Source organism: Pontibacter sp. H249 (genome assembly GCF_037892465.1).
GTDB lineage: Bacteria > Bacteroidota > Bacteroidia > Cytophagales > Hymenobacteraceae > Pontibacter.
This window is the reverse complement of sequence record NZ_JBBKTR010000017.1, coordinates 1-57,671: the sequence shown is the minus strand read 5'-3', so window position 1 is coordinate 57,671 and position 57,671 is coordinate 1. Positions and strand designations below refer to the sequence as shown.

Genomic DNA, 57,671 nt, shown 5'->3' with positions numbered 1-57,671 from the left:
TTTTATAAAAGCCACCCACAAAGTATACCACTCGCCTCAGCAGCCAACAAGCCTGAAGGTAAAGGTTTTATAGCCATACTTTGTAAAAGCTTATAAGCAAAAGAGCCAGGTAAAATACCCGGCTCTTTCAGCTTTAAACCCTAATTAGCTTATTATTTTTTTATCACTTTAAAATGCTTGGTAGCGCTTCCCATTCTTGTTGTTACAAAGTAAACTCCTTGTGGTAAGCTTGGGTCCACGAGCAGTTGCTCTGTATTAACACCTTTCTCTACCATCACTGTTTTACGGATCAGCTGCTTGCCTATGGCGTTTACCAGAACAATCTCCATTAGCCCATCTTGCTCTGCCTCTATGTTCAGCGACAGCTCATTTTCGAATGGGTTAGGATAAACAACAACATTATTGGCCACGCTGCCGAACTCAACTACCTTAGGTCCAAAATACTCGAACTTGCCACTGGTATCCAGCTGTTTTAGCCTGTAGTAGCGGGTACCATTCTTGCCGTTTTCCTTATCAACATACTTGTATACCTGCTTCACGCTGGAGTTTCTGTTCTTAGCTTCTACAAAGGCTAGCTTTCTGTAGTTAGTGCCGTTCTCCGATACCTGCACCTCAAAGCCATAGTTGTCCTGCTCCATTGCCGTTGCCCATTCAATAACTACATCATAGTCTTGCTTTTGAGCTTTAAGGTAGATAATCTCGACAGGGAGTATTGCCACTCCAATATTTGTGATCCTGTAAAGTATGCAACTACTGCTGTTAAGTACCTCTACCTTAATCTGAACATTTGAGGCAGGATTATTCTCAATATAAACGTTGCTGCCACCACTTTGAACAGGAGGCCCCCATTCACCTGCACTGGATACATCTGTTGATATTCTGCGATACCAAACATAAGTAGGCGTAGCACCAAAGGCACCTGCACCGAACACAGATTCAGATGCCGTTGCTTCCCACTTAGTTTCATTCTCAATCCAGTATACCTCAAGTTGTGGTTCTTCCTCAGACGTAGGAGTGTTAAAGGCCACCGTCATCTCTTCTGCTACAGAAGCACATTGGTTTGCATCTGTAACAGTTACTCTGTAAGTGCCCGGTACACTTGTTTGGAAAGATGCCGTTGTAGGTGCGGCCCCTTGCCATCCGGAAGGCACCTGCCAGGCGTACGTATAGTTACCGCCGCCGCCGCTTACATTTGCAGATACTGTAGCCGGACTGCCGGAACAGGCAGTTGCATCTGCCAACTGCACCTCAGGTAGTGGATTAATCTGAACTTCTGCGCTTCCGGTCATTGATTGTGAGCAAGCCGCTGTGCTAGCATCTGCAACTGTTGTAGCCACTACAGTATACGTACCGGCCACTTGTTGCGGGCCAAAGCCTATTGCTTGTCCGGAACCTCTTACTGCGTTACCCACAGCTGATGTACTACCGTTCACAGTACGAAAGAGCTGGTAATCTACATTAGGTTGAGAACCGCTAAGTCCAACAGCTACGCCGTTACCATAAATACAGTAGGACCCGCCTCCGGTTACACCAAATACTGTTGGAGCAGCTGTTACAGATACATTAACTGGACCATAGGCAGAGGTACAAGCCCCGTTTTGAGATATAGGTTGCACTGTATAGCTACCTGCTGCTGTTTGGCTTCCGAAGCTCAATGCTCCGCCAGTACCTGCCAAAGGACTTCCAACAGAAACAGTAGAGCCACCCACTGTGCGCAGCAACTGGTAAGTAACTCCTTGCTGCGAACTATTTATACTTATTGGCACACCAGCACCACCGGCACAATATGCACCTCCACCAGCCATTGTTTGCGGAACAACTACAACCATAGTTATGGAATTAGCTGCTGCCACCGGTTGGCATTTATTTTCTTCAGATGTAAAATTCAGGCTAACTACATCCCCGTTATTAAGTGTACTAGAAGTAAACTGGCGATTGGCTGTAAACGGTGTTGTAGCTACAATTGTACCTGAGCTGTTTCTTACTACCCACTCCATCGTCAGGTTAACGAATTCAGCGCTAGGCGTAGCTGTAAATGTTACTGGAGTACCCAGGCATATAGAGCCTGTTGGTTGTCTGGATATTGTAACGTTGTAGTTATCTGGCCTGCCAAGGTAAATTCTGTTCGAGAACAGTACGTTACCGTTGTTATCGTTTACAGTAAACTCCGGCCTGTTATTAAACGCATAGCAAGTAAAGTTAAAGTTGCTGTTTGGCTTTGCTCTTACTGTAAAGTAGTCTGTAGATGATAAACCTGCCTGGCTCACTGTTCTACCTGTCTGGCCTTGCTGGTTGTCTACCTGGTCGTTTTTCCACCAGTCAAACGTGAACATATTGGAAACATCTGTGCCGCCTACCCAGGTTACCTGCTCATACCTTGGATTGGTAGGATAAGTAACTGATGTTACGTTTGCCAGCACAGTAGCAGTATAAGTTGTTTGCTGCCCCGGGCAAACCGGGAACGGATTGGCTGTAAGCACAAGTGTAAGTGTTGTAATTGGCGTTACAGTTACTGCCACTGCATTACTTATACTTTCAGTACACTCTCCAGATCTTACAACCCTTCTGTACCAGGTAGTTTGTGTTACTGGCCCAGGGTTATAGTTTTGCCCAGTGTTAGTTCCCGTGGCCAGACCAAAACCTGCAGTTGCCGAAGTGGTGCTGCTTTCCCAACGGTAAGTATAAGGTCCGTTGCCGCGTATTGGCAGTGAGCCTGTAAGTTGACTTGGTGTAGCGTTAGCGCAAAGCGTTTGAGCGCCACTAATCGTATTGTTTGCTATGGCTGGAGTTACAGTGATTACTGCCGTACTTACAGAAGTACAATTATTGGACACCACTGTTAAAGTATAAGTAGCGTTAGTGTTTGATGTACCTCCGTTTGTTAGGGTTAAAGTAGGTTGTGCCACTGTAGTACTGGACAGACCAACAGCAGGGCTCCAACTATAAGTATAACCAGCAACAGCCGGTACCCCCAGTGTTACTGCCTGTCCGGAGCATACAGTTTTGTTACCGCCTGCGTTTGCCACAGGGTTAGGGTTTACTGTTACCGTTACAGGTGCAGACGTGGTGGCACATGCAGTTGTACTGTTACTAACACGTACTGTATAAGATCCTGCAACCCCAGTTGTATATTGGCCTGTTGTGTTAGAAGCAACAAGTGCGGTGCCATTGTACCAGTCGTAGTTGTAACTTGTTCCCTGGGGCGTTACGGTTGCAACAAATGTTACAGTACTTCCACTGCAAATTGTGGTAGAGCCACTTGGCTGTATGCTAACAACAGGTGGTTGGTTAACTGTTACAATGGTAGGTGCAGAAGTACTGGTGCAATTTGTGCCGCTTACAGCAACCGCAACCGTATAGCTGCCTGCCTCATTAGCTACAAAGCTAGGCCCTGTACCAACCTCAGCACCATCTTTAAACCAAGTAAAGCTAGTACCTATATCTGATACTGCAGTTAAAGTTACACTACCACCTTGGCAGAATACTGTTGAGCCGGATGCATCAATGTTTGCCGTAGGCAATGGATTAACTGTTACAGCTACAGGGGCTGATGTTACAGAGCAACTGTTGCTGGTAACAGTAACGGTATAGCTGCCAGTCAGGCTGGCTGTAAATGTACTACCAGTACCAACAGCCTCACCGTTCCTGAGCCATTGGTAAGTATAACCTGCTCCTGCGTCGGCAGTTAAGGTAACATTGTTGCCCTGGCAAAATGTTGTGGCACCTCCCGGAGTTATATTAGCTATAGGTAAAGGCTTTACGAGTAAAGTAATAGAGCTTGCCCGGTTTGTACAGCCCTCTACTGTACTGCTTGCTGTAAGTGTTATGGTTGCATTTCCAGGGCCAGTTACAACTACTGTTGCTGTAGCAGTTTCGTTCGCAACATCATACACCGCATTGGTAATCACAAAATTCGGGTTAGATGAAGTCCATACTGCTGCCTCGCCTGTAAATGTACCTGCTATATCAAAGCTAACAGTACTTCCTGGCACCTCGCATGCTTCGTCGTTACCACTGGTAATTACAGCTGTGGGCTGCGGCCTTACGGTAACAGTTACCTCTGCAGATGCTTTAATACACCCGTTATTACTAACAACTACACTGTAATCTCCGCTCTCAGTTGCAGTATAAGTTCTGGCTGTCTCGTTTGTAATTGCTTCTCCGTTACGTAACCACTGATATGTATAAGTTTGTCCTTCCGGAGCCTGTGAAGCGGATAAAAGAATATTGCCACCCTCACAAAACTCTGTAGGTTCTTCATAAGAGATAGCTGCCTCCGTTATGGTGCTTACAATAATTCCTATTGGTTCCGATGTATTCTGGCATCCGCTGCTATTCGTTATTAATACAGTGTACGTACCAGATGCAGTTACCACCAGAGAAGGTGTATTGCCGCCTATACTTGTAGTGCCATTAAACCATTGGTACGTATAAACATCATTTGCAGGAGCCTCAGTGGCATTTAATATTACAGAGCCTCCATCACAGAAATCTGTTGGCCCCTCAGGTATGATGGTTGCAGCCGGCAATTGGCTAACTGTTACAGTTACGGGATTATTTGCTACTGTGGTACAGCCATTGAGTGTTACCTCAACATTATAGGTACCAGAGGCAAGAACTGTAAGCGTTTGAGCATTGCCTAAATTACCGTTAGGATTATTTGCTTCAAACCATCTGTAAGTATAGCTTGCAGAAGCTGGATCAACGTTGGCGGTTAGCACTACAGAGTTTCCCGCACAGAATGTAGTTGCTGATCCTGCATCTATAGTAACTTCAGGAGCCTCTTGTTCTGTTACGGTAGTAACAGGAGACGTAACGCTACAGCCGTTTAAGGTTACCTGCACAGTATACTCCCCATCCTCGTCAACTGTCAGAGTACTTCCTGTTTCCCCATTTATTTCATCCCCATCTTCATACCACTGATATGTATAACCTGCACCCGTTTGAGCTGTAAGTGTTACTTCCCCATCTTCGCATAATATAACATTTGCACCTTGTGTGATCACGGCAATAGGAGCCGGATTAACCGTAACTGTAACCTGAGAAGTAACTGTACACCCACCTGATACAGCAGTAACAGTGTAGGTAGTAGTTGTAGCTGGGCTTGCTGTTACAACAGCGCCGCTTGTTACATTAAGTCCGGTTGCAGGAGCCCAAGTATAAGTGTCAGCACCACTCGCTGTCAGAGTAGTAGAGCCTCCGGCGCAGATAGTTGTGGAGGCTGGTGTTATCGAAACGGTTGGTTCAGGTGAAACAGTAACTGCAACCGCAGCAGAACGGGCACTGGTACAGTTACTAGCTGTTGTACTAATTTCAACAGAATAGTTACCTGATGCTGATGCAGCATATGTAGCCGAAATAGCTCCTCCAATAGCAGTATTTCCATTATACCACTGATATGTATAGTTACCTACAGCAGGTGACGCCGGAGAGGCATTTGCTGTAAGTAAAACAGTCTGACCCTGGCAAACAGCTGCAGGTGCAGCAGGAGTAACGGTAGCAGTTGGTGTCTGGATGGCCCTTGCCGTCACTGCCACTCGTTGTGAGCTCTCACAACCAGTAATAGTATTGTAACTTCCTACATAAACTGTTAATGGGTCAAAGCTTGTTAAATTAGCGATGTAATCCGCACCTGTCGCTAGCACGTTTCCTCCGGTAGCAGCAGAATACCATCTGTTAGTTGCGCCTGCAGCTGGGTTATTGCCCGATGCAACTGTACTTATTAAAGTAACTTCACCCAATCCGCATCTTGTTACAGTTGTATTTGCTACTGTAGGTGCATTAAGAGCAGGATTGACAGTAACACTTAATGTGTTCCCTGTTCCTACTGCACCGCAACTATTCACACCAGAAACACTAATATTGCCGGAGGTAACGGTAGGAAAGTTCACTGTTATTTGATTCCCTGTGGCATTACCAACTATAGATGCACTAGAGGGAACTGACCATTGGTATGTTGTTGCATTAGTTATTGGTGCTACAGAGAAAGTAGCTTGAGACCCTTGACAAACGTTTGCTGGACCGGTTATAACCCCTGCAGGTGCAGCTGGCCTATAGATATTTATGGTAAAAGGAACTGAAAATACTTCTAAATTAGCATTCTCAAACTGACGAACCCTAACTGTAATTGAAGGTGTTGTGATTCGATTAGATGGAATAGTAACTGTAAGTTGATTAGTTGTTCTATTAGATGGAGTTATGTAAGGCAAAACACCATTTACTTCGAGAACTGCTAAAAAACTATTATTACCAGTCGTTCTGAAGCCACTTCCAGTAATAGTTAAGGTTAAGTCTTGGCCTTGTGTAGCAGTTGCACAAGTTGGACCAGTAACAACCGGTGTCTGAGCCCACGCCATATTCCCTACCAGCAGCAACAGCATTAGTAAAAAGCTGGTAAAGTATGCTTTGCTAAATTTAGGGTTTACAGTATCAGCAAAAAGATGAGTAAAGATTTTTTGCATAAAATTAATGTATTAGGGTTCAGATTCTCTTAAATAGAGTGGGATTTGGTTATTTTCAGATGTCCCAATAGGACTTTAGCCGATAAACTGGCAACGTAAGAGCAAAAAGATACCGTTAGCTATTCCTTACAGAAGCTTAACTCTATAAAAAATAGCTTTAAACAAACAATCTATAGGATAATTACAGGCTGTTTGGAGGAACAAATGATGCGTTTAGATAATGCACCAATAGTGCCGTCTTAACCCTATTTGTTTTAAGGTTAAGCATAGCGAATAAGGAGCTTTTTAACACTGATTAATTAAATTTATTATTGTACACATCATATTTAACATGGATATGTACAACAACAAATAAATTATGTTTCATTTATACACTATTATTTATATAAATATTTTTATTATATCATACTATATTTATAAATATAAATAATATCCTATATTATATATATTGCTTTAAAGGTGCTACAGAAGCTTTATAGCAACAAATGGAAAGGCTAAAGCTGAGTAAGAAAATCGCTTCCATCTATATCATGTTATTGATGCACGCCTAAAGCTTTATTACCGGTTCACCATTGCTATGTAAACCAATATCTAAAAGCATACAGTTACTACACATGCTGCACAATAAATTAAGTTTGTTTGGAAAAACCTCTTTTATACAAGAAATTGCAGATACAACTAATCAACTTAAACCTAACTAAACCACCCTATCTACATGAAAAACCTTAAAGCGCTTGCTATCGCTGCCATGCTTGGACTGGGGCAAGTAGCAACTGCCCAACAAGCAGAACTTTCATACTATCTGCCTAAAGAGGTACAGTATAACAAGCAAATTCCTACACCTAAAGATATCTTGGGCTATAATGTTGGCGAATGGCATGTAAGCCACGACCAGCTGGCTATGTATATGCGCCAGATGGCCAGCCTCTCTGACAGAATTTCGATTGTAGAATATGGCAGAACCCACGAGAACCGACCACTTTATTTGTTAACCGTAACCTCGCCTGAAAACCACAAGAACATTGAAACGATAAAGGCAGAGCATAAAAAACTGACTAATCCTACTGAGTCTGGCAAGTTGAACATTAAAGACATGCCGGCTGTGGTATGGATGGGCTATAGCGTGCATGGCAACGAACCAAGTGGCAGTAACGCATCTTTGTTGGCTGTTTACCACCTGGCTGCAGCACAAGGCCCTGAAATTGAGAAACTGCTGAAAGAAACAGTCATACTTATAGATCCGTCTATCAACCCTGACGGCCTTAACCGCTTTGCCAGCTGGGTTAACTCACACCGCAGCAAAAACCTGATAACTGACAGTAACAGTGCTGAGTTTGATGAAGCCTGGCCGCGCGGCAGAACCAACCACTACTGGTTTGACCTGAACCGCGACTGGCTTCCGTTGCAACACCCGGAGTCGAGGGGCAGACTGGCAAAATTCCATGAGTGGAAGCCAAACGTGCTAACAGACCACCATGAAATGGGCACTAATTCCACGTTCTTTTTTCAGCCAGGTATCCCGAGCCGTAACCACCCACTTTCTCCTGAAAACGGTTTCAAGCTGACTCAGAAGATCGGTACTTACCACGCAAAAGCTTTAGACAAGATCGGATCTTTCTATTATACCGAGGAAAGCTTTGATGACTTCTACTATGGCAAAGGCTCTACATATCCTGATGTGCACGGCGCAGTTGGCATTTTGTTTGAGCAGGCTAGCTCAAGAGGGCATGCACAGGAAAGCACTAACGGCGTTTTGTCTTTCCCGTTCACAATCCGCAACCAGTTTACCACAACACTCTCTACGCTAGAGGCAGCTCAGGCTATGCGCGAAGAACTGCTTACTCACCAGCGCGATTTTTATAAAAGCTCTTACAATGATTCTAAAAAAGCACCTGTAAAGGCTTATGTATTTGGCTCTGAGAAAGACAAGGCAAAAGCATACCACTTAGCTGAAATTATAAAGCAGCACCAGATAGACATATACCGTCCAAAAGAGTCGTTTAAGATAGACAACATTACCTATACACCTGAAAATGCTTACATCGTACCAACAGAGCAGCCACAGTATAAACTGATCGAAGGGATGTTTGAGAAGCGCACCAAGTTTCAGGACAGCCTTTTTTACGACATCTCTGCCTGGACCTTCCCGTTGGCTTTTGACTTAGACCATGCTTCGCTTTCGGGCAAAAACTTTAAGAGCAACCAACTTGGCCAAAAAGTAGAGAATGTTACTTTCCCGAAAGATGAGATAGTGGGCGGCAAAAGCAACTATGCTTATGTTTTTGAGTGGCATGGTTATTTTGCCCCGCGTGCACTAAACATGCTGATGGAGCGTGGTATACAGACAAGAGTTGCTACCGATAAGTTTGGTTCTGATAACGGTAAGCAGTTCGACTACGGCTCTATACTTATACCCGTAACCGGGCAGCCAGTTAGCGGCGACGAATTACATGCTATACTACAGGAGATAGCAACCCAAAATGCTGTACAAGTGCATGCCATGACGACGGGCCTATCTTCTCAGGGTATAAAATTAGGCAGCCCGATGGTTACAACGCTGCAGCAACCAAAGATCTTGATGCTGATTGGAGATGGTGTAAACAGCAACGATGTTGGTGAAGCATGGCACCTGCTCGATGAAAGATTTAACATGAAGCCTACACTAGTTTCAACTACAAGATTTAATCGTGTAGATATCGGCAAGTATAATGTAATCGTGATGGCGGATGGTAGCTATAACAGCATCTCTAAAGATAAAATGCGAAGCTGGGTGCAGCAGGGTGGCACTGTAGTAGGCATGGGTGATGCAGTTAGATGGTTAGCTGATAATGGCATTGGCAACATCACCATCAAGAAAAGCGAAAGCGAGGCTGCCCCACAGAAAGCCTATGCAGATATGAGCAACGAAACAGGGGCACAGGTAATTGGCGGCGCTATTTTTGAAACCAAGCTAGATCTGACGCACCCACTAGCTTATGGTTATACGGATGATCAGATGCCAATTTTCAGAAGCAACACACTGTTTTTGGAACGCTCCAAAAGCCCTTACGCAAACCCGGTAATGTATACAGCAAACCCACTTATGGCTGGTTATATATCAAAGCCGAATCTGCAGCAAATTAAAGGCTCTGCAGCCGTTGATGTGTCGGCTTTGGGAGCAGGAAAAGTCATCGCGATGCCTGACAACCCTAATTTCCGCGCGTTCTGGTATGGTACAAATAAGCTATTTTTAAACAGTATCTTTTTTGGGCAGATTATAAGTGGCAGCTCTGCACGGGCAGAGGATGCTCATAATTAATAGGCAACTCTAGATAATTAGTAAAAAAGCCCGGGCTATGCTCGGGCTTTTTTCATTTTGCTAGGTTATATACTACACACACTGCTGCTAATATTCTAAAAAATTACACTCCCTTCAAGTAATTCCATACACTAATCACCTCATCAAACTGAAGCCTGTAATAAGTATAGTCCAATATATTAAAACATAAATACATGTTACTTTACCAGGCAAAATTGCTTGGCGAAAGTCATTTAATATATTAATATTCACACTTATAAAGTTTGCTTATAGTGTATTTTTAGCAATATTGTAAAGATATCAGCTTATTACGGCATGTTACAATACTTAGTTTATTAAAACTATAACTTTAACTATATAGCTAAATATATTTTTAAAATAAAAAAGGATAAGTACAAAATAACAATCTTAGCAATCATTGTACTTTCTAAATACATTATTTATTTCTAATACATTATTACAGCGTTTGATTTTTTGAAAACAGCGTGCTTATGAAAATACTTTTACCTCTATTTTATGCTTTTCTCTTGGTTACAGGTAATGCACCGGAAAGTATACCGGAGCAAGCTAAAACAATTACAGCCGAACAGAAAAACCATCTCAGCCCGCACAGCTACGTTTTAGCAACGCCACAATCTCAAGCCACTACAGAAACAGTAGCAGCAGCTTGCAGAGCTGATGCCACTTTAACTGATGCTGGCGCAGGAGCGTTTGGGTCACCTTTTATGAATTGCTCTTCGGTGGGTACTTTTTTCACACTTACCGTTCAGAACAGTTCCACTACCCAAGGTACCAACAGCAGCTATAGTATAGATTGGGGAGATGGCTCAGCTATTCAGACTTTTTCAAGCACCTTTACTACTGCTAACCATACGTACACTTCACGTGGGGCTTTTACGCTTACGTTTACCGTTACTGATAACAACGGCTGCAAAACCAGCAACACCTACCAGGTATTTAACATCAGTAACCCAGGCTTTACAGTGGGCAACCCAGGGAGCACTACCGCCTGCCTTACACCAGAATCGCCAACGGTTACATTTCGTTTTCCAGTAGTTGGCATCGAAAACAACCCACCTTCAACAATTTATACTTTTAGCTTCGATGATGGCACGGCTCCTTATGTGTATACCCATGCAGAAATGCTGGCCCGCAAAGAGGTGGTGCATACGTTTGATGAGAGTTCGTGCAGTATGCCTAGCCAATGGTTCTCGCTAAGAAGCACAGCAAAGTATACTTGCGGAGGATCTGAGAAAACTACCGAGAGCATCATTTCCAGCATCGTTATCAACAAGAGCACCAACGCTGATTTTACAATTGGTGGCGGCCCTGTTTTCTGTACCAATAGTGATATTACACTGGGCAACGCCACTACTAATCCAGAGCTTTGCCCTATCAGCTACAACTGGACTATACTGGATGGCGTGCAAGGCGTAGATTGGGTATTCTCGAGCGGCACCAGCAACTCTGCCAGCGTAACACTGAAGTTCTTAAAACCCGGCACCTACAGAATCAGGCTTAAAACTTTTACCGACGGCTGCGGCGAGGATGAAGTAATAAAACCCATCACTATTACAGAAGCTGCAAAAGCCAATTTTGATTTTAGCTTAGATAATGCAGCCGGTTGCCAGGAACTGTTAGTATCTACCATCAACAACTCAACTGGCGATAACCTGAGCTATGCCTGGTCTATAGAATACAACAACAACCCTGCAACATTAAACAACCACTACACGATTAGCAGCGGCTCCTTAACTACTGCTGCTCCTAAATTTCTGCTAAAAAAGGTTGGCAAGTATAAAATCACACTTAAGGCTACCAACGGCTGCAGCACCCATACTATCTCTAAAGAAGTTACTGTAAAAGGCTTGCCTACAGTGGCCTTTAAAAATGCAACCTTAGAAGCCTGCGGATCATTTACAGTAGACTACAATAACCGGTTAAACATTACAGCCAACAATGGCACCATCTCCGGTTATACTTGGGCGGTAAACAACGGTGCAACATTTACCGGCGGCACTAACAGTACATCAACTAACCCTAAAATAAATTTTCCGGCGGCAGGCACCTATACAGTAAGCGTAACCATACGTAATGAGTGCGGCAACTCCAGCACAGCCACACAAACTGTAACTGTAAATCCCATACCCGAAGCACCAACAGCCAACGGTAAAACAGTTTGCCAGAACGATGCAGCGCAACTCACTATAGAAAGCCCGATCGCAGGCTATACTTACAGATGGTACGGTCAGGCTACGGGAGGCTCTGTTTTGTATACTACCAATGCAACAAATCCTGTTTTCACAACCAGCAGCCTAACCGCTGATGCAAGTTTTTATGTAGCAGCTGTGAGCAATAAAAATTGCGAAGGACCACGCAGAGAGGTCAAAGTTAAAGTACTTACAGCAGTAACCGGCAATACCATCAGCACCACCCAAAACTCTTATTGCGAAGGCACTATTCCGGGCCAGCGAATTAGCGGAGGCACACCTGCAGGCGGTGGCGGTGCACCTTATACTTTCTTATGGGAGATTAGCTACAACGGCACCGATTATGAGCAAGCCCCAGGCAAAAACGACGAGCAACATTACGAGCCAACAGCAGCACTTACCAAAGACGCTTGGTTCCGCAGAAAAGTATTCAACAATCCTTGCCAAACCGTTATTTCAGATGCGGTAAAGCTGAATATTATACCTACGCCTAGATTACCGGTAGTGCAGGATGCAAGCATTTGCTATAACCAGCGGGTAACATTAGAAATTGATAACGCTGAGACTAATGTGGATTACAACTGGTACGATGCCCCAACGGCAGGCAATCTTGTAAGAACGGGCACTACCTATACTACACCATATTTGCAGGCTGATAAAACCTATTATATCGAAGCCATCACGAAAACCAATCCTGCCTGTGCCCGAAGCGAAAGAAAAGCTGTTAAAGTAACAGTTACTCCAGCTATGGCAGGCGGCGCTATTATTGCCTCTCCGGTTGCTGAAGTTTGCTATAACACCTCTCCAGGCACACTAACCGGTGATGCCCCAACAGGTGGAACTGGTGCATTTACTTACAAATGGTTTGCCAGCACAACCAATGCCGTTTCTGGCTTTGCAGAAATGAGCAGTGGTACAAATCCAGATTATACTTCTCCGGCTCTTATACAAAACACTTGGTTTAAACGAATAGCTTATTCTGGCAGCTGTGAAGTGGCATCTAATGTAATAGAAGTACGTGTAGAAGCTTTACCGGTAGCACCAACTGTTCTGGGCACCACACTGGTTTGCTTCGGCGGAAGCACCACCCTTACAGCCACAGCACCGGGGGGCACCTACCATTGGTACGATTCAGAAAACAACCAGATTCACATAGGCAACACGTTTACTGTAAGCAATCTGGAGCAAAACACTACTTATTTAGTCAGCTCTAAAAGTGCATTAGGTTGCGAAGGTCCTAAGGCAGCAGTATCAATAGATGTAACGCCACCTATAGCTAATAACATTATCAGCAGCAACCAAACAATTTGCAGTGGCGGTACACCGGCATCTTTTGCAGGCACCTTACCAACCGGTGGCCAAGAAACGCCTTATCGTTACCTCTGGGAATATAGCGAAGATGGCCATACTTTTGATCCAGCTCCAGGCATGAACAATGAGCAAAGCTACACTCCAACAGGCACCTTCACCAAAGATACCTGGTTCCGAAGAAAAGTAGGCTCCAACCCTTGCCAGGATGTTAGCAGCAATGTGGTAAAAGTTACCGTTATTCCACTGCCGCAGTTGCCGGCTATCGCTAATGCAGCTGCCTGCTACGGCAGCAGAATCACCTTATCGGTACAAAACCCTGAAATCGGCATAAAGTACAGATGGTACGATCAGAATACGGGTGGCTCACTGCTTAACATCGGCAATACCTATGAAACTCCTATACTTACTGTAAGCGCGGTTTATTATGTAGAGGGTGTTACAGACAACATAAATGCCTGCGTGAGTTCTGGTCGTACTCCTGTAAACGTAAGCGTAACGCCAGCCCTAGTCGGCGGCGACATCATCAGCACGCCTAAAGCAAGCGTTTGTGCAGGTGGCTCTCCGGGTGCCATCGGAGGCGATGCTCCAACTGGCGGCACTGGCAGTTACACCTACCAATGGTATGCCAGTACTACCGGTTCGTCTTCAGGTTTTGATGCCATAACAGATGCCACTACCCGCACCTACACTCCGGAAAACATGACCCAGACTACCTGGTTTAAACGTGTGGTAACATCAGCTAACTGTACAAAAGAATCAATTGTGGTACGTGTGGTGGTAGAGGATGCCCCGGTTGCACCTACAGTTACAGGCAAGCTTAGCATTTGCAGCGGCGGTACTACTATGCTTACGGCAACAGCGCCGGGTGGTAAGTATACTTGGTACAATTCTGTTGGCGGCCAGTTGCACATTGGTTCAGTATTCTCTCCTACCCTAAGCAAAACCACCACATTTTATGTAGAAGTAGAAAGTGCTACAGGCTGCGTTAGCCCACGCACAGCAGTTACAGTAGAGGTCATCCCGCAAATCAGCAACACGATTACGCAAACAAAAACCACCATTTGCCCGAACGAAGATGCTGGAGAACTTAGCGGCACAATTAGCGGGGGAACTGGCAGCTATACTATAGTTTGGGAACAACGTGTGGGGGGCACTGCCTTTGTACCAGCTGCTGGCATAAATAACCTGCCAAGCTACAGCCCAGGTAAACTTAACGCCACTACCACTTATCGCCGCATCGTAAAATCAGAAGGTTGCGAGGTTATATCAAATGAACTGACTATTACAATTGCCAATACCATTGCCAGCAATACAATTTTTGGAGGGAGCACCATTTGCTTAGGCAATAGTCCGGCTACCTTAAGTGGTAACGGCGAAACAGCTTATACTTACCAGTGGTACCAGAGCACTACCGGCGCTGATGGAACATTCATGGCCATAACGGGTGCTACTGAGCGTGATTACGCCCCGGCTGCTTTGCAAACTACCACCTGGTACCGCCGTGCCATTATACTTGGCAACTGCAGCAGCATGTCTAACACTATTGCAGTGCAGGTACAGCCGGCTATTGACGATAACAGCATCACCAATACAGGCGCAGGCACCATCTGTTACAACACAAAGCCAGCCACATTGGAGGGCAGCAAACCGACAGGTGGCAACGGAAATTATACTTTCTTATGGCAGATAGCAAGCGCAACTGCCCCGAATACCTTTACTGATGCTCCGGGCACAAACACAGGTGAACATTACTCTCCGGTAGTTGCCATTACAGAGGCCACCATTTTCCGCAGACTTGTTTTCTCTGGTTCTTGCGATCCATTGCCAAGCAATACGGTGCTGGTATCGGTGCTGCAACCGCTTATAAACCAGATCAGCACGGGCACCTCAACTTACTGCGCCAACAGCATTCCAGTGCCATTTGTAAGTGCAATAGCAGTAACAGGCGGCAACCCTGCAGACTATGAGTTCCGTTGGGAACGCAGCCACAATGGAGATGCCTTTGAAGTAGTAGGTATTACAGAAACATACACTCCAACAGAGCCTCTAACGGCAGGCGTATGGCGTTACCGCCGCATTATTAAATCAGGGGGCTGTACGGAGGTGCCTAGCAATATTGTAACTATAACTGTAAGCCCGGAAATCCAAGGCAACGAGCTACACACAATAGATCCAATATGTAAAGGCGGCATGATTACCTTGCAGGGCAAAGGCATGTTAACCGGTGGTACCGGCAGCTATACTTACCAGTGGCAACAAAGCACCGACGGCAGAAGCTTTTCCAACATTGGCAGCGCCACCGACCCAGATTACACAACATCATTGACACAGCGCACTTGGTTCCGAAGAATTGTGAGATCAGGAGATTGCAGCAGCGTTTCTGCAGTGGTAGAAGTGAATGCCGAAGAACCGTTAACCGCAGTAATTTCCGGGGAACAAAGTTTGTGCGCGGGCACAGCTTTCACGGCACTGCAAGTAACCCAAGTTAGCGGTGGCAACGGCAAGTATAAATACCAGTGGGAGAAAAGCGAATCGGGTAGCACAGGGCCATTTGTGGCTATAAGCGGCGCTACCGATGCCAGCTATTTACCGTCAGCTGTTACACTGCCAACCTGGTACAGAGTAAAAGTTACAGGTGGCGCATGCACCAAGATCAGAAGCAACTCGGTTAAGGTGTTGTATTACCCTGCTATTGTAAATAAAATCTCAGGCAACCAAACTATTTGCCAGGGAAGCACCGCCGCCACACTAACGAACCAGAATTTAAACGGTGGCGACGGCAGCAACTATAATTTCCAGTGGAAGCAAAGTATAGATGGCATCAACTATACAAACATTCCCGGCCAGAGCAACATCTCATTCACGCCTCAGAACCTAACTAAAACTACTTGGTTTAAGCGTGTCGTGCTTTCAGGGGGCTGTATGTCAGAGTCAGAAGCAGTTAAAGTAACGGTAGTAGAAGGTCCTGTAAACGAGATCACAACTCCGGTAACGCACCTATGCTATAACTCAAGGCCAGAGCGCATCATATCAGCAAAAGCATTAGGCGGCAACAGTGGCCCTTATACTTACCGTTGGATGAAGAGTACCGATGGCGTAGTGTTTACGCAGATAGCAGGCGCTGTGTCAGAATCTTACCAACCGGAGGCGTTGCAGCAAACAACATGGTTCCGCCGCATAGTTAGCTCAACGGTTTGCGGAGAGTTAGAGAGTAACACCATCAAAATTCAGGTAGACCAGCCGATAGCAGAAAATTACATTAAAACACCTAATCAGGTTCTTTGCTTTGGCCAAAACCTAGCTTCACTGGAGGGCTCTGCTCCCACTGGCGGCACAGGTACTTACAAATACCTATGGCTGATGAGCACGCTTGGTGAAAACGCTGGATTTGTACCTGCAACAGGCATGAACACAGGTAAAAACTACAGTCCGGAGGCCCTGGAAAGAACCACCTGGTTTAAACGCATAGTATACTCCAGCCCTTGCCAGGAAGTAACTAGCCCTGTAATGAAAGTAGAGATTGTGCCACTGCCAGCAATGCCAGTGGCAGCAGATAGCAAGGTTTGTGTGGGGAGCAGCGCATTGTTGAGTGCAACCGTAGCGGCCGGCGAAGAAGCAGAATGGTATGATAGCCCAGCCGGTGGAAAATTGCTAGGAAGAGGCGTCAACTTCAGTACTGGCAAACTTTCTAAAGATGCTGTTTACTATGTACAGGCAGTAAGCAAAACGCGTGGTTGTGTTAGCTCGGCCCGCCGCGAAGTGCGTGTAACTATTGTAGCACCAGTAGCAACGGTTACAAGCGATCTGGAAATACAGGAAGGTAAAACAGTACAACTGAGGGCAGCTGGTGGCACACAGTATCAGTGGTTCCCAATTGATGGCCTCTCAGACCCTACCAGCGATATGCCATTGGCCAAACCTGAAAAGACGACTACCTATACAGTTACAGTTACTACCCCGGAAGGTTGTACAGCAAAAGCCGAAGTAACCATTACAGTATTGCCTAAAGTGTTTGCGAATAACTTGATGACTGTTAACGGAGACGGGTTAAACGACCAATTCATCATCAAGAACATTGAGCAGTACCCCAATGCACGTGTAGAGATTTTTAACCGCTGGGGCGAGAAGGTATTTGAGTCTAAGGGCTACACAGAACCTTGGGATGGCACTAAAAACGGCCAGCCGCTTCCGATGGCAGCTTACTATTACCTTATCTACTTGAACGAGCAAGATGAGCCAATATCAGGAAGTGTAACGATTGTTAAATAACAGCAGAAAAGTTATGAAGAAGCTATTTATAAGTGCACTGGTATACTTCGTTATGTTAGTATCTGCTGAAGCACAGCAGCGCCCACAATACACCCAATATGTACTTAACAACTACCTCACAAACCCAGCCGTTGGCGGCATAGAAAGCTATGCCGACCTGCGCCTGGGCTACCGTACCCAATGGGCAGGTCTGGAAGGTGCTCCGAAATCATTTTATGCTACTATGCACGGTTCTATTGGCAACAGCAACAACAGTGTGGGTAGCGGCAGCAACCGTCCCAAAGAAACAAAGAGCAGGTACGGTTTCTCTAAAAAGAGCAGCTATAAAAAGTCCAGGCCGCACCACGGTATCGGAGCCATTGCGCAGGTAGATGAAGCTGGCTTGTTAAAAACCTCTACGCTTAACGCAAGTTACTCCTATCATCAGCCCTTAAACCGGTATATGACACTGGCCAGTGGGATTTCGAGTGGCATTACGCAGTTTAAGGTAAACACACAGGAAGCGGTGATTTTCGACCCAAGCGACCCATACCTGAACAGCTCTTTTGAAAATGCTACCAAAATAGACCTAACCGTAGGCTTCTGGCTTTATAGCTCAGACTTTTATCTGGGTGTATCGGGTGCCCAGCTTTTACGAAATGGCAATGATTTTGAGAGTGCCGGCACCGACAGAAACCCGCACATGCGCCAGCAGGCACATTTTTACGCTACAGCCGGTTTGCGCCTGCAGCCTAGCAACTATATCGCGTTAGTGCCATCGGTTATGGTAAAAGCTACAGAGTCGGCAAAACCGGCCATAGACTTTAATGCAAGGCTAATGTATGCACAACGCATTTGGGCCGGAGCTTCTTACCGTCACCAGGATGCTATGGCTGTTATGGCTGGAGTCAATATCAATCACATTTTTGATGTAGGCTACTCTTACGATAAATCTACTTCTGCAATAAGCAAAGTAAGCGCCGGTAGCCATGAGGTTGTTCTGGGCATCAAGTTGAATAACCACCGGAAAATAATCTGCCCTACCTGGATGTGGTAATTTTTAACAGTCTCCGCCACCTTTCCTAATTATGAAAGCTATGTTAAAAGCCGGTGCAGAAGCATCGGCTTTTGCTTTTACACTCCTACAACTGTTCGTAGTGTTAGAAAGTATAAACCATTACCTTTGCTGTTCACAAACATCCTACAAAGTATAACCTTATGAGTGCTAAAAGCTTTGAAATGCTGCTAGAGTTGGCTTTTGATACAGACAAGCCTGCCGTTTATGAAGAGGGCGCAGCCAATGTATACCAGCAGTTTGAACGAGCTTATAAAGACGCTCAGCTAAAAGGAGGCAAGCCAACCGAGGAACTAAACTTTCGGTTTGAGCGCCTGCGCTTGGGTGTGGCCATTGCCTTTGTAAAAGCGTTTGTGCGCCTTGCCGACAACGAAAAGAGCCATGAGGCACTGGAAGTTTTAAACGATGCTCTAAAAGCAAAGAACTCCCGCGAAATTGATAAAATCATACAGAAGCAAATAACTAAGTTCGACCACCTGTACCACGAAATATTTGTAAACGAAGAGCGCGATTATTTACTGGGCATGTTTGAACGTACCTTGGATGCAGCCAGCAAAGAAGAACTGGACGAGCTTATTTTTCAGGGCCTGGAGCTTTTACCAGAAGTAGATTGGGATGCTAAGAATCAGGACGATGAGAGTGATAACGAACCTCTGGATGAGGACTTTCTGAAAAACCTCTAGAAAATCTTATCACACAAGTATGGAGATAACGCTGACCACACCGGCGCTTTTATTTCCGGCCATATCGCTGCTGTTGCTGGCCTACACCAACCGCTTTATGGCACTGGCAAACCTGATCCGCAGCTTAAAAACGCGCTACGCTACCTCGCAAAGCCATGTAATTTATGGGCAGATAGAGAACCTGCGCACCCGCCTTATCCTAATCCGGAACATGCAGGCTTTTGGCATAAGCAGCATTTTTGGCTGCGTAGCCTGTATGTTTATACTTTTTGCCGGCTACAACACCGTGGGCAAATATCTGTTTGGCTTAAGTATGATACTGTTGATGATATCCTTGGCACTTGCACTACGCGAAATTCAGATATCTGTAAATGCCCTGCAGTTAGAACTAAATGACCTGGAGGGAGAAAGCGAAGGAAAAACAGAGTAGTGTTGATGAGTATAAAGTATACTTTCTATTTGCTTCATAACTGGTTACCAAACCACGCGCAATTCTTGCAACACGACTGCCTTAACTACTGGCTAGAGCAATTACAAGCGGCTATAGGCAGCTAAATATTGTGAAGAAAGCCTTTGCATGAAGTGGGTAAGGTAAAACGTTGGTAGTACCGCAACATATCTGTTTAAGCACTACCTTTGCAGTAAGACTAACATTTATACAATGACCGACCCGAAGAAGCTGGCCATTAAGGATTTTGTGTACGAGCTGCCAGACGAACGAATTGCTAAATTCCCCTTGCCTGAACGTGACCAGTCTAAGCTACTGCAGTACCAACGGGGCCAGATCTTAGACTATACTTTTACAGACTTACCACAGCTGCTGCCACCGCATACTTTACTTGTATTTAACGATACCAAGGTAGTGCAGGCAAGGCTGCTGATGCAGAAAGAAACAGGTGGCTTGGTAGAAATATTTTGCCTGGAGCCTGTGGCCCCGCACCGCGAAATACAGCTGGCCATGCAGCAAACGGAAAGCAGCACCTGGAAATGCCTGGTGGGCAATAACAAGCGTTGGAAGAGCGGGCCGGTAAAGCTGCAGTTTGAAGGTGGTGAATTACAGGCGGAGCGTGAGGCACAGCAGGAAGGCCATTTCCTGATCCGCTTCACTTGGACACCAGTTGATCTTACTTTTGCCGAAGTACTGGAACGCTGCGGCAGACTGCCCTTGCCTCCGTACTTAAACCGCGACCTTACCCCCGACGACCACACCCGCTACCAAACCATTTATGCGAACCAGCAGGGAGCCGTAGCAGCCCCAACTGCCGGTTTACACTTTACAGACAGGGTGATGGAGCAGCTAAAGCAGAAAAGTATAGACACAGCTTACCTGACACTACACGTGGGCGCAGGCACCTTTAAACCTGTGAAAGCCGATACCATGGAGGCGCACGAAATGCACGCCGAGCAGCTGTTTATATCAAAAACATTTCTGGAGCAGCTGCTGCAGCACTTGGGAAACCCTGTTATACCTGTGGGCACTACCAGCATGCGTTCTCTGGAAAGTTTATATTGGCTGGGTTGCAAAGTATGGCAACAGCCAAACCTACCTGTGCAAAACCTGCACGTTACCCAATGGCAGGCTTACGAAAGTATAGAGTTGCCGACTGCTCAGGAGGCATTAATGGCTTTGCTAAAGTACATGGAGTTGCAGAACACCGAGTATCTGCATGCCAGTACCCAGATCATCATTGCCCCAGGTTATACTTTCCGTATCTGTAACGGCCTGGTTACTAATTTTCATCAACCGGAGAGTACGCTGCTGCTTTTAGTTTCTGCTTTGATCGGTGACAGCTGGCGCAAAGTATACCAGCACGCCATGGAGAACGATTACAGGTTTCTGAGTTATGGCGATAGTTCGCTGCTGATGCCGTAGCGTTTTAGGTGTTGCTTTGATTAGAATGGTTAGTTCGTTGGCAGGAAGTATACTTCACTCAACTAAATTATTTTAACTTTTAATGCAGGAGATTTGAAAGATTCATACTTTCACCAATCGTAGTTAAAGTAGTACAGCTGTTATGGACAAGTATGTTATTTATCCGGAAAAAGCTACGCCACCGCTTTTAGAAGAGCGCTACTGGGGCGTGTGGTTTATACTTGTGGTAAACAGCATAAATTACTACCTAACCTACTCCCGCATCTCTTTCGACGCTTATTTCCTGGCAACTTACGCCATTGATACGCTGCAGGGCCTTATTACCTGGTATGCCTGCCGCTGGGTTATATTTTCGCTGGACCGTTACATCGCTTATGAGCAGCACTTCTTTAAACGCCTTATTGTACAGTTGCTGTTAACAACTGTTGTAGCTATTTCACTTATAACAGGCCTTACAGTTCTTACGAATGTACTATTCTCCAACGAGCCTATTCCGTCAGGTTTCTTTACTTATAACCTGGTTATTTTCTTTATTTGGGTGATCGTTTTAAACGGCATCTACATCAGCTACCATTACATTAACTTGTATAAGAAAGTAAAAGAGACACCTCCCATTGCTCCTGCCGCTGCACCTACTACTGAACCGACGCTAACTTGCCGTGTTGGCAGGCAAAAAGTGATTATCCCTTATTCGCAGGTTTCATCTGTTTGCATATCAGAGGACGTTGTACTAGTACAAGACAGGCAAGGGAAAACAAGTTATATCGACAAGTCTATTCAGGAGCTTGAGCAATTATTTGACGGTAAACTTTACCGGGCTAACAGGCAATATCTTATCTCCAAAGAAAATGTAGCCTCTTACTCCGCTCTGGAGTATGGAAAGCTTCAGTTAAATCTAAACCATCCGGTTAACGGCCAGTCTAGTATTATCATTAGCCGCACCAAGGCAGCTGATTTTAAGAGGTGGTTAAGCTAAGATCAGCTGCATTTTAAAGGTAATTCTGTAGCACTTCGGGGGTAGAAACGCATTTAGCCTCTGCAGGGCTGGTTTTTCTGTACATATTTGCAGCTAAACCGTTCCGATCCCTTAACTATGAAAAAATTACTGAAATGCTGTTACGGCCTGTTGCTGGCCGTAACTTTACCGACTGTTGCCTGGAGCCAGCAAACAGAAACTTTCCCAACGTCGCAGTCCCGGTATGTGGCCTCGGCCTCGCTAGGGTTCAATGCTGTTGGTTTACCGGGTGTTTCCTTACAAGAGCAACTAAAACAAGTGGGAGTAGAAGCCGGCGTAGGCAGAGTGCTGAACAAGAAAGGTTCGCTGCTTGCCACACTAAACGCGGGCTTTGGACATACGCGCTACAACGGCACTAAAACGTATGCTACAGCCAACCTGGAGTACGCTCCAACGCTCATTAAAAACCTAAAGGCAAGTATAACTTTAGGTGCAGGTATAGCCGCAAACACTAGCCCATCCGATTCCTGGGAAACTAATTCTAATGGAGCATGGTCAGAAACGAGCAATGTAAAACTGGGCCCGTTATTGGCTACCAGTTTAGGGGTAAAGTACAAAATCAACAACATCATCACTCCTACCCTCCGCTATCAGTTACTTATCGATGGCAACTACAATAAGTCTATCCCGCTTTTACCTACCTCTGTTATTCAGTTTGGTAACCAGTTTAGTTTTTAGAGATGAAGCATATAGTTAAATACCTACTGCTGCTGGTGTGCATTGGCAGTTTTAGTGCGTGCGAGAAAATAGAAACCGCAGCACCTGTACAAGAAGAGACCTTACCACTTGATTACAACGAGCAGCACCCGTTAGCCGCTCCGCTGCAGGCAATACTTGATAAAGCCGCAAAAGAAGGGCTTCCTGGAATTAGTCTGGCCGTAAAAACAGCCGACGGTTACTGGACAGGCTCGGCTGGTTACGCCGCCATTGAGAAGAAGCACCTTATGCAGCCATCGCACCTGCAGTATGCCCAAAGCATTACCAAAGTATACCTGGCTACCTTAACACTTAAACTGGTAGAGCAGCAACGGCTAAATCTGGACACTCCCATACAGGAGTATCTGCCGCAGCATATCAATGCCATGCTACCAGAAACAGATAAGATTACGCTGAAAATGCTCCTGAACCATACTTCCGGCTTAAAAGACTATGCAGAAGAGTTAGATTACATCTCATTTTTCCTAAACAACCCTGTTTATACTTTTAAACCGACAGATTACCTTGGCTACATCAAAGGCAAAAAAACCAACTTTACGCCTGGCTCTAAGTATAGCTACTCCAACACAAACTACCTGGTGCTAAGTCTACTACTAGACCACCTGGATAGCCGGGGCCATGCAAAGCTGCTACAGGAGCTCATACTTGAACCACTTCAACTGCAGTACACCTATTATAAAAGCTCGAATAACTATCTGCAAACCCCACAACTGGTAAACAGCTACTGGGACCGCTTTTCTAATGGAAAGATAGAGAATGTATCGCTGCAACAACGCGCCAACGTAGCCACCCTGAACGGAGATGATGGTTTGGTTGCCACTCCCTTAGACTTTGCCCGTTTTATGGATAGAATACTTCATAGCCAATTGCTCTCTTCTCAGTCTAAAGCGCTAATGCAGGAGTGGTATTTAGATGATAAAGGTGAGAAAAAGACCGGCTTAGGGTTTGAGACGTTTAAGCTAAACAACAAGTTTGCTTTCGGCCATAGTGGTGCAGGTTTAGGTGCTGGATCAGGTTTATACTATTTCCCGGAGAACGGTGTAATTGTTTTTGTAGCCACTAACATAGGAACTCTTACTGCATCACCGTTACACAAAGCTGGTGAGGACGCACAAGATGAACTATTTAAGCTTCTGGCACCTTGACTTAGCCGTACAAAATTTATTAAAGAATAAGGCCGCATCTTTATAGAAGCGGCCTTTCTTATACTTTGAATCTATTAGTCCTACTTAGCAGCCTTAGCCGTGCTGCCATTCAGACCATACTCTGAGATAAGATAAATCAAAGAGGCCATAGAGGCAGCACCCAACTGCATTTCTCGGCGGTTAACCTGCTCAAATGTGTCGATTTCGGTGTGGTGATAATCGAAGTAACGCTGTGAATCCGGGCGGAAACCGATCAAGGCTACTGTACCCTGCCCTTTAAGCGGGCCGATGTCTGCACCGCCGCCGCCACGGGTTAAGTCGTGCAGGCCGTAAGGTGCCAGCAATGGTTTCCAGGTTAATACTTGCGCATACTGACCGTCGTTGCCATCAATGCCGAAGCCACGTGGTGTAAAGCCACCTGCATCCGACTCAATAGCTGCAATGTGCTTCTCTCCTTTTGCCTTTGCTTCTTCAGCATACTTACGTCCGCCACGCAGGCCATTTTCCTCGTTCATAAACATTACGGCGCGGATCGTACGCTTCGGCTTTATGCCCATATCTTTAAACAAACGCAGCACCTCAATCGATTGCACACAGCCTGTACCGTCGTCGTGCGCACCTTCCCCGATGTCCCACGAATCCAAATGACCGCCTACTAAGATGATCTCGTCAGGTTTCTCTGTTCCTTTTATCTCACCGATCACGTTGTAAGACAAAACATCAGGGCGAGTTTCGCAGGTCATGCGCATGTAAAACTTTAGGTTCGGGTCGTTGGCCAGCAACTTGCTTAATTGCTCTGCTCCTCTTGTGCTGATGGCAGCTGCCGGTATTATCTCAACGCCTTCTTCATAGCGAGTACCTCCTGTATGCGGTACATCCTGTATATCATTCGTCATGGAGCGAACCACAACACCAACTGCGCCAAGTTTTGCTGCTGCTACCGGGCCGCCACCACGCTGATCTACAGCGCCGCCATAGGCTGCTCCAGTTATCACATGGGTATTATCGAAAGGCCGGTTAAAGAACACGATTTTGCCTTTTACTTTCTTCTTGCCCAGTTTCTCCAATTCTTCGAAACTCTTTACTTCTACTACCTCAGCACTCAAGCCATTCTCGCCTGTCCCCACAGAACCACCCAGAGCTAAAATATTTACATCCTGGCTTCCAACCAGTTTAGAATTAATGATACGGCCGATCTCTTTATCGCCACGCACCCAATACGGCACCATCACCTCTTGCAGGTACACACGGTCAAGGCCCATCTTCTCCATTACCTGGCGGCTCCACTCCACAGCGGCAGCTGCCTGCGGAGAGCCACTTAATCGGGCACCGATGTTCTTGGTAAGGTAACGCAGGTTCTCGTAGCTTTCGTAGCTGGTGAGGGCGTTATCGTAAATGCTTTTAATAGTGGTAGAATCCGTTTTATAGTTCTGCTGCGCCATGGCTGGCATGGTTACCAGCGCTGCCGCAGCCACCACTACGTTTCGTAAGGTTTTCTTAGTTAGCATTATCAGGTTTGTGTTTAGCTGTTTAGTTTAGGTGCATCAATATAAGAAAATTTGACTTAGGAAGTAAATCAACTCGTGTTAGAACATCAACCAACCATATATATTAGCAGCAGAAATTAAACGATGGCAACTGCGTGTATGGTTTTATACATATCTTTTTCCTAATATTAAAAGTATAAACTTTAGCTGCATAAAGGAGTTGCGGCAAGTATAAATGACTAAACCTATGAGAACTATTCTTCCTTGGCTTTTAGCAGCCATTTTTCTTTTTCTGGCTGTATACTTTTACTGGCAAAAACAAGAAGCAGAAAGCAGATTGGCCATTGCAGATAACGAAGTAGCCGAAATAGACGACGAACTAGAGCAGGAGCGCGCAGAGGCCGATTCGCTTGAAGACATGATGTTGCCTCCTGATACCATGCAAATGACAGCCCCGCCCAGCGCTGCTTTTGTTGATGAGTTAGGCAGTTTAAGCGAAAGTGATGTGCAGCGCCTGAAACGAAAAGGCCTCCGCAACCCGGAATCTGACCTGATGAACGACCTGAACCGCAAGCAGCGCCAGCTGATACCTGTTGAGGGCACAATGGGTGGTACTATGGCCATACGCGACAGCCGGATTTTAAACGATCGTTATGCCCTGGCTTACTACGAAGACGGCCATAGCGGAGGCTATATGGTGTTAAAGTATGAAGTAAGCAACGGAAATATAACCTGGAAGGTAGTGGATCACTCTAAACTCTAAATTTCCAGCACAAGATTTGATAAGGAGAAGTATAACGTATAAACCACTTAGACCAATGATGCTATTACACGCTATACTTCCTCTATTCTTTTCTTTTATACTTAGGGCCGATACCACGCAGCTAAAGCTGCAGCAGGACATACTTAAAGACGCTACTAAGCTACAACAAAGCAACCGCTACTTCATAAGCGACAATACCACCCAAACAGCATCGCTGCAAAGTATACTTTCGGACCTGCAGTTTTTCGGAATGGTAGCTAACCTGAACCTGGACAATGCGAAGTATAGTCAGCAGCAGTTGGGCAAGCACCAGGTGCACCAATGGCTGTTTGAGGAGGGTGAAATCAGAAGTATAACCCAACTGCAAAGCACTATAGCCCTTGACACTGTAGTAACGCAGCGATACCTTGAAAACCGACCTCCGTCTCAGCACCGCATCACGAATAACTTTGTTTTTAGGGCTTACCAAGTTTCTACAGCTACAGATCCTGCAAAGCTTTATTATTTAACCGAAGAAGAGCAAGGGCTGCTAAGTTATCACCTCGGAGAGAAAAAGGTAGAAATAAGTTATACTTCCGCCAAAAACGGACTAAACCACCTGCTCCCAAAGCATCAGACTGAAGTGGAGGCTATACTTAGGCAAAGTATAAGGTAGCCGTTTGTCCGCAGTAGATACCAAACCACCTCTGCTCCGCTTTGGTTAAGGAGGGGTTAGACCCGGCACCGCTGAAATGGCTTCGATAAAAACAAAAAGGCCGTTCCTTTAACAGAAACGGCCTTTCTTACAATTAGAAACTATACTTTACAATGACGCCAGGCTTTGCTCAATTGCGTTAATCTTAGCTTCAGCATCGGCTTTTTTCTTGCGTTCGTTGGCAATAACAGTTTCTGGTGCTCCGCTTACAAAACGCTCGTTGCTCAGCTTTTTATCTACAGTTGCCAGGAATCCTTTTGTGTACTCCAGCTCCTTCTGCAGGCGCTCACGCTCAGCGGCCACATCAATGTTACCCTCCATCGGAATAAAGAACTCATCACCGGCTGCAATAAAGCTGATGGCACCTTCTATACTTTCCTGTACAAACTGTATCTCGTCCAGGTTTGCCAGCTTAAGCATGATGCCTAAAAACGGCTGGTAATGATCTGTATTCATTACCTTTATGTACAGGTTCAACGACTTGGAGTTAGCTATATTTTTCGAGTTACGGATGTTACGCACAGAGCCTATCACGCTCAGTACGCTCTCCATGGTATCGATGATCTGCTTGTCGAACTTATCACGCTTCGGCCAAGGAGCCACGATCAGGTACTCCTTCTCCTTGCGCTCCTTCAGGTCGTGCCAGATCTCCTCGGTGATGAACGGCATGAATGGATGCAGCACCTTCAAAACCTTCTCTAGGAACTGAACGGTAGTGTCTATCGTCTGCTTATCGATCGGCTGTTGATAAGCTGGCTTGATCATCTCCAGATAGTTAGAGCAGAAGTCGTCCCATACCAGTTTATACACTGTAAGCAGCGCATCCGAAATACGGAACTTCTCGAAGTGATCTTCTATCTGAGCAAAAGCTTCATTAAAGCGAGACTCGAACCATTTCACAGCTGTCTCGTTCGGGAACGGCAGGCTTTCGTCTACTTCCCAACCTTTAATTAACCTAAAGGCATTCCATATCTTATTACTGAAGTTACGGCCCTGCTCCACCAGCTTCTCGTCGAACAGCAAATCGTTACCAGCTGGTGAGCTGAACAGCATACCGGCACGCACACCGTCGGCACCGTATTGCTCGATCAGGTCCAGCGGATCTGGTGAGTTACCCAGCGACTTAGACATTTTACGGCCCTGCGCATCGCGCACGATGCCCGTCAGGTACACGTTCTTGAACGGCATCTCGTTGCGGAACTCGAAACCGGCCATGATCATACGTGCTACCCAGAAGAACAGAATCTCAGGAGCAGTTACCAGGTCGTTGGTTGGGTAATAGTATAAAATATCCTTGTTATCCGGATCTTTGAAGCCATCAAACACAGATATAGGCCACAACCAAGAAGAGAACCAGGTATCCAGCACGTCTTCATCCTGGCGTAGGTCAGACAGCTGCAGGTTCTCGTTTCCACTCTCTTTTCGGGCAAGTACCAGCGCCTCTTCGGCAGTGGCAGCCACTACATAAGACCCGTCCGGCAGGTAATAAGCCGGAATCTGCTGGCCCCACCACAGCTGACGCGAAATACACCAGTCGTGCACGTTCTCCATCCAAGAACGGTACATGTTCTTGAACTTAGGCGGGTGAAGGCGAATCTCGTCGTTCATCACAGACTCCAGCGCAGGTTTCGCCATTTTGTCCATCTTACACCACCATTGCATCGACAAACGTGGCTCTATCACGGCACCTGTACGCTCAGAAGTCTGTAGTACAGAAGCATACTCTTCTATCTTAACAAGCAAACCGGCTTCCTGAAGATCTTTAACAATATTACGGCGTGCCGCAAAACGATCCTGACCTACATACAGCTGCGCCTGCTCGTTCAGGGTGCCGTTGTTGTTCAAAATATCGATGGTAGGCAGCTTGTGCTTCTGGCCCAGTTCGTAGTCATTCAGGTCGTGGGCCGGAGTTACTTTAAGAGCACCCGTACCAAAATCTATACTTACATATTCATCCAGAATAACCGGAATCTCTTTGCCCAATAACGGAATGCGAACAGATTTACCGTGCAGGTGCTTGTAACGCTCATCGTTCGGGTTTACCGCCACAGCCACGTCAGCCATAATGGTTTCAGGGCGTGAGGTAGCTACTGTAATATAAGTTGGCTCAGCTGCACCGTCTGCTGCTACTTCGTAGTTCAGGTGATACATTTTAGCCATGGTTTCCTTCGGAAGCACTTCCTCATCCGACAGAGCTGTTTGCCCCTGTGGGTCCCAGTTTACCATGCGTACGCCGCGGTAGATCTGGCCTTTACGGTACAGGTCTACAAACACCTCAATTACAGCGGCGCTCAGGTCATCTTCCATGGTGAAGCGGGTACGGTCCCAGTCGCAGGAAGCGCCTAGCTTCTTCAGCTGCTCAAGTATAATACCGCCATACTTCTCTTTCCACTCCCAAGCATACTTCAGGAACTCCTCGCGGGTAAGGTCGCTTTTATTGATGCCTTTCTCCTTGAGCATGGCCACTACCTTTGCCTCGGTGGCAATAGAAGCGTGGTCGGTACCAGGCACCCAGCATGCCTCTTTGCCTTGCATACGCGCACGGCGAATAAGTACATCCTGAATCGTATTATTAAGCATGTGGCCCATGTGTAGCACGCCTGTTACGTTTGGCGGCGGAATTACAATGGTGTATGGCTCTTTATTCGGGTTAGGCTCTGAGTGGAAGAAGCCGCGCTGCATCCAGCTATCGTACCACTTCTTCTCTACTTCCTTGGGGTTATATTTCGTTGAAATCGACATCGTATTCTCGTTTTGCTGCTTTTCGCGCTAAAAAGCAAAAATAGGTAATTTAGAGGAATTGTCTGAATCAGGATTTACAGGATTTTGTGGATTAGCGGGATTTATTGTCTTAACAGCAGATTAAGGGGAATTTAATTGATTATTAGGATATCAGATCAGTGTTATCTGGCTAATCCTATCCAACCTTCATTCCCTGCAAATCAAGATTAATTAATACAATCTGCATTAACCTGTGGTTTATATGACCTCCAGTTTATACTTTGTTAGTAACCCTTGTAAACCATACTGCGAAAATCTGGCTCCTTTGATGGTGTTTAGCTCTGGATCAATGTCGAAATTAAAAGCTGTGGAGAGATCAGCAGAGGCAAGTATGGTATTATTGAACACTGCCCGCTCCAGATCTGTGTTATCAAAAACAGCACTGCTTAAGTTAGCAGACGAGAAGTCTACACCTTTCAGAGAAGTATGGATAAACTTTGTTTTGGCCATTTTCTTTTTCTGAAAAGCGGCATAATCTAAAATACAGTGCTCAAAGCCTACAGTGAAAAGTGTATCCTCGCATTCACTGAAATTGATACCGGTAAGCTTGCACTCTTTAAACTGCACATTGTTAAACGTAGCCCTGTTAAGTTTCAGCATGGCCAGGTTACAGCCAATAAAGGTACAGTCGGTAAAGCGGCTCTGGGAAAAATTGCTTTCAGAGAAATCGCAGAGCTTAAAAGTACAGTCTTCAAATTCCCTGTTTTTGCTCTCTTTGTTAGGGTAAACAATTCTCTCAAACGTCTTGCCCTCGTGGTATAGTTCTTTCATAAGCTGGTGCTAATGTATAACCTGCAACAAAAAAACCTGCCTTTGCGAGACAGGTTTTATACTTTGAACTGTTGTAGGCTTAAGCCTCCTGGTGTAACCAAGATTTCTTAGCCAGTAACTCTTCCTCTGTCTCACGGTAGTCTGGGTCGTCTACGCAGCAATCGACAGGGCAAACGGCAGCGCACTGCGGCTCTTCATGAAAGCCCATGCACTCGGTGCACTTATCTGACACGATGTAGTAAAACTCATCTGAAATTGGCGGCTGAGAAGCATCTCCGGGAATTGTCTCACCTCCGTCGATCTCTACCTCTTTCAGAGCTGTACCACCACCCCAGGTCCAATCGGCACCGCCTTCGTAAATAGCAGTGTTTGGGCATTCCGGTTCGCAGGCACCGCAGTTAATACACTCGTCAGTTATCATTATCGCCATAGTCGTATCTCCTGTATATTTTTTATACTTTTGTAATCAGCTTTGTTTAACAAACAAAATTAGGAACAAAAGGTATCCTTATCAAATAATTTTTACGCTATACTAAAGCCATGACTCTAGAAAACCGGATAGAAGCCTTTGTGGAACTAGGCAAGCAACTCCAGAAACTTACCCCTGAAGACCTGCAGGTGTGGGCCCGGATGGCTGCATCGCGCAACACCTGGTTTGATGAGCAGAACGTTACTGCCGCCGTTAAAAGCATTTCTACCCTGCTAAATGAGCAGTACCTTCGTGAATGGCTTTACCCATACCACCTCAAACATGTTACACCTAAAAAAGTTGGCGTAGTGATGGGTGGTAACATCCCGATGATGGGTTTCCCTGATTTTTTGGCGGTCCTACTTAGCGGGCATTACCTGCTGGCAAAGCTAAACCCTTACGATGAAGTACTGATGAAGCGCCTGGCTGATATGCTGATTGCTATTGCCCCTGGCTTTACCAACCAGATTCAGTTTGCAGGTATGCTGAAAGAAGCAGATGCCCTTATCGCCACTGGATCTGATAACTCTATACCTTACCTGCAGCAGTACTTTGCAAAGCGCCCTCACCTCATCCGGAAAGAGAGAAGAAGCGTTGGCATACTAACCGGCCACGAAGAAAAAGATGATCTGAAAGCGCTAGGCAACGATGTGTTGCAGTATTATGGCCTTAGTAGCCGCAATGTATCAAAGGTGTTTGTGCCAAAGGGCTATACTTTTGATAAGTTTTTTGAGGCAAATGCTAACCGCAGTAACATACTGGACCTCCACAAATATCAAAATAACTACGACTACAACAAATCGCTGCTGCTGGTAAACCGTGTACCGCACTTAGACAGTGGCTTTATGCTGGTGCAGGAAAGCGAGAACTTTATCTCTCCTATCTCGGTGCTGTTCTACGAAACCTTTACCTCCCTTGCCGACCTCAGACATAAACTGGCAGCTACAAAAGATAAAACAGAATGTATCGTATCAGCTCATGGCTGGCTGGAGGGCAGCATACCTTTTGGCGAGACGCTTAACCCAATGCCCTGGGATTATGCCGATGGAGTGGATACCATAGCTTTCCTACAAAAAATATAGCTTGGCTGTATTCTTCCAATCCATAGCTTTCGTATGATATAGGTAACTAAAGTGTAGTTTGGTGTTTCACTTTTTAATGCACCGCATATGAAAACTACAGGTAACAGAGCCCCGATGGTGGAAAAAGAGATAATTCCCTTTTTACGGTTTAACCACAATGAGGTGTTGGAGAATATAGAGGCTCAGAAGAAACGTATGTGGGACCTGAACAGAGCTTCTATGTTAGGCAACGCATATCGTGGAAAGGTGGAGATCACATTCAGGACAGCAGAGGGAGAATTAAGGCGCGTTGACACAACTGTCTGGTCTGTTGATGACAAGTACATGACCTTAAAAGCAGGCTGCTTTATTCCCATCTCCTCTATTGTTGAGGTAGAGTTCTATTAAACAGGCTATACTTACCGCTAAAGTATAAAAAATCCCCGCCCTCTTTTCAGCAGCAGCTAAAGAGAAAGCGGGGATTTACTTTTGATAGTTTTCTAGATTCTATCCAGTACTTTCAAAATCAGATCATCTACAACTGCATCTGCGTTAGGGGCAAATTGCTGCGAAATACGGTTAGCTACAATGGCATTAAGCGAAAGCACCTCGTGGCCCAGCAGGCGACCCATGCTGTAATAACCAGCCGTCTCCATTTCGAAATTTGTAAGCCTAAAATCGCAAACCCTGAACTGGTTATAAGTCTGTAGTAAAGCGGGGTTCTTTAAGCCTGCACGCAATACGCGGCCCTGTGGTGCATAAAAGCCCGGACAGGTAAGCGTGTTTCCCGGTATCATATCAAAGGCGATCTTCTGGATCAGCTCCTGAGAGCCATTCACGCAGTATGGCCTGAAACTCAGTCCCAGGTCTTTTTGCAAAGCAGAAGTTATACTTTGTTCGTTCTCGTCCTGCTCCAGCGGGTAAAACTCCATTAGGGAATCAATGCCAACTGCATAATGCGAGGCCAGATGGCTGCCAAGCGGCACGTCTTCCTGTAAGGAGCCGGATGTGCCTACCCGAACGATCTTCAGCTTTATCTTTTCCTCGTTCACCTCTCTGCTCGTGAAGTCAATGTTTACCAGGGCATCCAGCTCATTCATCAAAATGTCGATGTTATCGGTGCCCATGCCGGTAGAGATAACCGTAATGCGTTTGCCTTTGTAATAGCCAGTGTGCGTTACAAACTCACGTTTTGCTATCTGCACCTCCATCTCGTCGAAGTGCCTGCTCACGCGTTCTACCCTATCCGGGTCTCCAACGGTGATAATAGTATCTGAAATGTGCTCTGGCAGCAGGTTCAGGTGGTAAATACTACCATCTTTATTGATAATCAGTTCTGATTCCGGGATTACAGCCATTTATGTTGTTGTGTTGTGATTAGGTAAAATGAAGTTACTCTTTTACTGGCAAAAAGATATAGCCTGGAGCTTATTAGGAGATGACATGCTACATTATCCTGGTTAAGTCTATAAAAACAGAAGAGCGCAGCCGTGTACAGGCCGCGCTCTTCTTGAGCTTTAGAGAATACTTATACGTTTACGTTAGATTTCTTCTTTCGGTTGAAGCCTTTTAACGGATTGTAGCCATTTAGCTCTTTTTGATAGTAACCGGTACCATCGTAAGGGCGTTTCTCAGGGTGCTCTTTGCATTCATCAGAGCATGCGCCGTCCATCTTAACGCCACACTCCTCACAGATAGGCACGTGCAGGTTACATACCGGGTTAGCACAGTTTACCATTCTGTCGGACTTGGTGCTGCACACGTGGCAGGTAGAGACAATAGTTGGGTTAACCTTGTTTACATCTACAGCCACACGGTTATCGAACACATAGCACTTGCCTTCAAAGTCCTCGCCACCGGCCTCCATGCCATACTTGATGATACCGCCGTGCAATTGGTACACGTTTTCAAAACCTTGATCCAGCAAAAAAGCACTTGCCTTCTCGCATTTAATGCCGCCGGTGCAGTAGGTTAATATTTTCTTGTCTTTATACTTTTCCTTCAGTTCATCAACCTTATCCGGAAATTCACGGAAGTTCTCGATATCCAAGGTAACGGCGTTTTTGAAACGCCCTACACTGTGCTCGTAATCTGAGCGAACGTCCAGCACTACAACATCCTCCTTGTCCTTCAGCTCTTTAAACTCCTGAGGTGAAAGGTGCACGCCAGTGCGCAGGTTCGGGTCGATGTGGCGCAGGCCAGAGTGAACGATTTCAGGCTTGTAACGCACGTGCAGCTTTGTGAAAGCATGCGCATCCGAGGGATCAACCTTAAAATCTGTTTTGGCAAAGCGTGGGTCTGCATGCAGGCGTCTCATGTACTCGTTGCAATCCTCTTTCAGACCCGATACGGTACCGTTCAGGCCTTCGTCGGACACAATAATGCGGCCCAGCAGGTTAAGCTCCAGGCAAAGCAGGTGATGCTCGTCGCGGTACGCTTCCGCGTTCTCTATCTGCGCGTAGCAGTAGTAAAGTAGTATGCTGTATGATTTGTTCATAACTGCTTAGTTTCTCGCTAAGTGTTAAAATTGGTTATCGATTGCTTACTGTTTTAATCAGGATTTTAGGATTGGAAATGATAAACAAGATTATTCACTCATCCACTTAATCACTCATTCAAAAATTATACTGTAAAAGTATAAGCGGCTCCTATACTTTTAAATGATTTTTATCAGTTTGGCTAAATAACAGCTCTAGCAAGTATAAAGGTTTACTTTACAGGAGCAGCCGGGTTTCCGAATACAGTTGCTTTGGCTGGCACGTCGGCAATTACTACGGCACCTGCACCTACACGTGCGTTTTTGCCGATTTTAACACCAGATACGATCACGGCACCTGAGCCGATAAAGGCTCCTTCTTCTATCTTAACCTCCGAGTTTACCACAGCACCAGCGCCAATCTGTACAAAGTCAGCCAACTCAGCGTAAGCATCTACTATAGCGTTCGAGTGGATCAGGGTGTAATTACCAATCCTGGCATTGTTATTTACCACAGCACCCGCTGCCACCATGTTGCCATGGCCCAACCAGGCAAACTCCGACACAGAACTAAAACGGTGGATGGCGTTCACCGGCACCACTTTGTATTCGTCCTTCAGCATTTTGATCATACTTTTGCGGGCAGCCGAGTCTTCTGCAGCTACAAATACATCGCACTTCTTACCTATCAGCTTCAGAAACTCGCTATCCTCTGTGCTGCTCATCACCGACACGTTGTTTATTTCCTGCTGCTGCAGGTCTTTACTGTCGTCGAGGAAGCAGTACACTACCACGCTGTTGCTGTTAAAAATATCTAATGCTGCGGTACCCACTTTTTGGGCGCCCAATATGATGACAGGATTTTGCATAGCTCTCTTAAAATAAAATACAAAGGTACGAAGAAGCGCGGGAGTTTAAAAGTATGGCTACAGCCTCAGCTTTGCCAATAGCTTTTGGGCATAGTGGTTCTGCAGCAACAGGAACACCAGGAAAGGTAGAAACACAATGCGGTAGCGACTCAGGGTACCAAAATTAGGTGTTGATAGCCCGATGATCACTCCAAAGCAGACGATTAGAAGTATAAAGCAGACCTGCAGAAGCGTAATTTCCTTTACTCCATATTTTATCAGACTAAGTGCAGCAACTACAGAAAGTATAAGTATGAACAGGTTTTCCAGGCTCATGAGCAAGTATAAAACGTTTACTGATTCCCACAAAAAAGGCTTGTAAACAGCACTATAAAGAGCCTCCGGTGCATTGGAAAGCATACTTGCCACCGTTGGCTCTAGGTTATCGAAAGCAATGTGCGGCCGGGCATGCGTTAATGCCAAGATTCCTTCATAAGTATCCACGAGGTTTTGAAAGAAAAAGCCACTTTCATAGCGCAGCACTAAGTTTAAACCGGCTACAGCCAGTAATCCGAACGCACTTAGGTAAACTAATACTTGTGTACGCTCTTGCATACCTTTACTTACTAATTTGATAACCACATACAACAGCAGCAGCGGCAAAAGTATAAGTGCCTGAAAAAATTTTATCCTGTAAAAAAGATATAGCGTAAACGGCAGCAGCAACCAGTTAACAATACTCAAACGCCTGCCCTCGGCCAACTGCACAGCCATGGCAATTACCCAGCACATGCTCCCGAAAAGCAGCGGATCTTTTAACACACCAGAGCTCCAGAATACCACCGAGGGGAAGTATAAGAAAGATAGTACAGCAGCAGCTTTATACTTTGGGAAGTGGTTTACTAAAGTAGCCACTAACATAGCTCCTCCCCAGAAACTAAATAACGATAAGTATAGCGAGTTAATATAATATTGATTGCCCGTAAGCAGGTTGAGCAGGCTGAGTACTTTAATAAAAAAGAAGGAGTTTGAGAAGTTGGGAAATCTGGAGAATGGCACAGTAGCCCTGAAAGTCTCACTCTCGAACTCATTGAAAAGTATAAGCTTTACGTAACTTCCAACATGCTGCTTTGCATAATCTGAAAGTAAAACAGATGCTTTTTTGAAAGCAAGTGTATCACCCTCCTGATAATAATGGTGGTAGAGCAAGCCTAAAAGTATACCTGCTAATAGTTTAAGGCCCAGCGCCGGCAGCAGGTGTGTTTTTAGAGATTTAAGACTTGATTGACGGTATAGCAGCCAGATCAGCCCACAAAGCAAAAATGCGTTTAGTAAGTATAAAACAAACTCCATACTTAGCTTGCCCGCTGCTTCATAATTTTATTCCCGATACCGCAATGCATGCAATTTACCGGCTCGCAGTAAAACCGGAACAAGCCCAATGCTGCCTGATTATCTGCCGCAGACTTTGCCTGCCAACCCAGTTCTTCATACAGGCGCGTGTACTTGTTGCTTGCCTCTCTAACCTGCTCCAGTAAGGCAATAGCTTTTTCCTGGAATTGGCGGTTTCCAGTATGAGTAGCATAAGCTGTCAGCAGCGGTACTACCACATTTATTACCAGATTATGCGCGCTGCTTTTACCCATACTTTGCTGCTTGCCTTTGGCTTTTCTGCCGAGCATGTAATGCTGCTGCCAGTACTCCGATACCTGTGCCCTGAAAAGTGCTTCGTAGGCTTTTATAGTATCCAGTTCCAGTAACGTGGCAAACAGGGAAGTTCTTTTATGCAACACAGCCGCTAGCTGGGCAAGCCGCACCGTCGGGAAATTGCCAGGGCGCATGCGCAGGAAATTCCATTGGTGTGGCTGCAGGGGTTGCAGTTTATACTTGTGGGCTAGAAAAGTATACTCCTTTGCCAGCTGTACCGCATACTCATCAACAGGCTCAGCTAAAAAACCAGCCTGCCCGAACAGCAGCGCCTCTAATTGAAATTGTGATGCCACATGTTGCCGCACCACTTTAAAGGGTAAAGCCTTGGCCAATAACTCAAAAGCTAGTTGGTTTGTTTTAAAGCCGAAGCCACGAAGCAAAGTATAAAAAACCGTTTGTTCCCAGTCGTTGCCGGTACTTTGGTAGGTTTGCAGCACCTCCTCCCCTTTCAGCTCCAGCCGCTCAATAAGGGCACGCTCCATCATGGCTAATTTGGTAACCTCAGGTACCGATGGCCAGAAAGCCGCACATGGTATGGCATGATGCGCTTGTTGCAGTTGCTGGTAAGTATGGAGCATCTGAAGTTTCACCCGCCCTTTTAGCTCTAGCACTGGTATCAGGCTACCATCTATTCTGTAAACCGGTTTATCGGCCTCCCATACTACATGCAGTACAACCTGGTCGTACTTGCCATCAATGTGGTGCTGGTGCCGCTGCCAGTCCGATGCTTTCAGGTGTACCTCTACGCTGCCCGACCACTCTACTTCGCCTATTTTTATTATGGCTTCCTTAAAGTCGGGTCCGGCTTCGGTGTTGTAAAAACCAGTTTTGATTACCTGCACAGGTTCCCCATCGGCTGTGGCTACCTCCGATTTATCGAAATACTGATGCCGCCAGATGTAGTGCAGGAAATCTTCTTTCACGATGGGGAATGGGTTGGTGAAATATGATTAGCTTTCCTGGTCGTGGTACTTCAGCTGCATGCCGTGCAGGAAGTTGCGCAGTATTTGGTCTTTTAGCGGGCGGTACTGGCTCTGGCTCGGGTTACGGAAAAAGGCGCTTAGTTCCGCTTTGCCTAGCCTGAATCTTACCAGCTCAAGTATACTTATAATGTCCTCGTCCTTCAGGTTAAGGGCAATTTTAAGCTTACGAAGTATAATGTTGTTGTTCAACTTCTTTTCCGGTGCAGGCTGCTCTCCTTCTTTTTTGCCACGCTTATCATTTATAAAGCCGTTCAGGAAAGCCGCCAGTTGCTCATCACCTATTTCTTTAGCTTCCGGGTCATCTTCTTTCTTCAGCCAGTCGCTTACATCGGCGCGTGTTACCTGCATGCCCCCAGAGGCAAACAGCTCAATCATTTGCGCGTCGTTGTAGTCGAAAGTATAGCGGATGCGGCGAAGTACGTCGTTGTTGGTCATGGTATTGGTTTCTATTTTGTTGAGAAGCTATAATTGTTGATCTTATAGCTCTTTTTCGAAGCAAAGGCTGTTTTCAACTCCGGCATACTGCCCATAGTTCGGTATTTGCCTATAACCGCTGTTCCTATATAATGCTATTGCCTCAGGTTGCTTTGTACCGGTTTCTAAGATAGTTGTTTTATACTTTAGTTCTTTTGCCCACGCCTCTAAAGCAGCCAGTATACTTTTGGCAATCCCCTGCCCTCTGAAATCCGGGCGCACGAACATACGTTTAACCTCAGCCACACCATTAGCATATTGTTTTATTGCTCCACAGCCAGCTGGTTTACCCTCTGCGTATGCCAAAATTACATGGTTTATACTATCAATCTTGTTATACTGCGCATAAAATGCATGCTCTTCTCCGTCTCTGATCGCCAAATCCTGGTCCAATAGCTGTACTAAGGAGATGAAGTCAGGGTTTGCAGAGTCTGTTTTGATTAGGGTGAGCATTTTGATGGCTTACTCGTTGTTGTAACGGAATAGGCTAATTGCTGGGGCAGACTTAAAAGTAATATTCTACCGATTAGTTTTAAGCTTAAATAGATCACCTTTTCTGAATTACAGCCTTAGCAATTAGCAGTTTTGTTAGCTGACGTTTATAACTAAATTAGTTCAGACTCTAAAGCAGTCTCTACCACTTTACCTTTACTTAAAGTTACTTTGTAAGCTTTGTCGGCTTTATTTTGAGTAATAACTCTTCTCAATTGAGTGCCTTCAAAGTAAAGACCGGCTGTTTCATCACAGGCATAACCTGGAAGTAATCTGCCTTCTTCAATCATTTTTAAGTATAAAGGACGCCTATCTGCTTCAGTATGGTAGTGAGGGCAGTTACTTCCTTTCAAGAACCCTAAACCTTTCACAGAAGTATATTGCTCCGGCCTGGAATCAGAAAGTCCCTCTTCAAACCAACAAATTGCGCCTGCACTAGGTCCTGATAAGACTACTCCTTTCTCCCAGGCCTTTTTCAAAACTATGTCAATGCCATGAGCTTTCCATAATGCTAAAGCATTCAGTGTATTGCCCCCTGTAACCAGAATAGCATCCATTTGTAATAATGTTTCTTCGAAAGGTGTTTTTTGTTCTGAACTTGAAATAAATACTTTCTGTACAAAGGGTTGAATCGGCAGTTCTTTCGCTATTTCAAACCATTTGTTGATGTAAGCTTCACTGTCTCCCATTGGAGTAGGCAAGAAACATATTTTAGGATTTTCTTTTCCTGTAAGGGAAATAAGATGTTTGATAGTTTTAAGATCATATCCTCCACCAGTTAGAAAAATCTTCTTTATTTTCTGTTCTTGTGCGAACAACTCCATACTTCCGGCAATGGAAACCCCAACGGTCGCAACTGTTGTATTTCTTAAAAAATCTCTTCTTCTCATGAATTATAGCTTTCAGTTAACTATTGGATAAGCTAAAACATACGCTTAACAGCACTATATCTAAGGCTAAATACCTACATATGCTGCACATACTGCTCCAGGTACTGCTCCATCTCCTTCTGAATCTCCAAGGCTGCCTCTCTTGCTTTTTCGGCAAAGTCGCGGCCAGAGGAGGCATAGATAATGCCACGTGAAGAGTTTACCAATAGGCCGCAACGCTGGTTCATGCCTAGTCTGGATATTTCTTCCAGGCTACCGCCCTGCGCTCCCACGCCTGGCACCAGCAGGAAATGCTCCGGCACGATCTGCCTTACACGCTGTATATACTCGCCCTGCGTAGCGCCTACTACAAACATCAGTTGGCCCGGCGTACCCCACTCTGAGCTTTCGCGCAACACCTGCTCAAACAGGTATTCTTCGCTGCCATCTGAAAGGCGCAGCATCTGGAAATCTTTGCTACCCGGGTTAGAAGTTAGTGCCAGAAGTATAACCCACTTGCCTCCTTGCATCAAAAATGGCTTCACAGAATCAGAACCCATGTATGGCGCTACTGTTACCGAGTCAAAATTCATGGTCTCAAAGAAAGCACGGGCATAAAGCTCAGAAGTGTTTCCAATATCGCCGCGCTTGGCATCGGCAATGGTAAAGATCTCCTTCGGGATGTATTGCAGTGTTTTCTCCAGGCTTACCCACCCCTTTGGCCCTTGTGCCTCATAAAATGCAATATTTGGTTTGTAAGCCACACACAAGTCGGCAGTAGCCTCTATAATTTGGCGGTTAAACTCCAGCACAGGATCTTCTGTGTCTAAAAGGTGCTGCGGCAGTTTTTTAGGGTCGGTGTCGAGGCCAACGCACAAGTATGATTTCTTTAGCAGTATCTGCTCAAAAAGATGTTCTCTGGTCATGGGGCAGTTGGGAAAGGTTTATACAAAAGTAAAAGAATAAGCCGTGGTGCAAAAACTGATTTTGGGGTGAGGGTGGTTAAGGCTATACTTTGTTTACAGCGGGAGTGTATCCAACCACCCCTAGCCCCTCCTTATCGAAGGCGGGGAATTTTTACTTACTGCATTTCACGCCATCAAAATAGTAGCTGTAATATAACCTCCTGTAGGGACAGGTCGCGACCTGTCCGTGAAATGGCCGCATCAATGGAACCTAAACTTTAACTAAAGTAATAGCAGGCTCCCCGCCTTGGATAAGGAGGGGCTAGGGGTGGTTGGACCCGGTACTGCAGAAAAGCGCCCTCTCCTATTTTGGGCGTAGGGGCCATCTGTAAAAGGATAAGGCCGGGGAGAGGTAAAACAAAAAAGGCTGCTCCCACACCGGAAACAGCCTTTCTAAATCATAAAAGGTTGGTATTTTTATCTTAGGTCTACCACACTCACGCCTTTATACTTTGCCTTGTTAAAGGTAAAGGCATCAGAAGCAAGTGTTGGGTTTGCCTGGAAGTTCTTGATTGTATAAGTATAGCGGTTGCCGTTGTTACGGAACATCTGCCAGCTCTTCAGGGTATTATCTTTTTGATTGATGAACAGACGTACTTTAAAGATCGGGTTGCTACGGTCTTCCGGAGCCATCTCTATTACATCATACTTTACACCATCCATTGTCTCGGTACCAGCGTGAGCATACTTGTAGCCTTTTTTATACATCTCGAAGATCTTGCTTGGCGACATAGCCTCTGCCTCTGCGTCAGTCTCTGTGATCGTTACTTCGTTGGCATCCTTCAAGTAAGTATACATCAGTTTACCATCGTTCAGGATTTCCTGGCCACTAACGCCTAAACGGTATTTGTTGCCACTTACCAGAATATCGCCGTTCATGGTTTCTTTCACCTTAGCAGAAGGATTCTCCAGCGTCTGGCTGAAATTTGCCTTAAAGGCCTTCATAGTCTTATACTTCTGGCTCATGGCATTTAAAATTTTGCCTGCCTTAGGGTCTTGCTGCGCATTGGCCAGGTTAACGAAAAGCATCAACGCCAGCAGTAGAGAGAATAATCGTTTCATGTTCAAATTTTACTTGTTAGGTATATCTACCCCATTGTATTCAATAACTGTTCCAAACTGTATTCGTCCGGAATTAAAACTTCGCGCGCTTTGCTTCCTTCAAACGGGCCTACGATACCTGCCGACTCTAATTGGTCAATTAAACGGCCTGCACGGTTATAACCCAGTTTCAGGCGGCGCTGCAACAGCGAGGTACTGCCCTGCTGGTGCTGCACAATAATTCTGGCTGCTTCCTCAAACAAGGGGTCTTTAGAGCTCGGGTCGAAGTCAGCTTTCTCGTTACCTCCTTCATCACCTACAAATTCTGGCAACAGGTAAGCATCGCTGTAACCTTGCTGCTCGCCAATAAAGTCACAGATCCTGTCTACTTCAGGCGTATCCACGAAAGCACATTGAATACGCACCATGTCCGAACCAATCGAGAAAAGCATGTCACCCTGACCTATCAACTGATCGGCGCCACCAGCATCCAGAATAGTTCTGGAGTCAATTTTAGAAGTTACTTTAAAGGAGATACGTGCCGGGAAGTTGGCCTTAATTATACCCGTAATCACGTTTACCGACGGACGCTGCGTGGCCACTACCAAGTGTATACCAATGGCTCGGGCCAGCTGTGCCAAACGCGCAATCGGGGTTTCTACCTCTTTACCGGCAGTCATCATCAAGTCGGCTAACTCGTCTATCACCAACACGATGAACGGCATAAACTTGTGCCCTTTTTTCGGGTTCAGCTTTCGCTCCACAAACTTGCGGTTATACTCTTTCAGGTTACGGCAGCCGGCGTCTTTCAGCAGGTCGTAGCGCATATCCATCTCCATACACAGCGAGTTTAGCGTGTTCACTACCTTTTTAGTGTCGGTAATAATGGCTTCATCTGTATCCGGTAGTTTAGCCAGGAAATGTCGCTCAATTTTATTGAACAGCGATAATTCCACCTTCTTCGGATCGACCAATACAAACTTGAGCTGAGAAGGATGGCGCTTGTACAGCAACGATGTAAGTATAGCGTTAAGTCCAACTGATTTACCCTGACCTGTAGCACCCGCCATTAGCAAGTGCGGCATTTTGGCAAGGTCGGTGATGAACACTTCGTTGGTGATGGTTTTACCGAAGGCGATGGGCAGGTCCATGTCGCTCTTCATGAACTTCTCCGTAGAAAGTATGGATTTAATAGAAACCATCTCTTTCTTCGTGTTTGGCACTTCAATACCAATCGTTCCTTTACCCGGAATCGGTGCAATGATACGGATACCCAGGGCGGCTAAGCTAAGGGCAATGTCATCTTCCAGGTTTTTGATCTTGGAGATACGCACACCGGCATCCGGCACGATCTCGTAAAGTGTTACTGTTGGTCCGATAGTAGCTTTAATGCTGGCGATGCCAATGTTGTAATGGCCCAGTGTGGCTACAATCTTATCTTTATTCTCCTCTAGCTCCTCTTTCGTTACCTGTATCTTGTTTGTGCCGTAATCGTTCAGCAGGTCGATGTGCGGGTACTGGTAACGGGCAAGATCAAGGGTTGGGTCGTAGTTTTCACCTGAGATTACGTCAGCCTCGGCTTCTTCTGGCACCTGCTTGATCTCCAGTTCCATCTCTGCCTCAAATTCAGGTTCTTCAGTATTATCAAACCCATCATCTTCGAGTAAAGCCTCGTCGATATCCAGTTCCAGCGTTGGGCCAGCCGGTTTGACAGGTGCTTCATTGATAGTTGTTAAAGAACTTAGCTCCATTTCCAGGGCACGGTTTATCTCCTCGTCGTCCTCTTCATAAAGCTCCTCTTCTTCCTCATCCTGCTCCAGCGAAGCCGTCGGGTCTGCATTGTGGTTTATACTGCGGCCGCCATTGCCTAACACATCGCCAAGCGACTGTGCAGCAGCGTAATTGCCAAGAGGTTTGTCTTCCTCATCTTCAACTTCTTTAACCTTCGAACCCCAGTTTATACTTGTGATATTAAAGAATCCAACTATAAACACCAGCAGCAAGAAGCCCAGCACCAGCCAAGAGCCCCAACCTATCAGGCTGTTCATCCAAATAGCCGATTCAATGCCGATTCCGCCACCCAGAAAGCCCAGAGGGCCGATCGCATCCAAGGTAAACACTACATAACCAAGCATCAGGCAAAGCCATAGCGTGCTAAAGCTGCACAAGCCAAGGATGTATGACATGGAGATGTTAACGCGCTTGAAAACGATGCGCAACCCTGCAAAAAAGAAAACAGGTATGATAAAAAAGGCGCCAAGGCCTACCAGTTTATAGATAAAGATATTCGACAGCCAGGCTCCAAATAAGCCTAACCAGTTCTCAGCCTCTCTGCCCGACTCTTTTAAACCAGTACCGCTTACATAATCTACCACACTTTGGTCGGCTTTGCCTGTAAACAGGTACGACACGAAAGCAATGGTCATGCAGAAGGAAATAAGCAAAAACGTAAAGCCTACCGAAAGTTTAAAACGGCGGTCTTGTAAAAAAGCTATGTTAACAGTTGGCAGCGATGGCAGCGAAAAAGATGGCATTTTTAAAGACCATTTCTTCTTATCCTTCTTGCCCATCTCGCTTTTAGGTACATTTGCCCTGCGTGGCTCGTTCTTACCCCGCACCTCATTCTGCCGCCCAACATTAAGCGTATCGTTTCTGTAAGTGTTCTTGGCCATACCCTCTGACTAATTAAGATTTCAAATTTACATTTTTTTGGATAGATGCACCCAGCAAAAGGGAAGGCTTTTACTCAAATTTGTAAAATAATTTGATTGTTGATTGCTGATGGTTGAATGGCTAAATTGTTTAATTGTTGATTGGTAACTGATACAGAACGTAGAGACTTAATATCGTTATTGGTTATTGGTAGATGTAGAGACGCAATATTTTGCGTCTTGCCTGCTACAGGGCTTTAGGTTTCCTTATTCGTTGTTGGTTATTAGTAGATTTACTTTGGCAAAGTATAAAGTATGGCTAATGGAAGCCTGTATTCCAATCATTTTTTCTTGTATACCAGATAAGTCATCGCGCGGACAGGTCGCGACCTGTCCCTACAAGATGTGGCCTTGACTAGCGCTTAAGACCTGTGCCAGATAAACGACCTCACAGCGTCTTACAGACCTGTGAGCGTCTTATCAGCTACAAACAATCAGCAATCAACAATTAAACAAGCAGCCTCTTATTAATCCGGGTAACCAACGACGGCCCTTCGTAGATAAAGCCGGTGTATAGCTGCACCAGGTCTGATCCCGCCTGCAATTTATCAACCGCATCGTCGGCAGTCATGATACCGCCTACACCGATTAGCTTGATTTCTTTTGGCAGGTAGGTGCGCAGGTGCTGTATGATCTGGGTAGCGTGCTGTGTAAGTGGCTTTCCGCTAAGGCCTCCCATGCCGATCTTCTCAATTTCTGCTGCAGAAGTATGCAATCCGGCTCTGCTCACAGTAGTATTGGTAGCAATAATACCGCTTAGTTTTGCCTCTGTGGCTATCTCGATGATATCGTTTAGCTGATCCATGTTAAGATCAGGAGCAATTTTAAGTAGCAGCGGCTTTGGTTTGGCGTGTTTGTTATTTTCTTCTTGTAGCGTCAGCAGAAGCTTTTTTAGTGGTTCTTTGTCCTGCAGGGCGCGCAGGTCCGGGGTGTTGGGTGAGCTTACGTTTACTACAAAGTAATCCACCACATCAAACAAAGCTTTAAAGCTATACAGGTAATCGCTGGTGGCCTCTTCGTTAGGCGTTACTTTGTTTTTCCCGATGTTGCCGCCTACAATAATGTTGCTTTTGCGTTTTTCCAACCTTCTGACTGCTGCATCTACGCCCTCATTGTTAAAGCCCATACGGTTTATAATGGCCTTGTCTTCTGGCAAGCGGAACAGGCGTGGCTTTTCGTTACCGGTCTGTGGTTTTGGTGTGAGGGTACCGATCTCAATAAACCCAAAGCCGAAATTGGCAAACTCGTCTATCAGTTTAGCATCTTTATCGAAGCCTGCTGCCAGACCAACCGGGTTTGGAAACTTTAAGCCGAACAGCTCACGCTCCAGGCGTTGGTCCTGTACCTGAAACATACTTTTGGTTATACCTTCTACCAGGGGCAGCTTGTAACCAAATTTAACGGCATCAGCGGTAATATAATGTACTTTTTCGGGGTCTAGCTGAAACAGCAGCGGGCGGATGAGGCTTTTATACACGGCAGCAGGGTTTGGGTTTGTTTGCTGCTTACAAATATAAGGTCATAATTTTAGGAAAGCAGAATTAGAGCGAATTTTGAGAAGTATGATGGTTCGATAAGTAAAAAGTATGTTAAACTTTTATTACAAAACTCTCATGTCGATCAGAGCGAGAAATCTCTACAAAATTCCAGATAGATCTCTCCTTCTGTCGAGATGACAAAATTAACTTGATCTGTTTCACCTGAACAAACCCTCCAATACAGCGCCAGCATAATAAGCCAGTATAGCGGCGATACCGCCCAAAAATAACGTTTCGGCAATACCTCTAACAATCTTTTTCTGGGTAACTATACTTTTAAGTATTCCAATTATTACCATTGCCAAACCTGTAAGTAGGCAGGCATAGATAAACAGGTTCGCTTTACTCGTATCAAAAACCAAAGCATATACATAAGCCGCTAAGGGTATAAACCCGATCAGCAGGAAAGAGAAAAAAGTCATGCCGGCGGTTTGATAGGGCGATTTATCATCCTTTGTCATGTTCAGTTCTTCTTTCATCATGGTCTCTACCCACACCTCCTTATCAGAGGTGATCACGGCCACCACCTGCTCCAGCAAATCGCCATCAAAACCTTTTTTCCGGTAAATATCCCGGATCTCTTCTACCTCGGTGTCGTGCTTGTTTTCTACTTCCCAGTATTCTGTGGCTTTGTGTTTCTCATAGTTATCCAGGCTGGCCTTGGTAGAGAAAAAATTACCCACCGACATCGAAAAGCCATCAGCGATCAGGTTGGCAAACCCAAGTATGATCACCACGGGTATATCCAGGTTGGCGCCTGTAGCTCCGGCCACGACTGCAAATGTGGTGATGGCGCCATCTATGCCTCCATAAACAAACTCAGGCAAAAAGTCTTTGTTGATACCCAGCAGTTTACCTGTATCGTGTGCTTCTGCCATAGTTAAACGGGTAGGTTATTTATCATACTAAACTTAAGTAAAGATTTACAGAATAGCTACACAGCATATGCCCATACTTTGCAGCCTGAGCATTACATCTATAAAAGCTATACCTTTGCAGCAAACAGGAAGTAGAAACGTACTTTCTTATACTTAATCTATACTTTATGTCCTTTGCCAAACTTGGTTTATCTGCACCGCTTGTTAAAAGTATAGCTGCCCAGCAGTACGAAAAACCTTATCCTGTTCAGCAGCAGGCCATACCCGCCATACTTAAGGGGAAGGATGTATTGGGCATTGCTCAGACAGGCTCAGGTAAAACAGCGGGTTTTGCATTGCCGATACTGGAGATGTACCAGAAAACCGAGCCATCGCGCAACAGGTTTGTAAAAGCACTTATACTTGTTCCTACCCGTGAACTGGCTATGCAGGTAAAGGATGTGGTTCATACTTTTGGCGCAAGCCTGCCCCGGAAAGTAAAAACGCTGGCCGTGTATGGAGGTGTAAGTATAAACCCGCAGATGAAGCAGTTGCAGGGCACCGATATACTGGTAGCCACCCCAGGCCGTTTGCTTGATCTTATAGAATCTAAAGCGGTGCATTTGTCGCAGGTAGAGGTGCTGGTGTTGGACGAAGCCGACAAAATGCTGAACCTGGGCTTTAAAGAGGAGATGGACAAGATATTTGCCTTATTGCCAGCCAAACGCCAAAGTATACTTTTCTCAGCTACCCTCAGCACCGATGTGCAAAGTATAAACGAAAAGCTGCTGCACAACCCTGTTACCGTACAAATAGAGGCCGAAAGTATAAGTCCGGAGCAAATAAACCAGGTTGCTTACAACATCACTCCCGAAAAGAAAGGACCTTTTTTAAGGTACCTGATAAAGCAGGGCGACTGGCAGCAGGTGCTTGTGTTTGTATCGTCTACGCGCACTGCTGATAACGTGGCAGATAAACTGAACAAAAACGGCATAGAGGCTGCAGCTATGCACAGCAAGAAAAGCCAGGGTGCCAGAACCGATGCTCTGCAAAAGTTTAAAGCTGGTAAATTGCGTGTATTGGTTGCAACTGACCTTGCCTCAAGAGGCATCGACATTGAAATGCTGCCCCACGTTGTAAACTACGACCTACCCCGCTCTCCCAAAGACTACATTCACCGTATTGGTCGTACAGGCCGAGCAGGCGCCACCGGCGAGGCTATTTCCCTTATCACTCCCGAAGACCAGCACCACTTTAAGATCATCCAGAAGAAAATGGGGAAACGGGTTGAGATGGTTGAATTGGAGGAAATTGATCTAAAGGGATATTAGCCTGGACCATGATTTACAGCTGGAGCGTTCTGGAAACGATTATCATCCCCCTGCCCCCTTCAAAGGGGGACATTCTGAATACTTAAATTTGTGAGAATAATACTTCCAGAAAAAGTCCCCCTTTGAAGGGGGCAGGGGGATGATTGCTCCTGCAGGAAAATATAACTTAACTTCTCGGATGATAATCCTTGATCACCTGCTTCAGGTAATCCCTGTCTAAATGCGTATAGATTTCGGTGGTGGTGATAGACTCATGGCCAAGCATTTCCTGTACGGCACGCAGGTCGGCGCCTCCCTCTATTAAATGCGTAGCAAAGGAGTGGCGGAAAGTATGAGGGCTAACTGTTTTCTGTATTCCGGCTTTGGCTGCCAGGTCTTTGATGATGGTAAACACCATAATGCGCGTGAGCTGGGCTCCGCGGCGGTTGAGAAAAATAATATCTTCGTGGCCTTTTTTGATGTTGAGGTGGCAACGCACACCTTCTTTGTAAAGCTTTATATGCTTTAAGGCATCGCGCCCGATCGGCACCAAGCGTTCCTTGTCTCCCTTACCGGCCACTTTCAAAAAGCCCATATCCTCGTACAGGTTGCTCAGCCGCAGGTCCAGCAGCTCGGATACACGCAGGCCGGAGCTATACAGCGTTTCCAACATGGCGCGGTTTCTTGCACCCTCCGGGGTAGACATATCTATAGCACCCAGCAGTTGCTCAATCTCATGGAAATTAAGCGTATCAGGCAATTTACGGCTTAGCTTCGGCGCCTCCACAGTATCGGTAGGGTCTGTCTGAAGCATATCCTCCATGATCATGAATTTGTAGAAAGCCCTGATGCCGGATAACGTGCGTGCCTGAGAGTGCGGCGTCATGCCCAGCTCTGCCACCCACTCTAGAAACTCACGTATCTGTGCCGGTGTAACCTGTTGGGGTGTTACCTTTAGTCCCTTTAAGTCCAGGAAGTCGGTTAGCTTGGAAACATCACGCAAATAAGCTTCTACGGAATGCTTTGAAAGCGACTTTTCCAGCTTAAGGTATTCGCCGAATTGCTTTGTTGTGATAGACCAGGACATTGTTGGGAGTTAGAAAGTTTAGGAGCTAGAAAGTTAGAGAGTTCGTTTATCAGCAAACAATTTAACCATCCAACAATTCAACAATTATTATGTAAAGCAAATATAGTTAATCCTTACCTTTGCTGTCTCGGAAATTTACCGTAAAATCAAATAGCCTCCTTCTATGAAAATACTCATCCTGAACGGCCCTAACCTAAACCTGTTGGGCGTGCGCGAAAAAGCTGTTTATGGCAGCCGCTCTTTCGAAGATTATTTTGATGAATTGAAAGAAGCGTTCCCGGCGCTGGAGCTTAGTTACTTTCAGTCTAACACAGAGGGTACTTTGATTGACAAACTGCACGAGGTTGGTTTTAGTTATAAAGGCATTGTTCTTAATGCCGGTGCCTATACCCATACTTCGGTTGCCCTGTCTGATGCCATAAAAGCCATTGATACGCCTGTAATAGAAGTACATATCTCTAATGTGTATAAGCGCGAAGCCTTCAGGCATAAAAGTATGCTGGCCCCTTATTGCGATGGCGTAATTGTAGGTTTTGGTTTAGAAAGCTATCGCCTGGCATTACAGTATTTTGAGCGTCTTAAGCCGAAACAAATCGGTTTTAACATGTAACAAAAGTATAAATTCCCGTTATCTACAAACTTAATTCTTAAACCTAAGTATAGTATAAGCGCTATATATTTACGATATTTCTCTATGCTTAACTTCTATCCAGGGCCCTCTAAAGTTTATACAGAAGTACGCACGTATTTACAGGATGCGTATGACGAAGATATCCTGAGCACTCCCCATAGAGGTGAGCAATTTGTACAACTGTCGCGGGCTGTGGTTGGCTCTATCAAGCGCAAGCTTAACATCCCCCAGGACTACTCAATCTTTTTCACCTCTTCGGCCACCGAGTGCTGGGAGATCCTGATTCAGAGCCTGACAAAACACAAAAGCTATCATATTTACAATGGCTCTTTCGGGGAGAAGTGGTGCCAGTATGCCAAAAGTCTGAGGCCAGCTTCGGACGGGCATAAGTTTGATGTGAACGAACCCATGCCGGTAGACCAGTTGGACATAAGCCCCGACACCGAACTTATCTGCTTTACCCAGAACGAGACATCAAACGGCACACAGGTAAACGCCACCACTATACTTAACCTGCACAACCGCTACCGCGATACTTTAATTGCTGTGGATGCCACCTCATCGATGGCGGGTCTAAACCTGAAGCTTATAAAGGCAGATATCTGGTATGCATCGGTGCAGAAATGTTTTGGCCTGCCGGCTGGCCTGGGCATTATGGCTTGTTCGCCAAGGGCAATTTTCAGGGCCAAGCAGATGAACGAGCGCGGGCATTACAACAGCCTGGTAAGTATGTACGAGAAAATGCTGAACTACCAGACCACCCACACGCCCAATGTGCTTAACATTTACTTGCTGAAGCGCATGCTCGAAGACCGTGAGTTTATCAAAACCATAGATCAGCAGCTTTCAGACCGTGCAGAGGACTTGTATACTTTCTTCAGCCAGTTTACCGATTTCAAACTGCTTGTAGAAAACGAGGAAGTACGCTCCAAAACAGTGATCGCCATTGAGGCCCCAGAGCGATTGGTAGACGATATAAAGAAACGCGCACTGCACCACAACATGCGCCTGGGCAATGGCTATGGACCCTGGGCTCGCAACACCTTCCGGATCGCCAACTTCCCGGCTATACTTGACGAGGAGTACGAAGAACTAAAGCGCTTTTTCCTGCACTATTATGCGTAATTACATGGCTAAATGGTTGATGGCTGCAAATGCGGTTTTTCTATACTTAGCTCAGTAGTTATCAGTGACAAACAATCCAACAATCAACAATTCAACAATTAAAACATGTTTAGCTTAAAAGAGATAGCTTCTGTTACGCTTACCCTTTTTGCCGTTATAGATATTTTAGGTTCCATCCCCATCATCATAAACCTGCGCAAGCGCGAGGGCAAAATAGAATCAGAGAAGGCCACCATCATCTCAGGCATTCTGATGATCGCTTTCCTTTTCCTTGGGCAATCTATACTTAAGCTGTTTGGTATCGATTTCCAGTCGTTTGCTATGGCAGGTGCCATCATTATTTTCCTGATCGGCCTGGAGATGATCTTGGGCAAAGACTTTTTTCACTCCGATCCCGAATCGAAAAGTGGCTCTATTGTACCGCTTGCCTTCCCGCTTATAGTTGGAGCCGGCACCATGACCACACTTCTGTCGTTACGTGCGGCTTACTCGCTGCCCAACGTGCTGGTTGGCATTGTTATTAACCTGGTGTTTGTGTACATCGTGCTCAAGGCATCTAGCTGGATAGAGCATAAACTGGGCAAAGACGGCGCCAACGTACTCCGGAAAGTATTCGGTATCATACTGCTGGCTATTGCCATTAAGCTCTTTAAGACTAATTTGTAATTTTGAATGAGCGAATGAGTGCATGAGTGAATTCGGTATTGTACATTCACTCATCCGCTCAGTCACTCATTCACTCATTTAGATACATGATAGAACTATTTACCGATGGTGCTTCACGTGGAAACCCGGGGCCGGGAGGCTACGGCACTATACTTCGCTGGAAGCAACACGAGAAAGAAATAAGCCAGGGCTTCAGGAAAACCACCAACAACCGCATGGAGTTGCTGGCTGTGATTGTGGGCCTGGAGGCTATTACCAAACCCGGCATACCCGTTACTGTTTACTCTGACTCGAAGTATGTGGTAGATGCCGTAGACAAGGGCTGGGTGTTTGGCTGGCAAAAGAAAGGCTTTAAAGGCAAAGCCAATGCCGACCTATGGACCAGATTTTTGCGTGTATATAAAAACCACAAGGTAAAATTCGTCTGGATTCGCGGCCACGCTGGCCACCCCGAAAACGAACGCTGCGACGAACTAGCCGTTGCCAGCGCCCTCTCCCCTAACCTGCTCATAGATGAAGGCTTTGAGTCGGGGATGTATAATTCTTTGTAATTATGACTGAATAATGATTAACTAGTCCACGGCGCCACCCTTTCTGTTCTTCATTATTCATTCGTTATCACCCAATCACTCATCTACTCATTCGCTCATTCATAATTATACTTTGGCTAACTCATACTTCCAGTTTAAGCAGTTCCGGGTAGAGCAGGACAAGTGCGCCATGAAAGTATGCACCGACTCGTGTTTGTTTGGAGCTGTAGTAGCTGTTGAGGGAGCAGAAAGTATACTTGATATTGGCGCAGGCACAGGTTTACTCTCTTTAATGGTAGCCCAGCGCAGCCAGGCAAGTATAGATGCCGTTGAGATAAATCCGGAAGCGCAGCAGCAGGCTAAGGAAAACTTTAACATCAGCCCATGGTCAGACAGGTTAACGCTACACGCTGAATCGCTGCAGGAATTTGCTGCACACAACCAGCAAACCTACGACGTTATACTTTCGAACCCGCCTTTCTTTGTTTCCTCACTTAAGTCTCCGGATGCCGCCATTAACGCAGCACGGCACGTAGAGCAGGTATTTTTTGAAGAGATACTGCACTTCACCCAAAAACACCTGACAAAAACCGGTAGGTTATACTTGCTGCTCCCTCCACCTGAGGCTACGCTTTTCCAGAAGCTGGCACTCAAGCATGGTTTATACTTAGCTCATACTCTGGAAGTTTATACTAAAGTTGATGGCAAGTGCATCCGCCATATCCAGACCTATACTTTTGAGGCTGCGCCTGCAATAGTGGAAAATATAGCAATTAGAGAAGCTGATGGTATAGCTTACAATCCTGGTTTTGTAACCCTGCTGAAGGAGTATTACCTGATTTTTTAACAATTCCCCCTGCCGCTAATCTCGCCGCAGCGGAACCTTATAATTAGCCAAAAATCACTTCATAGCTGGTGTATCGCGCGGACAGGTCGCGACCTGTCCCTACAAAAAACTCGCAAAGCTGATTCGGACATCCTTGTCCGAATTTTAGTCTGCTGCGGACTTCCTAGTCCGCACTTTACAGGAGTTCGGGGATTCGGAAATCCCCATCAGAAAGCTTCCGGACAGGGATGTCCGGAAGAGCATTTCCTTAAATTGACGCCTTTGGGTCACAACCTGTCCATACAAAAAGCTCCCGATTGAATTAGTAGCGATGCCGGAAAGTATACTTCTCTAACTCTCTAACTTTTTACTTTTCTACCTCTCTACCTTTAAAATCTCCTGCTCAACAAAATCAATCCCGTACTCTTTCAGTTCCTCCAGCACCGGCTCATACAGTTCAGGGTGGATAGGGATCACTACACCACGGTGCGAAACACGGTTCTGGAGCATAAGTTTGGCAAGTATACCAACTGGCAAGCCAACGGTTTTAGCCATCGCGGTTTGTATTTCGTCGTCGCCGAGGGCAACTAACGAAGATGTTATTTCGCGCTTTTCACCATCGAGTTCGTACTCGAACAAATGCTGCATCACGATCATGTCTTTATCGCCGGGGCTTAGGGTCCATTTATCTTTAAGTATCTTTTCGAGCACCTGTGCAGGTGTGGCGCCGGCCAGTTCTACAGGCGTGTCGTCGAACATGCCAAGCCACGCCAGTTTCTGCATTACCTCACCATCCGGGTCTATTCCTAAGTATAAACCCAGGCACTCTTCTATACTTTGGTCAACTGCAGCAGGCGGCAGAAATGCTTGCAGGTAGCTGCGGTTGGTCATGCCTTCAGAACTATCTAAGGTATAGCTATCGTCGGTGAGGCCGAGTTGCACGAATACGTTCCAGGCTTCGCAGTAACCAGGGCGGCGGAGGGTGCCGCGCAGCATCGTGGGTATATCAAGCAGGCCGTAGGGTTCGCGGTAACTCAGGGAGTCGCGGTTGGCATAGCCTTCAAAGTGGCCGTAGCCTTCTACATAAAACTCGTCTGTGCGCTTAAACAGCTGGTGATACGGGATATACTTGTAAGCCCCGTTCTTGATATACTTTGCTGTGCCCTGTCCTGCCAAAACTACATTACGGGGGTTCCAGGTAAACTTGTAGCGCCACGGATTGGTGTCAGATTCAGGTGCCACCAATCCGCCTGTAAACGATTTAAAAGATGTTAACTTACCTCCTTCGGCCTTAATGCGCCGAATAATCTGCATGGCCGACATATGGTCAATGCCCGGATCCAGGCCAGACTCCATCAGAATGGTCAGGTTTTTCTCTTGCGCCTCCTGGTGCAGTTCTAAAAATGCAGGTGTTACATAGCTGGCTGTGATGAGGTGTTTCTCCTGCATAAGGCACTCCCGTGCCACCTCAATGTGAAAAACAGCCGGCAACAGCGAAATAACCAGATCAACCTTGCCTACTTCTGCTGCTCTTTGCTCCTCGTCGTGCACATCAAACACTATGGCTTCGGCAAAAGTATAAGGCTCTAGCAGAGGGCGCAGGTGCGTTACCGATATGTCTCCGATCTTGATATGCCAGTTCTCTTTTTCAGCGTTGGTTAGCAGGTATGTAATCAGCGACGAGGCGGAGCGACCGGCCCCCAGCAGCAGAATTCTTTTCATAGTAGCGTATTTGATCTGCCTTAATTTAAACATTACCGCACGCAAGGCAAATCTTTAATATGGTTTTCTCAGAATATTACCTTAAATTTATAGCCCTTTTCTATTTTTTAGAACTATTCACGACGAAATGGCAAGTGAACTGCATATAAACATCAGCATCGACGTGCTGGAACCAACTGAACTAACCGATCAGGAACGTAAAGCAATGGAATTGGCCCAACAAGCCGCCAGCGACGCTTATGCTCCATACTCTAATTTTCTGGTAGGCGCTGCCCTGGTGCTGGAAGATGGCACCATGTTTAAAGGAAGCAACCAGGAAAACGCTGCATATCCATCTGGGTTATGTGCTGAACGTACCGCGCTGTTTGCCTTTAGCGCTCACCATCCGCACGAAAAAATAAAAATGCTGGCTGTTACGGCCCGCCGTCGCGACGATGCGGAGTTTCTGCCTGCCATGCCATGTGGTGCCTGCCGCCAGGTAATGGCAGAATACGAGTACAAACAAGGAGAATCTATACCGGTGCTGCTTCAGGGCCCAGAGGGAAATTTCTATCGTTTCCGCTCGGTAGCTGATCTGTTGCCCTTCCAGTTTAACAGGGAAAGCCTATAAAGTTCAGGAATTAGAGAAGTATAGCCTACATACTTTATGAACGAGCATAGCCTTATAGTACCACGCCGCGCACGCTACTATACTTTAGGAACACCCTCTGAGCAGGTGCAGGACCTTTGGATCGTGTGCCATGGCTATGGCCAGCTGGCTCGTTACTTCTTAAGGCATTTTGCAGTGCTGGACAATGGGAATACCCTCATAGTGGCTCCTGAGGCTTTGTCACGTTTTTACCTGGATGGTTTTTCCGGGCGTGTAGGCGCCACTTGGATGACCAAGGAAGATCGCTTTTCTGAGATAGAAGATCAAGCCTCTTACCTGAACCTGCTGCTACAGGAGCAGCTAATGCAGCTGCCCGAAAATGTGCGCGTAACAGTGCTGGGGTTCTCGCAGGGTGGCGCTACGGTTAGCCGCTGGCTTGCCACCGAAAGTATAAAAATACACCGGCTTATACTATGGGCCGCCTCCTTCCCCGAAGACATCGATTTTACCACAGGCAAAGCCGCCTTCACAAACCTGCCTGTAGCCATGGTTTATGGCACCCAAGACGAGTTTATCACTCCTGAAACTCTTGAACGCAAACAGCAATTAATGGCTCAGCTCGGCATTGTCCCGCGCGTTTATACTTTTGAAGGCGGCCATACTTTGCACCCTGAAACGCTTCAACTGGTGAATGAACAACTGTAAGTTTGCTTTTCTATATTGAGGGTGATATATTAAGTGATAAACTTGCCTATGTACGCCATATGTAGTGTAGATCATGGGAGTAGGTATTTCTGCTAGTGGGTAGTCATTCTTAATCTGAATTATGAATAGAAATGCATCGATAGCTATCACTTCTTTAAATGTCTTGATTAGTTTGGCATTTCTTGCTGCTTATTTAGTTGAGACATTTTGGTATGCAGGAACAATGTCTGCTTTGTGGGTTTGGGTTGGTTACCTATATATGTATTCTCTTGTTTTTTTTTGTTGCGCCGAGCCTGCTAGTATGGGCAATAATTTTGCTATTAAGAGTCAAGCATATAAAAGAGAATACTGTTTGGGCGTTTTCAGCTAAAATCTTTGGCTTTACCCTTATCTTTCATTTGATAATATTCTATTCGTTCAGAATACATTCGAACAAGGTAGAGTTAGCCTTTTCAAATTACTCAGAGTTTCCAGTTACAGAACTTGAAGTTGAAGCTAGGAATAATAAATCATTTAGTCTCTCTAAACTAGAACCTGGCATTAGAGAAACATTCCGATGCTACTGTGCCCGCATTGATTACCCTGACGATACAGGCATAAAGCTTAAATTCAAAATCAATGGAAAGAATATTGAAGGTTTTATTTCAGGCCGTTATTCACCAATTCATCATAAAGAAATAGAAATTAGGATACTCAATGACTCTTCTTTCTACCAAAGCTATGATTACAGTTCTGAAGACGAATGGAAAGACTTTAACAAGTATTCAGGTACTGTTAGAAAGTGGGAGGAAATCATATAAAAAAAATAAGACAATACACACCTAAACTTTAGCTGTGCCACCGAAAAGTCAACTCCGTTAGCACAAGCATTCAGCCTTACAGCAACTATTTGAAAGTAACCATGCCTACAAAAGAATACACCATCCGGAACGCTGAACCCTCTGATTTTGAAGCCATAGGCCAGCTAATGGTACAGGTTTATTCGCAGTTAAAAGGCTTTCCTAAACCGTCGGAGCAACCTGCTTATTATACCATACTTTCAAAAATCGGGGATTTTACCCATAAACCGGGAACAGAGCTGTTGGTGGCAGTAGCTGCAGATAATGAGGTAGTAGGCGGCGTAGTATACTTTAACGATATGCAATACTACGGTTCCGGAGGAACAGCCACACAGGAAAAAGATGCAGCTGGCTTCCGGTTACTAGCTGTTGTCCCTTCAGCCAGAGGCAAAGGTGTAGGCAAGATTTTAACGAACGAGTGTATCCGGAAAGCAAAAGAGAGTCAGCTGGCCCAGGTAATTATTCACAGCACAAAGGCCATGCAAACAGCCTGGAGCATGTACGAAAGTATGGGTTTTGTAAGATCAGAAGACCTGGACTTTATGCAGGGAGAGCTGCCTGTTTTCGGATTCAGGCTACTTTTAAAGCAGCAAGTATAAAAAGTATAACAGTAGG

The 57,671-nt window shown here is 45.7% G+C and carries 44 protein-coding genes (1 of these 44 running past the window's edge); 24 read left to right on the top strand and 20 right to left on the bottom strand.

Translation table 11 applies throughout. The features are described 5' to 3' along the window. Positions 1-73 carry the 3' portion of a CocE/NonD family hydrolase gene (locus WG943_RS17915; RefSeq protein WP_340411101.1) on the top strand. 1,817 nt of this gene lie to the left of the window's left edge, so the window shows 73 of its 1,890 coding nt (coding positions 1,818-1,890); its start codon lies beyond the left edge, outside the window; it ends in the stop codon at positions 71-73. A 79-nt stretch (positions 74-152) separates the two neighbouring features. Here the strand turns inward: WG943_RS17915 and WG943_RS17910 are convergent, their stop codons facing one another. Continuing rightward, the gene (locus tag WG943_RS17910; protein ID WP_340411099.1) at positions 153-6,461 is read right to left on the bottom strand and encodes an Ig-like domain-containing protein; all 6,309 of its coding nucleotides are present in this window, start codon (positions 6,459-6,461) and stop codon (positions 153-155) included. Between the two features lie 715 nt (positions 6,462-7,176). On the opposite strand from WG943_RS17910, the gene WG943_RS17905 reads away from it, so the two are divergent. The 9 genes from WG943_RS17905 to WG943_RS17865 all read left to right on the top strand — a co-directional run bounded on the left by WG943_RS17905 (position 7,177) and on the right by WG943_RS17865 (position 24,036). Then, positions 7,177-9,759, top strand: a complete 2,583-nt coding sequence (locus tag WG943_RS17905; RefSeq protein ID WP_340411098.1) for a M14 metallopeptidase family protein — start codon at positions 7,177-7,179, stop codon at positions 9,757-9,759. A 491-nt stretch (positions 9,760-10,250) separates the two neighbouring features. Further along, complete coding sequence (locus WG943_RS17900; protein WP_340411097.1) at positions 10,251-17,549, top strand: Ig-like domain-containing protein; 7,299 nt, start codon at positions 10,251-10,253, stop codon at positions 17,547-17,549. Between the two features lie 13 nt (positions 17,550-17,562). Next, positions 17,563-18,585 carry a PorP/SprF family type IX secretion system membrane protein gene (locus tag WG943_RS17895; RefSeq protein ID WP_340411096.1) on the top strand — a complete coding sequence of 341 codons (1,023 nt, stop codon included), beginning with the start codon at positions 17,563-17,565 and terminating at the stop codon, positions 18,583-18,585. A 161-nt stretch (positions 18,586-18,746) separates the two neighbouring features. Next, positions 18,747-19,286 carry a hypothetical protein gene (locus WG943_RS17890; RefSeq protein WP_340411095.1) on the top strand — a complete coding sequence of 180 codons (540 nt, stop codon included), beginning with the start codon at positions 18,747-18,749 and terminating at the stop codon, positions 19,284-19,286. Positions 19,287-19,305: 19 nt separating this feature from the next. Continuing rightward, on the top strand, positions 19,306-19,716 hold the full coding sequence (locus WG943_RS17885) for a DUF2721 domain-containing protein (protein ID WP_340411093.1): 411 nt from the start codon (positions 19,306-19,308) through the stop codon (positions 19,714-19,716). Positions 19,717-19,947: 231 nt separating this feature from the next. Continuing rightward, on the top strand, positions 19,948-21,159 hold the full coding sequence (locus WG943_RS17880; protein WP_340411091.1) for an S-adenosylmethionine:tRNA ribosyltransferase-isomerase: 1,212 nt from the start codon (positions 19,948-19,950) through the stop codon (positions 21,157-21,159). Between the two features lie 142 nt (positions 21,160-21,301). Beyond that, positions 21,302-22,135, top strand: a complete 834-nt coding sequence (locus WG943_RS17875) for a LytTR family DNA-binding domain-containing protein (RefSeq protein ID WP_340411090.1) — start codon at positions 21,302-21,304, stop codon at positions 22,133-22,135. A gap of 117 nt (positions 22,136-22,252) precedes the next feature. Continuing rightward, positions 22,253-22,852 (top strand): hypothetical protein, encoded by a 600-nt coding sequence (locus WG943_RS17870; protein WP_340411089.1) that lies wholly within the window; start codon positions 22,253-22,255, stop codon positions 22,850-22,852. Positions 22,853-22,854: 2 nt separating this feature from the next. Further along, positions 22,855-24,036, top strand: a complete 1,182-nt coding sequence (locus tag WG943_RS17865) for a serine hydrolase domain-containing protein (RefSeq protein WP_340411088.1) — start codon at positions 22,855-22,857, stop codon at positions 24,034-24,036. 80 nt (positions 24,037-24,116) lie between these two features. On the opposite strand, the gene WG943_RS17860 is transcribed toward WG943_RS17865, so the two are convergent. Continuing rightward, complete coding sequence (locus WG943_RS17860; protein WP_445323648.1) at positions 24,117-25,544, bottom strand: M20/M25/M40 family metallo-hydrolase; 1,428 nt, start codon at positions 25,542-25,544, stop codon at positions 24,117-24,119. 226 nt (positions 25,545-25,770) lie between these two features. Between WG943_RS17860 and WG943_RS17855 the strand changes: the two genes are divergently transcribed. Further along, positions 25,771-26,286, top strand: a complete 516-nt coding sequence (locus WG943_RS17855; protein WP_340411086.1) for a hypothetical protein — start codon at positions 25,771-25,773, stop codon at positions 26,284-26,286. A 55-nt stretch (positions 26,287-26,341) separates the two neighbouring features. Next, the gene (locus tag WG943_RS17850; RefSeq protein WP_340411084.1) at positions 26,342-26,941 is read left to right on the top strand and encodes a hypothetical protein; all 600 of its coding nucleotides are present in this window, start codon (positions 26,342-26,344) and stop codon (positions 26,939-26,941) included. A gap of 147 nt (positions 26,942-27,088) precedes the next feature. Here WG943_RS17850 and WG943_RS17845 read toward each other — a convergent pair whose 3' ends face one another. The 3 genes from WG943_RS17845 to WG943_RS17835 all read right to left on the bottom strand — a co-directional run bounded on the left by WG943_RS17845 (position 27,089) and on the right by WG943_RS17835 (position 30,962). Next, positions 27,089-29,722 (bottom strand): valine--tRNA ligase, encoded by a 2,634-nt coding sequence (locus WG943_RS17845; RefSeq protein WP_340411082.1) that lies wholly within the window; start codon positions 29,720-29,722, stop codon positions 27,089-27,091. 237 nt (positions 29,723-29,959) lie between these two features. Beyond that, entirely contained in the window at positions 29,960-30,532 is a 573-nt protein-coding gene (locus tag WG943_RS17840) for a pentapeptide repeat-containing protein (protein WP_340411080.1), read from the bottom strand. 79 nt (positions 30,533-30,611) lie between these two features. Continuing rightward, the gene (locus WG943_RS17835) at positions 30,612-30,962 is read right to left on the bottom strand and encodes a 4Fe-4S dicluster domain-containing protein (protein ID WP_340411078.1); all 351 of its coding nucleotides are present in this window, start codon (positions 30,960-30,962) and stop codon (positions 30,612-30,614) included. A gap of 110 nt (positions 30,963-31,072) precedes the next feature. Between WG943_RS17835 and WG943_RS17830 the strand changes: the two genes are divergently transcribed. Next, positions 31,073-32,083, top strand: a complete 1,011-nt coding sequence (locus tag WG943_RS17830) for an acyl-CoA reductase (RefSeq protein WP_340411076.1) — start codon at positions 31,073-31,075, stop codon at positions 32,081-32,083. 87 nt (positions 32,084-32,170) lie between these two features. Next, positions 32,171-32,470, top strand: coding sequence for a hypothetical protein (locus WG943_RS17825; RefSeq protein WP_340411074.1), 300 nt, complete (start codon positions 32,171-32,173; stop codon positions 32,468-32,470). Between the two features lie 92 nt (positions 32,471-32,562). Here WG943_RS17825 and WG943_RS17820 read toward each other — a convergent pair whose 3' ends face one another. The 13 genes from WG943_RS17820 to WG943_RS17760 all read right to left on the bottom strand — a co-directional run bounded on the left by WG943_RS17820 (position 32,563) and on the right by WG943_RS17760 (position 47,047). Further along, the gene (locus WG943_RS17820) at positions 32,563-33,420 is read right to left on the bottom strand and encodes a nucleoside phosphorylase (RefSeq protein ID WP_340411073.1); all 858 of its coding nucleotides are present in this window, start codon (positions 33,418-33,420) and stop codon (positions 32,563-32,565) included. A 170-nt stretch (positions 33,421-33,590) separates the two neighbouring features. Continuing rightward, positions 33,591-34,559 carry an oxygen-dependent tRNA uridine(34) hydroxylase TrhO gene (trhO, locus tag WG943_RS17815; RefSeq protein WP_340411071.1) on the bottom strand — a complete coding sequence of 323 codons (969 nt, stop codon included), beginning with the start codon at positions 34,557-34,559 and terminating at the stop codon, positions 33,591-33,593. Positions 34,560-34,771: 212 nt separating this feature from the next. Beyond that, complete coding sequence (locus WG943_RS17810) at positions 34,772-35,407, bottom strand: NeuD/PglB/VioB family sugar acetyltransferase (protein WP_340411070.1); 636 nt, start codon at positions 35,405-35,407, stop codon at positions 34,772-34,774. 57 nt (positions 35,408-35,464) lie between these two features. Continuing rightward, on the bottom strand, positions 35,465-36,739 hold the full coding sequence (locus WG943_RS17805; RefSeq protein WP_340411068.1) for a hypothetical protein: 1,275 nt from the start codon (positions 36,737-36,739) through the stop codon (positions 35,465-35,467). Positions 36,740-36,741: 2 nt separating this feature from the next. Beyond that, positions 36,742-38,019, bottom strand: a complete 1,278-nt coding sequence (locus WG943_RS17800) for a DUF2851 family protein (protein WP_340411067.1) — start codon at positions 38,017-38,019, stop codon at positions 36,742-36,744. A 27-nt stretch (positions 38,020-38,046) separates the two neighbouring features. Continuing rightward, positions 38,047-38,514, bottom strand: a complete 468-nt coding sequence (locus WG943_RS17795; RefSeq protein ID WP_340411066.1) for a YehS family protein — start codon at positions 38,512-38,514, stop codon at positions 38,047-38,049. 42 nt (positions 38,515-38,556) lie between these two features. Beyond that, entirely contained in the window at positions 38,557-39,006 is a 450-nt protein-coding gene (locus WG943_RS17790; protein WP_340411064.1) for a GNAT family N-acetyltransferase, read from the bottom strand. A gap of 152 nt (positions 39,007-39,158) precedes the next feature. Beyond that, positions 39,159-39,935, bottom strand: coding sequence for a Type 1 glutamine amidotransferase-like domain-containing protein (locus WG943_RS17785; RefSeq protein WP_340411062.1), 777 nt, complete (start codon positions 39,933-39,935; stop codon positions 39,159-39,161). A 74-nt stretch (positions 39,936-40,009) separates the two neighbouring features. Beyond that, on the bottom strand, positions 40,010-40,840 hold the full coding sequence (pyrF, locus tag WG943_RS17780; RefSeq protein WP_340411061.1) for an orotidine-5'-phosphate decarboxylase: 831 nt from the start codon (positions 40,838-40,840) through the stop codon (positions 40,010-40,012). Positions 40,841-41,296: 456 nt separating this feature from the next. Further along, positions 41,297-41,941 (bottom strand): LolA family protein, encoded by a 645-nt coding sequence (locus WG943_RS17775; protein ID WP_340411060.1) that lies wholly within the window; start codon positions 41,939-41,941, stop codon positions 41,297-41,299. 26 nt (positions 41,942-41,967) lie between these two features. Continuing rightward, a complete protein-coding gene (locus WG943_RS17770) occupies positions 41,968-44,592 on the bottom strand; it encodes an FtsK/SpoIIIE family DNA translocase (protein ID WP_340411058.1) in 2,625 nt (874 codons plus the stop codon). 487 nt (positions 44,593-45,079) lie between these two features. After that, complete coding sequence (locus tag WG943_RS17765; RefSeq protein ID WP_340411056.1) at positions 45,080-46,108, bottom strand: quinone-dependent dihydroorotate dehydrogenase; 1,029 nt, start codon at positions 46,106-46,108, stop codon at positions 45,080-45,082. Positions 46,109-46,327: 219 nt separating this feature from the next. Further along, on the bottom strand, positions 46,328-47,047 hold the full coding sequence (locus WG943_RS17760; RefSeq protein ID WP_340411055.1) for a VIT1/CCC1 transporter family protein: 720 nt from the start codon (positions 47,045-47,047) through the stop codon (positions 46,328-46,330). A gap of 167 nt (positions 47,048-47,214) precedes the next feature. Here WG943_RS17760 and WG943_RS17755 point away from each other — a divergent pair, with 167 nt between their 5' ends. Then, positions 47,215-48,357, top strand: coding sequence for a DEAD/DEAH box helicase (locus WG943_RS17755; RefSeq protein WP_340411054.1), 1,143 nt, complete (start codon positions 47,215-47,217; stop codon positions 48,355-48,357). 166 nt (positions 48,358-48,523) lie between these two features. On the opposite strand, the gene xerD is transcribed toward WG943_RS17755, so the two are convergent. Beyond that, positions 48,524-49,423, bottom strand: coding sequence for a site-specific tyrosine recombinase XerD (xerD, locus tag WG943_RS17750; protein ID WP_340411053.1), 900 nt, complete (start codon positions 49,421-49,423; stop codon positions 48,524-48,526). Between the two features lie 163 nt (positions 49,424-49,586). Between xerD and aroQ the strand changes: the two genes are divergently transcribed. The 5 genes from aroQ to WG943_RS17725 all read left to right on the top strand — a co-directional run bounded on the left by aroQ (position 49,587) and on the right by WG943_RS17725 (position 53,222). Beyond that, complete coding sequence (aroQ, locus tag WG943_RS17745) at positions 49,587-50,033, top strand: type II 3-dehydroquinate dehydratase (protein WP_340411051.1); 447 nt, start codon at positions 49,587-49,589, stop codon at positions 50,031-50,033. A gap of 84 nt (positions 50,034-50,117) precedes the next feature. Next, entirely contained in the window at positions 50,118-51,179 is a 1,062-nt protein-coding gene (locus WG943_RS17740; protein WP_340411050.1) for an aminotransferase class V-fold PLP-dependent enzyme, read from the top strand. A gap of 105 nt (positions 51,180-51,284) precedes the next feature. After that, a complete protein-coding gene (locus tag WG943_RS17735; protein ID WP_340411049.1) occupies positions 51,285-51,845 on the top strand; it encodes a MarC family protein in 561 nt (186 codons plus the stop codon). Between the two features lie 86 nt (positions 51,846-51,931). Continuing rightward, the gene (gene rnhA / locus WG943_RS17730; protein ID WP_340411047.1) at positions 51,932-52,396 is read left to right on the top strand and encodes a ribonuclease HI; all 465 of its coding nucleotides are present in this window, start codon (positions 51,932-51,934) and stop codon (positions 52,394-52,396) included. Between the two features lie 112 nt (positions 52,397-52,508). Further along, on the top strand, positions 52,509-53,222 hold the full coding sequence (locus tag WG943_RS17725; protein ID WP_340411046.1) for a tRNA1(Val) (adenine(37)-N6)-methyltransferase: 714 nt from the start codon (positions 52,509-52,511) through the stop codon (positions 53,220-53,222). A gap of 354 nt (positions 53,223-53,576) precedes the next feature. On the opposite strand, the gene WG943_RS17720 is transcribed toward WG943_RS17725, so the two are convergent. Further along, positions 53,577-54,923, bottom strand: a complete 1,347-nt coding sequence (locus tag WG943_RS17720) for a saccharopine dehydrogenase family protein (protein WP_340411044.1) — start codon at positions 54,921-54,923, stop codon at positions 53,577-53,579. 127 nt (positions 54,924-55,050) lie between these two features. Here WG943_RS17720 and cdd point away from each other — a divergent pair, with 127 nt between their 5' ends. From cdd to WG943_RS17700, 4 genes are all read left to right on the top strand, one after another. Continuing rightward, complete coding sequence (gene cdd / locus WG943_RS17715) at positions 55,051-55,533, top strand: cytidine deaminase (protein WP_340411042.1); 483 nt, start codon at positions 55,051-55,053, stop codon at positions 55,531-55,533. A gap of 36 nt (positions 55,534-55,569) precedes the next feature. Then, a complete protein-coding gene (locus WG943_RS17710) occupies positions 55,570-56,217 on the top strand; it encodes an alpha/beta hydrolase (RefSeq protein WP_340411041.1) in 648 nt (215 codons plus the stop codon). Between the two features lie 314 nt (positions 56,218-56,531). Then, the gene (locus WG943_RS17705; protein WP_340411039.1) at positions 56,532-57,017 is read left to right on the top strand and encodes a hypothetical protein; all 486 of its coding nucleotides are present in this window, start codon (positions 56,532-56,534) and stop codon (positions 57,015-57,017) included. A gap of 101 nt (positions 57,018-57,118) precedes the next feature. Continuing rightward, complete coding sequence (locus tag WG943_RS17700; RefSeq protein ID WP_340411038.1) at positions 57,119-57,655, top strand: GNAT family N-acetyltransferase; 537 nt, start codon at positions 57,119-57,121, stop codon at positions 57,653-57,655. The last annotated feature ends 16 nt before the right edge of the window (positions 57,656-57,671 follow it).

Coding starts and splice junctions, on each gene's coding strand:
- WG943_RS17910 (WP_340411099.1), bottom strand. CDS start 6,461: ATGCAAAAAATCTTTACTCATCTTTTTGCTGATACTGTAAACCCTAAA.
- WG943_RS17905 (WP_340411098.1), top strand. CDS start 7,177: ATGAAAAACCTTAAAGCGCTTGCTATCGCTGCCATGCTTGGACTGGGG.
- WG943_RS17900 (WP_340411097.1), top strand. CDS start 10,251: ATGAAAATACTTTTACCTCTATTTTATGCTTTTCTCTTGGTTACAGGT.
- WG943_RS17895 (WP_340411096.1), top strand. CDS start 17,563: ATGAAGAAGCTATTTATAAGTGCACTGGTATACTTCGTTATGTTAGTA.
- WG943_RS17890 (WP_340411095.1), top strand. CDS start 18,747: ATGAGTGCTAAAAGCTTTGAAATGCTGCTAGAGTTGGCTTTTGATACA.
- WG943_RS17885 (WP_340411093.1), top strand. CDS start 19,306: ATGGAGATAACGCTGACCACACCGGCGCTTTTATTTCCGGCCATATCG.
- WG943_RS17880 (WP_340411091.1), top strand. CDS start 19,948: ATGACCGACCCGAAGAAGCTGGCCATTAAGGATTTTGTGTACGAGCTG.
- WG943_RS17875 (WP_340411090.1), top strand. CDS start 21,302: ATGGACAAGTATGTTATTTATCCGGAAAAAGCTACGCCACCGCTTTTA.
- WG943_RS17870 (WP_340411089.1), top strand. CDS start 22,253: ATGAAAAAATTACTGAAATGCTGTTACGGCCTGTTGCTGGCCGTAACT.
- WG943_RS17865 (WP_340411088.1), top strand. CDS start 22,855: ATGAAGCATATAGTTAAATACCTACTGCTGCTGGTGTGCATTGGCAGT.
- WG943_RS17860 (WP_445323648.1), bottom strand. CDS start 25,544: ATGCTAACTAAGAAAACCTTACGAAACGTAGTGGTGGCTGCGGCAGCG.
- WG943_RS17855 (WP_340411086.1), top strand. CDS start 25,771: ATGAGAACTATTCTTCCTTGGCTTTTAGCAGCCATTTTTCTTTTTCTG.
- WG943_RS17850 (WP_340411084.1), top strand. CDS start 26,342: ATGATGCTATTACACGCTATACTTCCTCTATTCTTTTCTTTTATACTT.
- WG943_RS17845 (WP_340411082.1), bottom strand. CDS start 29,722: ATGTCGATTTCAACGAAATATAACCCCAAGGAAGTAGAGAAGAAGTGG.
- WG943_RS17840 (WP_340411080.1), bottom strand. CDS start 30,532: ATGAAAGAACTATACCACGAGGGCAAGACGTTTGAGAGAATTGTTTAC.
- WG943_RS17835 (WP_340411078.1), bottom strand. CDS start 30,962: ATGGCGATAATGATAACTGACGAGTGTATTAACTGCGGTGCCTGCGAA.
- WG943_RS17830 (WP_340411076.1), top strand. CDS start 31,073: ATGACTCTAGAAAACCGGATAGAAGCCTTTGTGGAACTAGGCAAGCAA.
- WG943_RS17825 (WP_340411074.1), top strand. CDS start 32,171: ATGAAAACTACAGGTAACAGAGCCCCGATGGTGGAAAAAGAGATAATT.
- WG943_RS17820 (WP_340411073.1), bottom strand. CDS start 33,420: ATGGCTGTAATCCCGGAATCAGAACTGATTATCAATAAAGATGGTAGT.
- trhO (WP_340411071.1), bottom strand. CDS start 34,559: ATGAACAAATCATACAGCATACTACTTTACTACTGCTACGCGCAGATA.
- WG943_RS17810 (WP_340411070.1), bottom strand. CDS start 35,407: ATGCAAAATCCTGTCATCATATTGGGCGCCCAAAAAGTGGGTACCGCA.
- WG943_RS17805 (WP_340411068.1), bottom strand. CDS start 36,739: ATGGAGTTTGTTTTATACTTACTAAACGCATTTTTGCTTTGTGGGCTG.
- WG943_RS17795 (WP_340411066.1), bottom strand. CDS start 38,514: ATGACCAACAACGACGTACTTCGCCGCATCCGCTATACTTTCGACTAC.
- WG943_RS17790 (WP_340411064.1), bottom strand. CDS start 39,006: ATGCTCACCCTAATCAAAACAGACTCTGCAAACCCTGACTTCATCTCC.
- WG943_RS17785 (WP_340411062.1), bottom strand. CDS start 39,935: ATGAGAAGAAGAGATTTTTTAAGAAATACAACAGTTGCGACCGTTGGG.
- pyrF (WP_340411061.1), bottom strand. CDS start 40,840: ATGACCAGAGAACATCTTTTTGAGCAGATACTGCTAAAGAAATCATAC.
- WG943_RS17775 (WP_340411060.1), bottom strand. CDS start 41,941: ATGAAACGATTATTCTCTCTACTGCTGGCGTTGATGCTTTTCGTTAAC.
- WG943_RS17770 (WP_340411058.1), bottom strand. CDS start 44,592: ATGGCCAAGAACACTTACAGAAACGATACGCTTAATGTTGGGCGGCAG.
- WG943_RS17760 (WP_340411055.1), bottom strand. CDS start 47,047: ATGGCAGAAGCACACGATACAGGTAAACTGCTGGGTATCAACAAAGAC.
- WG943_RS17755 (WP_340411054.1), top strand. CDS start 47,215: ATGTCCTTTGCCAAACTTGGTTTATCTGCACCGCTTGTTAAAAGTATA.
- xerD (WP_340411053.1), bottom strand. CDS start 49,423: ATGTCCTGGTCTATCACAACAAAGCAATTCGGCGAATACCTTAAGCTG.
- aroQ (WP_340411051.1), top strand. CDS start 49,587: ATGAAAATACTCATCCTGAACGGCCCTAACCTAAACCTGTTGGGCGTG.
- WG943_RS17740 (WP_340411050.1), top strand. CDS start 50,118: ATGCTTAACTTCTATCCAGGGCCCTCTAAAGTTTATACAGAAGTACGC.
- WG943_RS17735 (WP_340411049.1), top strand. CDS start 51,285: ATGTTTAGCTTAAAAGAGATAGCTTCTGTTACGCTTACCCTTTTTGCC.
- rnhA (WP_340411047.1), top strand. CDS start 51,932: ATGATAGAACTATTTACCGATGGTGCTTCACGTGGAAACCCGGGGCCG.
- WG943_RS17720 (WP_340411044.1), bottom strand. CDS start 54,923: ATGAAAAGAATTCTGCTGCTGGGGGCCGGTCGCTCCGCCTCGTCGCTG.
- cdd (WP_340411042.1), top strand. CDS start 55,051: ATGGCAAGTGAACTGCATATAAACATCAGCATCGACGTGCTGGAACCA.
- WG943_RS17710 (WP_340411041.1), top strand. CDS start 55,570: ATGAACGAGCATAGCCTTATAGTACCACGCCGCGCACGCTACTATACT.
- WG943_RS17700 (WP_340411038.1), top strand. CDS start 57,119: ATGCCTACAAAAGAATACACCATCCGGAACGCTGAACCCTCTGATTTT.